Genomic DNA, 56,795 nt, shown 5'->3' with positions numbered 1-56,795 from the left:
GACGCTGAAGCTGCCGCATCAGCATAAACATCTCCGGCCGATCCTCGAAAGCCATTTGCAAAAGCTCGAGGGATAAAGCGTTCCTCCGCCGCTCCGGTCCTCCTTCGTATATTCGAGGGAGGGGCAGGCGTTCTTAAAGTTATGTGGGATAAGCGACCGCTGACCTATTGGCAGAAAAGGAGAATTCAATGGCAGACCATGGCTATGTGCATAAGCTGAAAGCCGGCAAGCCCGGCAATCCGATCCTCTTTGTCCTGCACGGAACGGGGGGAGACGAAAACCAGTTCTTCGGTTTCGGCGCTGAGCTTTTGCCGGAGGCGAGCATTGTCTCGCCGCGCGGCGACGTGTCGGAACATGGGGCCGCGCGGTTCTTCAGGCGCACGGGCGAGGGGGTCTACGACATAGCGGACCTCGCACGCGCCACCGGGAAGATGGCAAACTTCGTGAAGTCGCTCGCTGCCGAGCATGAAGCCTCTGAGATCATCGGCCTCGGCTATTCGAACGGCGCCAATATCCTCGCCAACGTGCTGATCGAGGAGGGCGTCTTCGACAAGGCGGTGCTCATGCATCCGCTGATCCCGTTCCGCCCGAAGGACAATCCCGCTCTCTCGGGTCGCAAGATCCTGATCACCGCCGGCGAACGCGATCCGATCTGCCCGGCGCCGCTGACCCAGGCGCTCGCCGACTATTTCAAGAAGCAGCAGGCGACGGTCGAAGTCGAATGGCATTCCGGCGGCCACGACATCCGCCAGAACGAGATCGCGGCGATCGGCCGATTCTTGAAGGCGTGAAACTCTCACTCGAGCCGTCGGCGGAAGAGCCAGGCGGCGGACGAAAGCGTGACGACGGCGATTAGGCACAGCGGTAGTGTCTGGTGCACCACTTCGGCAACCGGGATATCCTTGAGGAACACGCCCTTCACGATCACCAGGAAATAGCGCAGCGGATTGATCAGCGTCACCGGCTGCAGCCAGCTTGGCATGTTCTCGATCGGCGTGGCGAAGCCGGAAAGGAGCATCGCCGGCACCATGAACAGGAAGGCTCCGAGAATCGCCTGCTGCTGGGTCATCGACAGCGCCGAGATGAACAGGCCGAGCCCAACGACCGCGGCGAGATAGAAGATGGCGCTCCCGTAGAGCAGGAAGAGCGAACCGCGCAGCGGCACACCGAAGATGAAGACGGCGGCAAGAATATAAATCGTGATGTGGAAGAGCCCGATCATCATCGGAGGGATGAGCTTGCCGATGAGGATTTCGTGCGTGCGCAATGGCGAGACGATGAGCTGATCGAAGGTTCCGAGTTCTCGCTCGCGCGCGACCGACAGCGCGGTGACGATCAGCCCGATCAGCAGTGCAATGCTCGCCACCAGATTGGGTACCATGAACCACTGAAAGATGAGATTGGGGTTGAACCAGTTGCGCGCCTCGACCCTGATTGCCTGGGATGCGGCACGTTCGCCGGCCGGCGTTTCGGCTGCGAGCGTACCAACGATGCGGCTGAGATACCCGGACACGATCTGCGAGGCGTTGGAGCGCCGGCCGTCGAGGATCATCTGCACCTCGGCGGGTTTCCCGGCCTCGATGTCGCGCGAGAAGGTCGGACCGATTTCCACTGCCGCCAGCACATGCTGATTGTCGATCGCGAACTGGATCTCGGCGGGACTGTTGGCGAGCCGGATCGAGCGGAAGGTCGGCGAACCGCCGATCTGCTGGACGAGCTCCTGGCTCCAGTGGCCATTGTCGCGGTTCAACAACATGAGGTCGACGTTCTTCACCTCGAGCGTCGCCGCGTAGGAGAACACGAGCAACTGGATGATCGGCGGGCCGATCAGGATCGTTCGGCCTTTCGGATCCCGAAGCACGGCAAGCAGTTCCTTGACGATCAACGCCTTCAGTCGACCCCACCACATCCTAACCGATCCTCTTTCTGGTGCTGCGCGCAGCCAGCGCGAAGAAAACGCAGCCGATCAGGAACATCACCGCAATTGCCCGGCCGAACATTGGCCAGATGTCACCGGCGAGGAACACCGTCTGCAGGCTGGGAATGAGATAGCGTGCCGGCACGATATAGGTGAACCACTGGATGATGGTCGGCATCGAATTGATCTCGAACAGGAAGCCGGACAGCAGGAATGCTGGCAGGAAAGCGGAGATCAACGCGAGCTGGGAGGCAAGAAACTGGTTCTTGGTAGCTGCCGAAATCAACAGCCCTTGCCCGAGGGCCGGCATTAGAAACGTTGCGGAGAGCGCATAAAGCGCTACCACCGAACCTCGGAAGGGGACTCCGAACAGAAAAATGGCGAGAAGCACGCAGAGCGTCATCGAGCTGAGGCCGAGGATGAAATAGGGTAGGAGCTTGCCGGCGAGCAGTTCGGCGGCCGAGACCGGGGTCGCCATCATCGCCTCCATCGTGCCGCGCTCCCATTCGCGGGCGACGACGAGAGACGTCAGCAGCGTGCCGACCAGCGTCATGACGATGGCGATCGAGCCCGGAACGAGGAAGTTCCGGCTGGTCAATTCAGGGTTGAACCAGAAACGCTGTTGGGCGGCGATCGCCGGCGGCTGGCCCTGGCCCTCCAGGGTGCGCTGACGCTCCCAGTTGGCGACCGTTCCCTGCGCATAATTCTGCACGAAATTCGCCGTGTTCGGATCGGATCCGTCGACGATCACCTGGACCGCAGGATGGCGTCCCGCCGCATGATCGGCCGCGAAGCGGGCCGGGATGACGACAATGCCGCGCACCCGACCGAGGATAAGGTCGTCCTCGAATTCACGGCGATCGCGACCATTGGCGACGGCGAAATAGCGCGACGCCTGAAAGCTCGCGGCGAGATCGCGCGTCAGCGGCGTCGCCTCCTCGACGACGAGGCCGATCCGCGTCTGTGTCGTGTCGAGCGAGACGCCATAGCCGAACAGGAAGAGCAGGATGAGCGGCAGCACGAAGGCGATCAGGATGCTGCTCGGATCGCGAACCACCTGAGAGCTTTCCTTGCGCACCAGGGCGGCGAAGCGCCTGGCGCGGCCAGAGCGTTCGGATTTTCGCTTTTTCGGGTCGGCGCTCATGCCGCCTCCTTTGCCTCCGAGCCCTGGACGAGGGCGATGAAGGCATCCTCCATGGTCGGATCCGGCAGGTCCATGCCGGCGACGCGCGCTTTCATCTCGTCCGGCGAGCCGAGCGCGATCGACCGGCCGCGATAGATCAGCGAGATGCGGTCGCAATATTCCGCCTCGTCCATGAAATGGGTGGTGACGAGAACCGTCACGCCCTTTTCGACCAGGCCGTTGATATGCGTCCAGAACTCACGTCGGGTGATCGGATCGACACCGGAGGTCGGCTCGTCGAGGAACAGAACCTCCGGTTCGTGCAACACGGCACAGGCGAGCGCCAGACGCTGCTTGAGGCCGAGCGGCAGGTCCTTCGCCGACATGTCGTGGATCGTGCCGAAATCGAAGATCTCCGTCATCAGACCGATCCGTTCGCGCTTCCTGGCGCCGGAAAGTCCGTAGACGCCCGCAAAGAAATTCAGGTTCTGCAGGACGCTCAGATCGCCGTAGAGGGAGAATTTCTGCGCCATGTAGCCGAGCCGGTTGCGCGCTTCGGCGGCGTCGCGCCGAAGATCGAAGCCCGCGACGCGACCTTCGCCGGCGGTAGGCTTCAAAAGGCCGCACAGCATCTTGAAAGTGGTCGATTTTCCGGCGCCGTTCGGACCGAGCAGGCCGAAAATCTCGCCGCGCGGGATATCGAAGGTGATGTTGTCGGCAGCCGTGAAATCGCCGAAGCGCTTCGTCAGCCCGCGCGCCTCGATCACCGGCCGACCGCCATCGGCGGCGAATTGCCGCTGGGTCTCCGCAAGCCGCGACCGTCCGCCCGGCCCTCCGCCAAGCATATCGACGAAGGCATCCTCGAATCGCGGCGGCGTCGCCGTGGCGCTGCCGGACGACCCCTCGAGCAAGGGAGGGGTGAGCCCCTGCTTCATCACCAGCCGTATCGCCTCGCCTTGGATGACGCCATCGACGACGCCGTCCTTATCGAGCAGGCGTGCCAGCCTCTCGCGGCGTCGCCCGGTCGTGCCGGACAGCCGGAAGACGCGATCCTTGACGCGACCGGTCATCTCCGGGGGCGAGCCGGCAAACAGCAGCCTGCCCTGGTTGAGCAGCAGGACATGATCACAGGCTTCGGCTTCATCGAGATAGGCCGTCGACCAGAGAACGCCGATGCCTTCCGCCGTCAGGTTCTCGACCATCTTCCAGAGATCGCGCCGCGAGATCGGATCGACGCCGACGCCGGGTTCGTCAAGCAGCAGCAGCCGCGGTTTGCGCAGCAGGGCGCAGGCAAGGCCGAGCTTCTGCTTCATGCCGCCGGAAAGCTTGCCGGCGAGCCGCGTCGTGAAACGGGCCAGATCAGTGAATTCGAGCAGTTCGGCGAAGGTCCGGCCGCGTTCCGCCAGCGGCAACCCGCGCAGGTCGGCATAGAGATCGAGGTTTTCCTGAACCGACAGGTCCTCATAGAGCCCGAAGCGCTGCGGCATGTAGCCGATCGCCGCCTGGATGCTGGCCGGATCCTTGCGCGTGCCGTAGCCGAGCACTTCGACGGTGCCTTCGTCCGGCAGCATCAGCCCGGTTATCAGCCGGATGAGTGTCGTCTTGCCGGCGCCATCCGGACCGACGAGACCGGTGATCCGTCCGCCTTCGATGACGCCATCGATGGAGTCGAGGGCAGGGGGCGCCGCGCCGAACCGCTTGGACACGGCAGCCAGCCGCACGAAGGGCGCGGCGGCTCCGGTATCGGCCCCAGATGTCATGTGCCGGCCTCCGGGCTTGGCAGGTGCACGGTGACCGGCATGCCCTGGCGCAGGTCGGCGCCCGGCTTGGCGATGACAATCCTGAGCCGGTAGACGAGATCAGTTCTGAGCTCGGGCGTTTCCACCGATTTCGGCGTGAATTCGGCGACCGGCGAGATGAAGCCGATCGTTCCTTCATAGCCGTGTCCAGGGTTTGTGTCCGAGGTCACCTTGACCTTCATTCCCGGGTGGACGCGGCCAAGGTCCGGTTCGGCGACATAGGCGCGGACCCAGACGGGCTCCGTCAGAGAGAGCACATAGACCGTGTCGGCCGGGGAGACGACCGCGCCGACCTCGCGGACGCGAGAGAGAATGATGCCGGCGCTCGGTGCGACCAGCTCGACATCCTTGAGCGCGGTGCGGGCGCTCGCGGCCTTTGCCATCGCGGCATTCGCCTGCGCTTGGGCTGTGGCTATGTCCTCCACGCGGCTTCCCTCTTCGAGCAGAGCCAAAGCTTCGCGTGCGGAGGCGGCACGGGCGGTAGCCGCGGCACGGCTTGCAATCGCCTGATCAAGTTCGGCCTGCGAGATCGTGCCGGCCGGCCGCAGGCGCTGCGCCCGCTGATAGGCGAGCTCGGCATTCTTGAGTTCGGCAAGTTGTTCTTCATACACGGCGCGGGCCTGGGCGATCTCGGTCGGGCGGGCGCCCGCCTTGAGCTTTGCAAGCGTGGCGCGGAGCGCCTCGGCATCTGCCTCGGCCGCGTCCAGGGCCTGCTGGAACGGTTCGGCATCAAGCCTGGCGATCACGTCGCCAGCCTTGACCGCGTCGCCCTCATCGACGCGAAGTTCGGCGATGCGGCCGCTGACGCGGAAGCCGAGCGACACCTGGCGGATGTCGACATTGCCGTAGAGAACCGTGTTCCTGTTGTCTTCAGCCCAGCCGAGCCGCGCAGGCAGATCGAGCCACCAGGCGCCGGCTCCGCCCGCCGCGATGAGCAGGGTGATGAGTGCAATTTTCTTCATCGCTGGCGGTCCTTCTCCGCACCGAGTATGGCCACCAGTTCGGCCGCGTGCCGGTGCAATGTCTCGATTTCCTTCGGTCCGGCGCTTTCCCACTCGAGCTGCGCATAGACGGCGGCATGGGCCATGCGGAACACGAGCACGCTGCCGACGAAGGAGAGCGTTCTGAGCCGGATGTGTTCGGAGGCCGGGTCGTCCTCGAGAATGGCACCGATCAGCCGGCGCGCCATCTCGATCATCGGCCGCATGATGTTGCCGTAGATCCGCTTGAAGGCTTCGGTCGGTTCCATCTGCTCGCGAATGATGAAGCGCGCCCAGCTTTCCGATTGCTTGCTGACGAAGAGAACGATCATCCTCTGGACCATCTGCGTGAGGAAGGCGCGCGCCTCGGCGGAGGTCATCGGCCGACCTTGTTCGTCGAGCTCCGCAATGCGGCCGAGGATGGTGGCACGCAGATCGCGCACATGGTCGCCGATCAGAGCTGCGAGGTGCTCCGCGGCGGCGATGTAGAGCCCTTCCTTGCCGCCGAAATAATAGGGGATTGCCTGGAGGTTGACGCCCGCCGCATCGGCGAGCTTTCGCGTCGTGGCGCCGTCGAAGCCATAGCGACCGAAGATGTCGATCGCCGTGGCGAGAAGCTTCTCTCGCGTCGCGTCGCCGCGCTCGGCCTTGATCTGTGTTGTGGTCTCATCGTTCTTCATCATTTGCTTAAATTACCTCATTCATATGAATAAGTCAATCGATCGAATGAAATTTCAGCAGACACCTGAAACAGCCCGATCTGCCAGGCAACCGAGCACGACTGTGCAAACCGCCGCGCGCGGCGAAACCGACAGAGCTAAATTCTGGTTATCACGCGTTCAGGCGACTTGCTGCACCGTATCGAGCCGCCGCTGGAACAGCGCCGCGATCAGGTCCGACTGGGTGACGATACCCACGACCCGGTTGTCGGCATCCACCACCGGCATATGGTGCAGGCCCATGTCCGCCATCGGTGGCACCAGCTTGGCGACCATCGTTTCCGGAAGCGCCGACTGAACGCGGGTGGTCATGATTTCGGAAACGAACCGAGGCGACTTTGCCGGCAGGCCGATGATGTTGCCGATCCGCTCGCGAAGGCCGATCTGCAGCCGCCCATCCGCCGTCAGCGTTGTGTGCTTCATGAAGTCCATTTGCGTGAGAATGCCGACCATGCCGTCCTTTTCGGTAACCACCGGTAATGCCTGGATCCGGTGTTCGACGAGCATCCGCCAGGCTTTGCGCAACGCGGTGTCCGGCGCAACGGTCAGGACATCGCGCGACATGATCTCGCCGCAGGTGATTTCGCCCGACCGGCGGGTGAAGGCGCGTATCTGCGCCTGATGAATGAAACTGTCGAGTTCTTCGGGGCTGATGTCGACGACCTCGCCGTATTGCGCCAGCACGGCTTGCAGATCTTCCGGCACCACGCCGAGACGTTGGCTCGGCAGGGGATCCTGTGTCTTGTGCACGTTCACCGCCGGCGCCAGGTGCGGATAGCGCCGGCCCGTGAGGTTATTGAAGACCAGCGCGACGGCGAGGATAAGCAGCGAATTGACCGCGACTGGCGACAGGACGAAGGCGTAGCCGGCTTCCCGTATGGCCGGACCGCCGAGCACGGCCGTCAGCGCGACGGCGCCGCTCGGCGGATGCAGGCAGCCGAGCACGAGCATGGCGCCGATGGCAACGGCAATAGCCACGGCCGCGGCCACGACCGGATCCGCAATGAACAGGGCGCAGGTGACGCCGACTGTCGAGGCGACGACGTTGCCGCCGAGGATAGACCAGGGCTGGGCGAGCGGGCTCGACGGCGCCGCAAAGAGCAGCACGGCCGAGGCGCCCATCGGCGCAATGAGCAGCGGCAGGCTGGCGTCAGTGCCGATGGCGAGCGTGCTGATGAAGCCCGTCAGCAATATTCCGATGAGCGCACCGCAGGAGGAACGCAGCCGCTCCCAGCCGTTGACCGGTACCAGCGAAGGCATGAAACGTCGGAGGAGAACTGCGGCCTTGGACATGGATGCTCGTGAGCGACGCGGAGGGTGGGCAGGACAATAGTGCACAGCGCAATAGCATGTGATCGGAGATTGGGCACGCAATCTGCATCCAAGAATGCGCTATGGATTAAAATATATGCATTGTGCCCAATAAACGTCCGGGCCGCAGGTTGAATCCAATTTCAGGCTCCTGCCGCAAAGTCGATCGTGATCTTGGTGCCGCGATCGGGTGCGGTGTCGATCGAAATTCTCGCCTTGTGAAGCTCGGCGATCCGATGAACGATTTTCATGCCAAGACCGAGTTGACCGGAGCGCTTGACGTAGCCGAGGTCCTCATTGTGTTCCGGCAGATCGACCAGCCCTTTGCCGTCATCCTCGACGGAGACCAGAGGGCCTGGCCCGCAGGTCAAGACGATGCGAGTGCCGGGCGGATTGTGCTTTACCGCGTTTTCGATCAGGTTCCTGAGCATGTTCTCGACGAGCGCCGGGATCACCGTCACGGGCGTTGTCGCGTGGTCGACGAATTCGATCGACTTTTCGTGGTCGAAGACGAACGGCGCTGTGGCTTGCGCCACCTCGGCTCCGATCTCGGAGAGGCTAGCCCGCTGGTAGGCGGAGGGGTCTACTGCATCGGCCCGCGCCAGCGACGTCAGTTGCTCGAGAATATGCGTCAGCGCGTCGAGATCCCGCTCGGCATTGCGCGCCCGAGGATCGTCGATGCGACTCAGTTCCATCTTGGCGATCGAAACGGGCGTGCGTATCTCGTGCGCGATCGAGGAAGAGAAGACTTTCTGGGATTGAACGAGATCGGCAACGCGGGCAAGCAGGCGATTGACGGCGCTGACGAGGCGTTCGATCTCCTGCGGCATGCGCGTTATCGGAAGGCGGGCGCCGCTGTCGCGCGGATCGATCGCATCCGCAGCCGTGACCGCCATCGCCACCGGCCTGAGCGCGCTTCGGATCGACCAGATCGTCGCGCCGATGACGAGGCAGAACATGAGGGTCATCGGTACGATCATCGAATCGAACATCTCATGGAGCAGGGCAGCGTACATGAAACCGTTCGGGTCCTTCAGGATCGCCAACTCCACAATCACCGATTCACCATTGCGTTCGAAGGATTGGCCGCCCGCCACACTGAAGGGCTTGCCCGGCTCGATCAGCCGCTTCCAGAAGTTCGGTGCATTGACGCTCAACGGCAGGAAATGCTCGGCGCACTCCGTCGTACAATTGGAAAAGAGCACCGAACCGGACGCGGTGCGCACCCGGACATAGATCGCGCCGGCGCGTCCATTCAGTTCCAGATAGCGTTCCCGGAGCTCGTGATCTGGCTTGTATCTCAGCAGCCCGTCCTGCGTCGTGATCACCCGCGACAGGGTCTCCGTCTCCTGCTGCAGCATCAGGACGCTGAGCTTGTCGTCATCGAACCAGTAATCGGCAAAAACCACGCCGATCTGCAGGACCATTGCAAGCAGGGAAAAGGCGACGATGCGCCGCGCCACAATGCCGATCAGCGACGGGGTGCGTTTCCTCATGCAGCAGTCCGCAAGAGATAGCCGATGCCGCGCACTGTTTCGATCTGTACGCCTGTGTCCAGCGGCTGCAATCGCTTCCTCACCCTGGAAACGGCAAGCTCCAGCGCATTGGAACTGAGCTCCTGCCCATATTCCGAGAGGGCGGTCTCCAGCCGGCGCTTTGGAACGACGCGCCCGACTTCGCGCATCAATATCTCGATCAGCGAGCGTTCTCGCGGAGGGAGGGCGACCATGACCCCATCACAGGTAAGCTCTGCGGTGGCTGGATCGAAGCGCAACGCGCCGGCCTCGAGCACCGGCTGTATTGCATGCGGATTGCGCCTCAGCATGGCCCGGCATCGGGAAAGCAATTCGCGATGGTGGAACGGCTTCACCAGATAGTCGTCCGCCCCGGCATCGAGCCCCTGGACGCGTTCGTCGACGGAACCGCGGGCGGTGATGACGAGGACTGGCAACCCGGCGTGCTGCTGCCTTATCCATTTCAGAAGATCGATACCGTCGCCATCCGGCAGGCCAAGGTCGAGAAGGACGAGATCGTGCTCCCGCTCGGAGATCGCCGCTTCGGCCTCACCCAGGCTCGAGACTGCGTCGAGCCGCCAGCCTGCATCACGCATGGTCTCGCCCACGAGCTCGATGAGGCGGGGGCTGTCTTCGACGAGCAGCAGGCGCATGCGTTTTCCTGATCGTTAGCCCTCTGCGGGCGTCGGCCGCAGACCATAGGAGTTTTTCCGTAAGGTGCCAACGTGCCTTTGCAAGGCTGTCGAGAAACCGTCCGCCTCGCGATGTCACGGACTCGGCGCAGTTCCGGACCGTCTTCAACCATTCTCCCGACAGTACTTCGACAGCTTGCCCGCGGTACTGGCGGAGGCGTCGAGACGCGTCGGCGAACCGGTTGCGTCTCTCAAAGTGGTCGATGACGGCTCGGAATGCCGCAACAAACCAATGAGAGCGATGAGCTCCCTTGCTTGGAGAAAAATGTTTTGGCTGCCTTCAGAAGTCGCCGGCCGGAAATCGGCAGCATCGCATTGAGCGCGATCGCCACGCTTTACCTGCTGATGCTCACCAACAATTCCTTTTGGAGCCGCGCGGTGGCCTATTTCGATCACGCGTGGATCGCCATGCTATCGCTCGGCGTGGCACTCGGTCTCACCACCTTTTCGATCCTGACGTCACTTTCGATGAAATATGTGATGAAGCCGGTGCTGATCCTGCTGATCATCATATCGGCGGCCGCCTCTTATTTCACCGATACGTTCGGCGTCGTCATCGACAAGGGCATGATCGGCAATGCCGCCGTCACCACGGAAGCCGAGGCTGGCCATCTGCTGACAGGCGGCCTTGCGCTTCATGTTGCGCTCTACGCGCTCATTCCCTCCCTTCTGATCGCCTGGGTGAAAGTCAGGCATCGTCGATTTTTCGCAAAGGCCGCCGTCAATTTCCTCTTCATTGCTCCGGCGCTTGTCTTGAGCGGCGTGCTCATCTACGCCAACTTTGCCGGCATCGCCTATGCGCTGCGGGAGCATCGGGACCTGATGGTCCGGTTCAATCCGGCCGGGCCGATCTCGTCGGCGGTGCGCTACGGTCTTTCGACCTATCGCGAACGCAATCTGGTCGTGCAACCACTCGGGACCGACGCCAAAAAGGGCGCGCGCATCGCCACAGCCGGCAAGCCTGTCGTCGTGGTGGTGGTTGCGGGCGAGACTGCGCGGGCGATGAACTTCTCCCTCAATGGTTATGACCGGGAGACAAATCCGGAATTGAAGACGCTTGGCGTGGTCAACTACCGCGACACGACGAGCTGCGGCACGGCGACAGCCGTCTCATTGCCCTGCATGTTTTCCGTCTATCCCCGCAGAGAGTACAGCGACTGGAAGGCTCGCTCGAGTGAAAACCTCGTCAACGTACTGACGCATGCGGGCGTTTCGGTTACCTGGTGGGACAACAACACGGGCAGCAAGGGAATCGCCGACCTCATCAATTTCGCCAGCATGACGCGTAGGAAGAACAGCCCGCTGTGCAACGATGGCGAATGTCTCGACGAAATCTTCCTCGACGACCTGGATAAAAAGCTCGGCGCAACGACCAACGATAGCGTCATCGTGCTGCATCAACTCGGCAGCCACGGGCCATCCTATTACCTGCGCTATCCCGAGGCGTTCCGCCGCTTCACGCCGGACTGCCGGACTCCGGAACTGATGAGCTGCACGACGGAGGAAATCGTCAACGCCTATAACAACACGATCCTCTACACGGACCATATCCTGGCGAGCGTCGCGAGGCTGCTCGAAAAGCACCAGGACCGCATTGCCGGCGCGATGATCTACATGTCGGACCATGGGGAATCGCTCGGCGAAAACGGCATTTATCTGCACGGCGCGCCCTATGCGATCGCACCCAAGGAACAGACGCAGGTCCCCTTCATCGCCTGGTTTTCGAAACCATATCAGACCGCGATGGGGGTTGACGCAGCCTGTCTCTCCACGGACGCAGACACCCCGAAGTCGCACGACAACCTCTTCCATACGGTGCTCGGCATGATGGACGTGCAAACGGGCGTCTATAACCGCTCCCTCGACGCTTTCGCGGCCTGCACGCGCCCGACGGAGCGGAAGAACGAGGCACCGGGCTACCACGCGGCCGAGAGCGGCCTGCGAGCTGGACCGGGGGGAGTTCTGTAGGCAGCGGACAAAGCAGCCGCGACGGATCGAACTGTCGGCAGTCCGGAAAATCTGCTAGACTGCATGCTCGAAACCGGTCCGATTGCGGTCACGGTAACCGTAGGTCCTTCCATGGAAGGAGCAACCGATGCAGTTCGTTGGAATCCAGGTCTTCCCCGAGCGCGGCGGCAAGGCGGGTTTCACCGTCGAATTCGTCGGCGCGACGGGAGAGGTCGTTTCCGTCCTGTGCCCGCAGAACGCGGAGGGCACCCTCAACCGGATAAATGCGGTGGGGCGGGCGAAGGAAATCCTTGCCGCCGCCATGGAGGCGGATGGTGAGCTGCTCGGCATAGGCGGCACGCGGCGCTCTCCGTCGATCCCGGAAGGTGCGCTTCCGAACGCCCGCCAGGCACACGACCAACAGGCGATGGAAGAGCAGCTGGAGGAGGGGCTCGAAGATACGTTCCCCGCCAGCGACCCGGTGTCCATCACAAGTTCAACTATTCCGAGGTCAACGCCGCGCCGTTGACCTGCGCGGTCGCGAAATTCTGGCGTGCTGCTCTCCTCGCCCTCAGATTAACCAACATGTTGCGTTTCCGCAATTTTGCGCCGAAAGCGATTTCGGTCGATGTTGGAATGCGATAGTGCTGTGAAGCGAGCCCTGCGGTCGCCGCCGCAATTCATCGCGCGGCTTAAGACGAGTGACGATCGATCCTCGTCCGCATCCATGGAGAAAGCCGTCTTGGACGCCAACGGGAGCACCGCTTGATGAATGCCCGACGTCTCACATTCGCTGTCGGTGATATTCACGGCTGCCTCGCGCAGCTCGAAAGCCTGTTGGTTGCAATCGAGTCATCCGCGCCCGGGGGTAGGGTCATTTTCCTCGGTGATCTCGTCGATCGCGGCCCGGAGAGCCGAGGCGTCGTCGAACGGATCATGGCCGGACCGCCCAAGACCGGTTGGCAATGGATGACCCTCAAGGGCAACCATGAGGACATGCTGCTTTCGGCCCGCAGGGGTCTCGCCGAGATGAGCTCATGGCTGATGAACGGCGGCGACGAGACCCTGGAATCCTACGGTGGCGCAATACCCCTAAGCCACCTGGTCTGGATGGCCGAGCTTCCGTCGATCATCGTCGAGCCCTATCGCATCTTCGTCCATGCCGGAGTGGATGAGACGATCCCGCTCGAGGAGCAGGGCGACGATATCCTGCTCTGGATGCGCACCGAACCGAACTATTCCGGCTTTTACTGGGGCAGGCATGTCTGCCACGGGCATACGCCAAGCCGCAGCAATCCGCGGACCGTCGGCAACAGGACCAATGTCGATTCGGGTGCCGTCTTCGGCGGCGTGCTTTCCTGCGCCGTCTTCGACGACGACGCACCGGGCGGGCCGATCGACTTTCTCATCGCCGGCGGACGTCGCTGAGTCCCGGACGAGAAAGCGGAAACTATGCGACCATCGAGCAACATCGTGCGAACTCGCCTTTAAGGTGCAATTCACGCCAAATGCCGCAAAACAGGCGCTCCAAAATTGATTGTAGAGCTACCATAAGTGGATTAGATTATTCTTCCTGTTACTGGTGTCGAGGTCCCTGGCGGAGTGGATTCGACCTGCGCGTGAAAGATGTGATGACCAAATGAGTGGTCAAACAGCCACCTGACAACATCGTCAGACAGGTAAAATCGAGACGTCGCTTGCGGTAAGGCTTCACGGATTTTGGTCGAGAGCGTCCACGATGTTCGGGGCGTGGTAGAGCATTTACCGGCTCCGTATGCTCAATAGGCGCCCGTTTGGGGGAGCCTGGAGAGCATCAACGACATCTTCCATTGGATGGAAGAAGGCAAGATCGACGGTCGCATAGGCATGAGACTGCATTAGGTTGCATTGAGCAGGCCGGGAAATTTCAGCAAAGGTCATTGCGATTGGGAAGGCTCAGATGGCTTCGCTTGAGACCGTAACGATGAACCGGGATGACATCGATCGACTGCCGCAACTCGGGGCACGCGCGGCCTAAATCAAGCAGGCAATCCAGGCGAAGCTGATCGAGCATCGCAAAGCCTATATGGCCACACCATGCCGCCGATTGGTGGATGGAAATGGGCGTCAAGGGCACGGAGCAAGTGCGAGGGGGACTCCCACGGAAGGTGACCTGTCTAGCCGGCGAAGGCCTATGCCCGCACCCGTTGAGCGATCTGTCTGATGATCCGGTCGATTGATGTGGGCGGCGGCCGTGGCCATCAAACCCCGGTGGTGAGCCGTTCGGCGGGATGCCGATAGCACTGCAAAAAGGACATGGCGATGACCAAAAGCTTGTTCTCTGATCAGCACCAGGGGATCTCCAGAAGAGATCTCCTGCTCATTGCGGGAACTGCCGCGACCACGCTCGCAAGCTACAATCATATTGCCAGAGCCGCGCCCGCCGGCGGCACCCTTGCAATCGAGGAGGTCAAGCAGGGCGAGGACGTCTTTGCCTACGTCAGTAGGATCAAAGGCGGATTTGATCAGACGGCCTACCAGCAGGTGATCGGCGCTGCGAACGAGTTCAAAGAGGGAGATCAGACAATTGGGGTGGGAGCCGCAGATGAGACAAGTCGAAGAAGCGCGCGTACCCTCCTGGCAAATACGAAGATCAAAGATCTCCACGAGCACCCATTGTTCGTGGACGACCTGCAGCAACTGATATGGCAGACCACGGATCGAGCCCAGTATGAAAAGGTCAAAGACTGGACAATGGGCCAACTGAAGGAATTTCTTCTCACCGAACCAGAGGACAAGATCAAAGGCATCATGAATGGCCTGACCAGCGACACGATAGGCTTCGTCCCGAAGCTGATGAGCAATGAGGAACTGATCTCCCTCAATCAGAAAATCTTCAATGTAATGCCCGGCACCAAGATGGGATCAAAGGGATACATGGGCGCACGAATCCAGCCCAATTCTCCGACAGATCATCCCGATGACATCGTCTGGCAGGTTTTCGATGCCTTCTCCTATGCAACGGGCGATATTGTCATTGGTACCAACCCGGTGGACAGCACCGTAAATAGCGTCGTCGCGGTTGAATGGGCGCTCAAGGACATCGTCGATACTTTCGAGCTTGGGGAAGTGATCCCTTGGTGTGTGCTCGCTCATATCGATGTCCAATCCGAAGTGAGTGATGCATTTCCGGGAACGGTTTCCACGGTGTTCCAGAGCCTTGCCGGGACAGATGACTGCAACAAGATTTTCGACATTACGAACGAGAAAATCCTGAGGTACGCACGCGCGAAGGAGGGGGAGAGATATGGCCTCTACTTCGAAACCGGGCAGGGCTCGGAATTTACCAACGGCGCGGCAAACGGCGTCGACATGATGGTGCTCGAGTCGCGGAAGTACGGCTTCAGCAGGGCGGTGGCCATCGAGCTCGCGAAGGTGCAGCCCCAGGGCGCATGGCTTCATGTCAATGACGTTGCCGGCTTTATTGGACCCGAGGTCTTCAAGAGCCGCGAACAACTGGTCAGGTGCTGTCTCGAAGATATGGTCATGGGCAAGCTCCATGGACTTACCATCGGCCTGGATATCTGCACCACGCTGCACATGACGGTCAGCCTTGAAGACCTGGATTGGTGCCAGGACCAGATCATGCCGGCCAATCCCGCTTATCTGATTGCTCTGCCTACCAAGAACGACCCGATGTTGAGCTATCTCACAACGTCGTTCCAGGATCACGTGCGCCTGCGGGACAAGTTTGGCTTCAAGGTCAATGATGCGATGTGGGATTTCTACAAGCGGATCGGGATCGTTGGCGAAGACGACAGCTACACCCCGAAATTTGGAGATCCTCTCTGGGTATACTACCAGTATCGCCTCGCCAAGGGGGATGGACGATCCAAGGACGCGATCTACGTCGAGGGTGGCCAGAAGATGCGGGAAGTTGAAGAAAGAGGTGTCGATCTTGCCACCGGGCACGGAGAGCGTATCTGGGATCTCAATCCGACGCTCGCGGCCAAGGTAAAGAGCCTGTACGACGACGCCAAGCAGTCGCTCTGGGCCGAACTCACGCCCGAGTTTATCGCCGCCGTACCGGATGTCGTGGCCGTCCGCACCCTGTCCACAGACCGCAATGATTACATAGCTCACCCTCCTACAGGGGAGACGCTGAGCCCTGAAGCAATTCAAGAGATGGAAAGAATAAGAGCCTCCTGGGGAGGCGATATGCCCAAAGGCCAGATCGTCATCTCGGACGGCCTGAACGCCAAGGCCATCATGGACGATGGACATCTTGCGCCCTACCTTGAGGAGATGCGCAGATTGCTCGCCGAAGCCGGCGTCACGATGAGCGACCGGAACATCGTGGTCACCGGCGGAAGGGTGCGAGCCGGCTATCGGATCGGCGAAGTACTTTTCGAAGACGCCGATCCCAACAGTCTAAGGGGCATTCTCCACATCATCGGTGAACGACCCGGAACCATGCACCACGCCTATTCGGTCTACATCACCGTCGCCAAAGGCAAGCGATGGTCGGAGAAGAATATCGATCACGATATCACCAAACTCGTGAGCAATGTCGCAGACACCGCCCTGTCCCCAAGGGAAGCCGCCAGGGAAACCTTGACAATCATCAGGGAAATCGTCGGCAAAGAAGTGAATGGCAGTCGCCGCTATGGGTAGTAGCAAATTGTGCTACAACGCCGCGCGTCTTGTCAGACGCGCAAAGGTCGCTGTAGCATTTTGAATCGCGGCACGTTTTTATCCTTTAATCGGCTACGATTTAACGGAGGCCCGTCCGTTTCGGGCCATCGGCGGCCATCGGCGGCCAGTTGGCCTGAAGCGCGAGAGCTCGCTGTGCGGCACTTACTGCATAATTCCCCGAGGAGTGTTGTACGCCGGTCCATCCGGAGATAGTTGTGGTCCGAAACCCCACCTGAGGAGCCGGCTTGGATACCCTGACGACTGCGATATTCCCGAAAAAATTCGCTGCCTTGCTGTTTGACATGGATGGCACCCTGCTCAATTCCATGGCCGTCGTCGAACGGGTCTGGGGTGCGTGGGCGGTCCGCAACGGGCTCGATCCCCATGAGTTGATGAAATCGGTGCACGGGGTGCGCGCGTCCGACACGATCCGCAAGCTCGGGCTGGCGGTCGATCCGGACATCGAGGCGCGAGAGTTGGCCTTGGCGGAGATCGCTGACGTGGAAGGCATCGTCGAAATACCCGGGGCGGTCGCCTTCCTCAACTCACTGCCGCCGGAGCGCTGGACGATCGTCACGTCGGCGCCGCTCGAACTGGCCATGCGTCGTCTCGCCGCGGCCGGCATTCCGGTTCCTCGCCACATGGTCACCGGCGAGGACGTCACGGCGGGCAAGCCTGATCCGCAGGGCTACCTTCTCGCCGCCAAGAGGCTCGGGGTTCGCGCCGAGGATTGCCTCGTCTTCGAAGATGCACCGGCCGGGATACTCGCGGGCAGTTCGGCCGGCGCCGAGGTGGCCGTGATCACTGGTGCTCACGCTGCGGCAGCCGGAACGCCGCACCTGACCTTGGAGCACTATACGGACGTCAAGGCCGGGATCGGCGGCGACGGCTGGCTTTCCCTTCATCGGCGATATTGCTGATTTGCTCGGCTGCAAACTGATGCGATGCTCCGTCGGATGGGACGCGTTTCGCACGCACGGCATATTTTTCTAGTAGTTTTGTAGAGAATAAATCTTCATTCCTTACGCTCGCTCTCGCCGGTGGGCACAATCTGCGTATGAACCTTTCCTTTTGCAGCAACCGGACGCGCCGGGGAGCGAATGCAATGGTGAAGACGCTGATTGTTCCGGGGTTGTTCGGATCGGGCGAGGGGCACTGGCAGCGCCATTGGCTCGTCGACCATCCCGAGGCGACACTCGTCGAGCAGGGCGACTGGAGCCGACCGGCACTTGCCGCCTGGCGAAGCGCTCTGGAGGCTGAAATCGCGAGGCATCGGGCGGTTGATATCGTCGCCCACAGCCTCGGTTGCCTGTTGATCGCGGGCTTGGGCGGGCGCCCGATTGCAGACCGCGTTCAAGGCGTCCTTCTCGTCGCGCCCTGCGATCTGGAAGAAACCGAGCGGCTGCATCCGGGGGTAATCGATTTTGGTGCCATGCCGCGACGACGTCTCAGCTTTCCGAGCCTCGTGGTCGGCAGTCTCAACGATCCCTACATGCGCTTCGACCGCTTGCGGGCTCTTTGCGAAAGATGGGGCAGCCGCCTTATCGATCTCGGCCATGCCGGCCACATCAACATCGCCAGCGGTTTCGGCCGCTGGCCGGGCGGCTATGATCTGCTCAGGGTGCTGCACGGCATGGCCAAAGGCGCTACCCCGGCGATGCCGGTCCGCCAATCGGAGCGCTCGGCTCCAACGAGCCGGCAAAGACCGTTTCCCTAGCGCCACATGCCGCGCATGCGGGCACGGACATCGACGCGCAATTGATGCGCATCGCGCTGGCCAGCCGCAGCCGGCGTGGCGACGGGCCAGGCCGAGCACTCGAAGAACTGCAGAAGCGTTGCGGGGATGAAGCGGCTGCGCGAGGCGTAGACATGCCGGTCGCCGTGGGCATTCTGGCCGTGCGTGAAAAAGCGCTGCGGCGTGGTCAAATGCAGGCTGTCCCTGGCGCGGGTCATGGCAACGTAAAGCAGGCGCCGCTCCTCCTCGACCTCTGCCGTGCTGCCGACGCCGAGGTCGGAGGGAATGCAGCCGTCGACGCAGTTTAGGACGAAAACCGACTTCCATTCCTGCCCCTTGGCGGAGTGGATTGTCGAGAGAATGAGATAGTCCTCATCGAGCAGCGGCACGCCGGCCTGGTCGCTCGTGGCGTCCGGCGGGTCGAGGGTGAGTTCGGTCAGGAAGCGTTCGCGCGACGGATAGCCGGTGGCGATCTGCTCGAGCTGCAGGAGATCGGCCTTGCGCATCTCGGCATCCTCGTGGATTCGCTCGAGATGTGGCTCGTACCAGCTGCGGGCCGTGCCGATCTCGGACGGCCAGCCGGCCCGACCGGGCCGCAAGGCTTGCAGCATGTCGACAAAGGATATCCAGTCAGTGCCGGACCGGGGAGGGGCGGGGATCTCGCAAAGCGTCGTCAGCGGTTCCGGGTCGGCGGCAATCGCGTCGAGAACCCGTCCGGCCGTCTGCGGACCGACGCCCGGCAGCAATTGCATCAGCCGGAATCCGGCTACCCGGTCGCGCGGATTCTGGGCAAAGCGCAGTGCCGCCAACATGTCTTTCACATGGGCGCTGTCCAGGAACTTGAGGCCCCCGAACTTCACGAAGGGAATGTTGCGGCGGGTCAGCTCCACTTCGAGCGAGCCGCTGTGGTGCGAGGTGCGGAAAAGCACGGCCTGCTGCTTCAACAGCATTCCGCCTTCGCGGTTCTGCAACACCTGTTCGACGACATAATTTGCCTGGACCGCTTCGTCTCGCACGGTGACGAGGCGCGGGCGTTCGGTCGATTCCCGCTCGGTCCAGAGGTTCTTGGTGAAGCGTTCGCGAGCAAGTTCGATGACGCCATTGGCGGCAGCGAGAATCGGCTGTGTCGAGCGGTAGTTCCGATCGAGCGTGATGATCTCTGCAGCAGGTGTGAAGGTCGCCGGAAAATCGAGAATATTGCGTACTGTCGCGGCGCGGAACGAATAGATCGATTGGGCGTCGTCGCCCACGACCGTGAGGCCGCGGCCATCCGGCTTCATCGCCCTCAGGATCGAAGCCTGCAGCCGATTGGTATCCTGGTATTCGTCGACCAGCACGTGATCGAACCGGGAGCCGGACTCCTCGGCGAGCACGGCGTCCCCCATCATCTGTGCCCAGTAGAGCAGCAGGTCGTCGTAATCGAGAACGTTCTGCGCCTGCTTGGCGTCGACATAGGCACCAAAAAGCTCGCGCAGCTGCTTTTCCCATGCGCTACACCAGGGAAAACTGTCGCGCAGGACTCCTTCGAGCGGCTGTTCCGCATTGACCGCACGCGAATAGACGGCAAGACAGGTCGCCTTGGTCGGGAAACGGCTTTCGGTCTTCGAAAATCCAAGCTCGTGCCGGACGATGTTCATGAGATCGGCGCTGTCTTCCCGATCGTGAATGGTGAAATCCGGATCGATGCCGATTTCCGTGGCATGTTCGCGCAGAAGCCGCGCACCGATGCCGTGAAAGGTTCCCGCCCAGGCAAGCGCGTCGGAAAAGCTCCCTGCCTTTCCGCCGAGCACTTGGCTGCAGATGCGCTCGACCCTGCGGCCCATCTCGGCGGCCGCCCGGCGCGAGAAGGTCATCAGGAGGATCCGCCGGGGATCCGCGCCGTTGACGATGAGATGCGCGACCCGGTGGGCAAGCGTGTTCGTCTTGCCCGAGCCGGCGCCGGCAATGATGAGAAGCGGGCCGCCGCCATGGACGCCGGGCGCGACACCGTGTTCGACGGCATGGCGCTGACGTTCGTTCAATTTCTCCAGGTATGCCGCGCTCATCCAGCCTCCGGGTACGCTCGCGCGACTGAACAGGCGCGTCCTTGTAAAGGGGCGGGACTGCCGCGAATCGCGCGAGAACGGATAAGGAACATAGCTGCAGTTCGACACACTGCAAAGCCGCGAAGCAAATAAACCGGCACGCGCATTTCGGTTCGAAATACTTTTGGGCTCGCTAATGAACGTGGGTCCGATGCGCGTCAGCACCCGTCGGCTTTCTCGCACGCCGGCGTCGCGCCATGGATCGGGCGCTTCTACGGGCAATCCTCAACTCGGCCAGTGTCGGCTGCCACCACCCCCTGGCAAGCGCATCGGGTCCGGGCTCCCGGCGGGCCGGCCATGTCGCAACGAGTTCGGCAAGGGTCGGCGCGCGCCATCGTCCCCAGACATGATCAACGGTTCCGCTGGCATGGGGATAGTGTTCCGCCAGCGCCGCCGTCTCGGCGACTTCGCCTGAGAATTCGACAAAGACGACGATTCCATACTCTACCGTCGCAACCGGACGCCCTGCGGGCGGCGGGTCGTCAACGGGCAGCGGATAGCGGTGGCGGCGGCGTTCCGCGGAGCGCGCGTTGGCCGCGCTCTGTACTTCAGAGCCCTTTTTCGCATCTCTGCGGCGCTTCTTCTCCTCGGGCTCATTTCGCAGCGCCGCCGCCTCGATGCTGGACCATCGTCGCCGCAGTTCTTCGTAGGAGCGGAACGGCACCCGCCAGACCCGCAGATCTTCGTCCCAGTGCGCCCAGGGAATTTCGCGCAGCATTTCAATCAGCGATTTCGCATAGGGCGTTCGAATGCGCAGATCATCGCCGACTTCGAGATATCGGCTGACGATGGGCTCGAAATCGTACGCGTCGCGGCCCTTGGTATCGCCATAAATGTCATTGTGCGCTGCTTCCCTTGCCAGCCATCGCTCAATACGACGAGCGGCCGTCTTGCCGGGCACGAACCAGCTCTTGCGTTCGTCGTTCCACCGGGCGCGTGGAAACGCCTGGCGAAACCGCTCCACGGCGCTGCGATCATAGGGGAAGGCCGCAAATTCGCCCTGCCGAGCTTCCTTCGGGCGCTTCCGCTGCTTGTGCGGAACCATAACCGTCTCCCTGCTGTCGACGGTAACGCCGGGCGCAATCGCTTTGTTCGTTTCCATGCCGCTTCCGGACTTCATATGCATTTCGGTGCGGTCCCATGGAACCCGCCTCGTCGTCTGCGAGTTTCTTCCTGCATTACAGCGCCGCGCGTCTTATCAGAGGCGCAAAAAGTCGCTGTAGCACTTCGAATTGCTGAACGTTTTTGTCCTTGGACCGACTGCCATCCAAGGGAGACCTGCAGTGGGAGGAACGATGCCCAAGATCACCGACACGATCACCCAACCCCAGCCAACGGACCGCCGGCTAGAGTGCGAGCGTGCACTGGAAGAGGATTTTCAAGTCTTCACAAGCTTGGCGGAGGGCGCCGGCTGGTCGTGGCAGGAGATCGCGCTTGCTCTCATGGAACTGACCGAAGACTACGTCATGGCGATGCGCTTGAGCACGAAGATTGCCGAAAATGCGTCCGTCGCCCCCGGGAACAAGACCCTGCACTGAGCGGTGAATCGTCACCCCTGACTACGAAAAATGGCCTCCACTGCAACCAAGCATAAAATAGTTCCTCAAGACGGAAGGCCACCACCTTCCGGTTCCGCGGGAAGTGCCGGGGCTCGTACAGGGAATCAATCCCGCGAACGCATGGACAGCGTCTTCAGCATTTCGACGTCGCGCACGCCGGATTGATAGACGGAGATCAATCTTGCGGCGATTTCATTTGCCTTCTCGCCGCTGCTGTCCACGCCCCTTTCCTCCAGGATCTGTTCGAATATGTTGTGCAGCAAATCCACTTCCGTGGGGCCGAAAGTGCTGCACCGGTCGCGAGACGGCAACATGGTTCATCTCCTCTCGACGGCGGCGAGTTCGCGCATCCACCAGCGCCCCGAGCGTGTGCCGGAAACGATCAGTGTATGCCTGATTGAGGCGATGACGAGTCACTGCTGGTAGCGGCGTAGGAGCATTGCGCAAGTGCTGGTTTCCACCCTGGAGCCAAGCTGCGCAAAGGCGTATCTGCCGCAATCACGGCGGACGATCGGGCTAGCGCCGCCTTTCCGTCTTCCAACTAAGGGATGTGCCGCTGCAGCCGTTTTCTCGACAAGATCAGGTGCAGTGATGCTGGAAGCCGTTTGCGATCTCACCGCTGGCTTGGTGCTCGCATTAACGAAGAACGTCTAAAGTCAAGGACATGGCGAAGGATATCAGGCGAATCTTTGAACTTTTCGAGACCTCCCCGGTTCTCGTCGCGGCCTACGACGAGTTCGACCGTCTACGCTACGCCAACGAGGCTTTCCGATCCGCCTATTTCATAGAACCGGACGAGATGCCCCTCTGGCCGGACCTGATGCGGCGGAATTTTCATGCCCGGCGAGGCACGGTCATCTGCGTCGCAGATTTCGAAGAGTGGCTGCGATCGACCCAGTCGCGCCGCGGCAATTCGGGTACAGGGCATTTGAAACCGATCTGTTCGACGGACGTTGGCTTTGGATGACCGAAACCGTTGAGAAAGATGGGTGGATGCTTTGCGTCGCCACCGATGTTACCGGCCTCAAAGCCAAGACGCGCGCCGTACGACAGGATCGCGACCTAGCGATCAAGGCCTCCTACACCGACGAATTGACCGGGGTCGCCAACCGCCGCTTCGTAACGGCTAGAATTGACGATATGTTGCAGCCACCCGGCGGCCAAACCTCCGCAGGCTGCCTCTGCGTGCTGGACATCGACCGTTTCAAGAGCATCAACGACCAGTTCGGCCACCAGACCGGCGATACGATCCTGAGGGACTTCGCCATGCGCATTCACCGCCTGGTGCGGCGCACCGATTGCTTCGGAAGGGTCGGCGGCGAGGAGTTCGTGCTCACCCTGCCAGCCACTCCCGTCGAACAGGCCAAATTGATCCTCGAAAGGATGCTCGCCTCCGTGCGCAAGTCCCGTCCGCTTCAGGAGCGACCCGATTTCGGATACACGTTTTCAGCAGGTATCGCGGGTGCTCAACCAAGCGACACGGCGATCAGCCTTTATGCGCGCGCGGACCGGGCTCTATACATGGCCAAGCTCGCCGGCCGGGACCAAATTCACCTGGACGAGCCCGATCCCGACCGATCTGCAGTCGCAGGATAACCCTGGCTCGGGACTCGTTGATATGGCAAAAGGCGACGGAAACTCACAAGGCCATTGATTGCCGATCCCGGGCGAAGCCGAGAACAGTCTACTCGTTGCAGGATTCCCGAGCATCATGAGAAGAAGCGCTGATGTTATGGAACGAGCCAGGCAATGGACACGCAATCTGAAGCGCGACGTCGTGGCTCTGTGGATTGCTGCTCGTGACCCACGAACACCTTGGTATGCAAAGGCTGCCGCCGGAGTTGTCGCAGCCTACGCCCTGAGCCCGATCGACCTTATCCCGGATTTCATCCCGATTCTGGGGTATTTGGACGAATTGTTCATTCTCCCCATCGGCATTGCACTCACGGTCCGTCTTATTCCAGCGGATCTGATGGCCGAGTCAGGAGGACAGCGGCCAGCCGCGAAAAGCGACCTTACAGCATTATAGCAGCCGTCGTTATCGTCTTCATCTGGATGCTTGCGCTGTCTGCGCTTGCCCACTTGGCTTATCAATATGCCCGCTAAGGGCCTCCGTTGAGTGCGCCAGTCAAGGTGCTGCACGCTGGGCCGCGGTGGGAATTGCTCGGGGCAGATTTCTGCTGGATTCTCTTTCGCGGCCATGGAAGTTAGCGATACAGTCCTATACGAAGATAGAAACTTCTCCGTGTTCCGCGCGTTGCAGAGAAGTTGTCGCCCGCCCGAACGCCGAATTGATCGGGAGGCGCGGCATAGGGCGCGTGCTTCACCCCGGGGCCTTTCTGACGTGGAGAATCCATGACCGCCTCCGTCGATCATGTACCGGCACGGGCCAATAGTCTGCGCCAGTTTCTCGGCCTCATGCTTGGGTCAGTGGGAGTCGTCTATGGCGACATTGGCACCAGCCCGCTCTATGCGTTTCGCGAGGCGCTGCGCCCCTTTGCCGCGGGCGGTGTCGACCGAGGAGAGATCATCGGCCTCATCTCGCTGGTCATCTGGACGCTGACGATCATCGTGACGATCAAATACGTGATCCTGCTGCTTCGCGCCGACAACAATGGCGAAGGCGGCACTTTGGCCCTTCTTGCCCTGTTGATGAAGAAGGGGACCAAATATCCCGTACTGATGTTCTTTACCGGCATTTTTGGTGCCTCTCTGTTCATCGGTGACGCGATGATCACGCCGGCACTGTCGGTGCTCTCGGCCGTCGAAGGGCTGAAGCTCGTGACGCCGGATCTGCACGACTACGTGCTGCCGATCTCCGTCGCGATCATGGTGCTGCTGTTTGCCGTCCAGTCGCGTGGCACCGGTGCCGTTGCGATCTTCTTCGGGCCGATCACCCTCATCTGGTTTCTGGTTCTGGGCGCGGCGGGGGTGGCCCATATCGGCGACGACCTGGCGATCCTGGGAGCCTTCAACCCCGTGCACGCCGTAGTCTTCCTGTGGGATGCAGGCCTCGTCGGGTTCATCGTTCTTGGAGCGGTTTTCCTGACGGTCACGGGGGCGGAAGCCCTCTATGCCGATCTCGGGCACTTCGGGCGCGCGCCGATTCAGGCGGCGTGGATCGCGGTTGTATTTCCGGCCCTGACCTTGAACTATCTCGGGCAAGGCGCCCTGGTGCTGTCGCATCCCGAGGCGATCTCGGATCCATTTTTCCTGATGTTTCCGAGCTGGGCCTTGTTGCCGGTGGTGATCCTTGCCACGCTCGCGACCATCATTGCCAGCCAGTCGGTGATAACCGGGGCGTTCTCGCTCGTACGGCAAGCGATCCATCTCGGGTTCCTGCCACGGTTCGAAATCCGCTACACCTCGGAAACGCATACGGGCCAGATTTACCTGCCTATGGTCAACACGGCGCTCCTGGCTGGCGTGCTTGTTCTCATGTTCGTATTCGGTAGTTCCGAATCTCTCGCCCCCGCCTATGGCGTATCGATCACCGGCGCCATGCTGATCGACACAATCCTTGCCTTCGAGTTCGTTCGCCGCCAGTGGGGCTGGGCGGTCTTGACGGCAGCCGCGATCCTGCTTCCCTTGTTCTTGCTGGAACTGGTATTTCTCGGCGCCAACCTCTTCAAGGTTCACCACGGCGGCTACGTGCCGATCCTCTTTGCCGGCACGCTGATCATGATCATGTGGACCTGGCGGAGAGGCGTGGCGCTGCTGCGCGAGAAGACAGCCCGTCTGGAAGTGCCCCTCGACCAATTCATTGCTGCGGTCGAACGAAAATCCGAGCACGCTCCGGTCGAGGTGCCGGGAACCGCAATCTTCCTGACCGCCACACCGGATACGACCCCGTCCGTCCTGCTGCACAACATCAAGCACAACCACGTGCTGCACGAGCACAACGTCATCCTGACCATCAAGACGGCGAGGGTGCCCTATGTCGGGGAGAAGGATCGCTACACGCTGACGAAGCTCTCCGACCGGTTCAGCAAGCTCGAACTGAGATTTGGCTTCATGGACGACCAGAATGTCTCGCGGGCGCTGGCGCGCTGCCGTAAGGAGGGCTTCAAGTTCGAGATCATGTCGACGTCGTTCTATCTCGGCCGGCGTAAGCTTGTGCCGGATCCCGCTTCAGGCATGCCGAGATGGCAGGACCGGCTGTTCATCGCGATGGCGGACTCGGCGATCGATCCGACCGACTACTTCCATCTGCCCGCCAATCGCGTCGTCGAGCTGGGGGAACAGGTGATCATCTAGGCCGAATGCCTGTCGCCCAAAAGGTGCGCAGCGGTTTTTGGGTTACGACATTCATAGAAACAAGTACCTACTGCATGTTTCCTGCCGATTTAAGGACAAAACATGCAGCAATTCAAAGTGCTGAAGCGTCCTTTGTGCGTCTGAAAAGACGCACGGCGCTGTAAAGCGCGCCGCCCCTCATGATCTCCCGGGTGGCGTAAGCCTCTCTTGCGTCAGAGGTGCATAGACCCTGGCGCCAGGCGTCTTGTCACCAGCGATGCCGGCCGCCAGCACCAGATAGGCGACGATGAGGCCAACCGACAAAAGCAAGACACCAACGGCAAAAGCCGACGAGGGGTCTCGTGAGCGTGCCATTCCTTCCTGCTGAACATGGGAACCTCCCATAATATGGGAAAGTGTGAACCGGACGGTCATGGGGGGGTAAGGGCATAAAGTTTGATTTTAAGCGCGCTGCTTGCCGCTCGGTCATCTTCCCTTCAAAGCTCGCACAACGAGGCCCATAGTCAAGGATTAGCCCATGACCCGAACGGGCGAGAAGGCATGTAAATTACGGGCGTTCGCCGTCGGATCGAGGTGGACGCCCCCTGCGGTCGTCTGGCGCCCCCCCGCCATCCTGTGCTAAAGCGCCTGTTATGTCCGAGGAGCAAGTGGAATGTATCGTCGCGGGTGCCGGCGTTATCGGGCTAGCGGTTGCGCGCGCCTTGGCGCTGGCGGGTCGCGAGGTGATCATACTCGAAGCGGCCGAACGCATCGGAAGTGAAACCTCATCGCGCAACAGCGAAGTCATCCACGCCGGGATCTACTATCCCGCGGGCAGCCTGATGGCGCGCCTGTGTGTCGAGGGCAGGGGACTGCTCTATGCCTATTGCCAGGAGCGCGGCATCCCCCACAGGCAATGCGGAAAGCTGATCGTCGCAACCTCTGAGCCGGAACTGGAACAGTTGCCGACGATCGCCGCCAAGGCGGCAAGGAACGGTGTCGCGGATCTCAGGCAAATCTCTGCCTCGGAGGCGCGCTCCCTCGAACCGGCGCTTGCGGCGACCGGCGCGCTCCTGTCGCCTTCGACCGGCATCGTCGACAGTCATGCCTATATGCTGTCGCTGCTTGGCGATGCCGAGAACGCCGGCGCGGTTCTCGCTTGCAACAGCCCCGTCGAGCGGGGTCGGATGACCGATCGCGGCATCGTCGTCGATGTCGGCGGCGCCGAACCGATGAGCCTTGGCTGTCGTCTGTTGGTCAATGCGGCCGGGCTCGCCGCACCCAAGCTGGCCCGCCTGATCGACGGGATGCCGCCGGCGCTCGTGCCGAGGGAATACTTCGCGAAGGGGGATTATTTTTCGCTTGTCGGAAGAGCGCCGTTCTCGCGCCTGATCTATCCCGTCCCGGTGAAGGGCGGCTTGGGGATCCACCTGACGCTCGACCTCGCCGGCCAGGCCCGCTTCGGCCCGGACATCGAATGGGTCGAGAAGCTGCACTATGACGTCGATCCGGCAAAGGCGGCGCTTTTCTATGCCGGCGTACGCCGCTATTTCCCTGACCTGAAGGATGGTGCATTGCTGCCCGCCTATTCCGGCATTCGGCCGAAAATCGTGCCTCCCGCGGTGGCCAGCCAGGATTTCGTCGTTCAGGGACCTGCCGTGCATGGCATGCCCGGACTGATCAACCTGTTCGGCATTGAATCGCCCGGACTCACCGCCTCCCTGGCGCTGGCAAAGTTGGTGGCGGAAGGCTGAGACGCGTTCCGGATTCAGCGCCGGCCCGGAAGCGATCCGATCATCGCCGAAAATCCTGCCGAAAGGGCTGACAGCTCGTCCCCGAGCATGACGAAGCTTGGCGCCAACGGCAGTGCCGTCTCGCGCAGCCTTGGATTTGCCGCGGGGACGGCCCAGCGTTTGCCGGCACCGGCGGCGACGGCAGCGATGTGGCGAAGATCGTCAAGGTCTGCGTCCGTGGCCGCGAAGGCACCGCGCCCTCGTGCCACCGAAAGGTCGGCGGGGCCGATGAACAATCCGTCGATGCAGGGCAGGGCGGCAATGGCGGCCGCCTCGTCGAAGGCCGTGGCAGTTTCGATCATCGCATAGCAATGGCGCCGGACGTTCTCCGTCTCGAAGAAGCTGTTCGTGGCACCCGCATAGCGCTGCGTGCGGCCGTAGCCGACGCCGCGCGTGCCGAGGGGCGCAAACTTCGCATATGCGCTGACTTCCCGCGCATGCGCCGCATCGCGCAGTTGCGGCAGGACGATCGCGTCCGCGCCGATGTCTAGCGCATGCTGGATGTTGGGTCGCGTCGCATCCGCCAGGCGGACATAGGCGGTCAGTCCGATCGACTGACAGAAGGGGAGAAGTCGGTCCAGTGCCGCCAGATCGAGAATGCCGTGCTCCATGTCGAAGAGGACAAGATCGAAACCGGCGAGACGTGCGAGCTCGCAGGCTTTCTGGCTGTCGCTTTCCAGCCAGAAGCCGATGGCAGGGTTGGCGGGGCGGGGTGCGGTGGTCATCGAAATCCGTCCATGGCTGTGGTGTGATCAGGCGATGCTCTTGCGGACATGGGCCGCCAGCGCCTTGGCAACGCTCTCAAAGCCCTTGTCGCGGAAATAGATGACGACGTCGGCGTCGGAGAGCCGGGGCAGACCGGCGTCGCTTCCGAGCACACGCAGCCCCTCCGTCACTTCTGTCTTGCCCATCACGGTGACGCCGATGCCGGCGATCACCGAGGCACGGATTCCGGCCATCGTGCTGCTGTTGCAGACGGTCGTATAGGGTTGCTCCGCCGCCGAAAGCGCCCGGATCGCGGCCTTGCGGTAGAAACACGGGTCGGGGAGTGTCACCAGAGGCACCGGCTGGCGCATGGGGCTCGGCACCGCGTTCGATGCGACCCAGACCAATTGCTCGGACCAGAGCGGGATCGAATTCGGGACCTCCGCCTCCGCCGCAATGACAATAATGTCCAGCCGGCCCTGGAGCATTTCGATCATCAGGTTGTTGCTGAGCTTGACTTGAACCTGAAGGTTAGCCTCGGGGAATACTTTTGAGAAGGAATGGAGCACTGCCGGGAGACGGTAGTTGCCGAGCTCTTCGAGGATGCCGAGCCGCACGAAGGTCTTGATGCTGGGCAGCGTCACGCGGGCGAGCGCTTCGTCGTGGAGCGCGATGATCTGGCGCGCGTACTCCATCAGCGTCATGCCGACCGGGGTCAGCGGCACCCCGCGCGCGGCGCTGCGCTCGAACACCTGGCCGCCCACACGCTCTTCCAGTCGTTTGATCTGCAGACTGATCGCCGGCTGGCTGCGTCCGAGAATCTCGGCAGCCTGCGAGAACCCCCCGGACTGCTGAACGGTGGCAAACGCGCGCAGCAGATCGATATCCAGATCACCTGACATTTGTATTTCGATTTCCTATAGAGTTCATAAGAACAATAAATTTGCAAAATAGCGTAGCGGTTATTAGGTTGCCAATCAAGAGGCGTGGGAGGACGCAAATGGAAACCGCAATAGCCTTGAGGAGGGTCGGCGCGCATGGGCAACTGGCTTGCCTGCTGCTTCCGCCGCTGCTGACGCTGCTCATTCTCTTCGTCGCGCCGATTTCCCTGATGGCCGTCTATGGCTTCTGGGCGATCGACGAGAACTACCTGATCCAGCCATCGCTGCAGCTGACGCAGTACGAGAAGATTGCAGGCGATCCGCTCTATCTCGGAACGCTCGCCTCGTCTGCCGGCATGGCGCTCTTGACGACGATCGGCTCGCTCGCCTTGGCGCTGCCGCTGGCCTACTACATCGTTCGCTTCGTCTCGCCGCGCTGGCGCGTCCTGCTGGTGCTCGCCCTGATCGTGCCCGGCTGGGTGAGCGTACTTATTCGCACCTATTCCTGGAATCTGGTGATCGGCGAAGCCGGACTGATGAATTGGCTTCTCATGTCGGCAGGCGTGATCGACGAGCCGATCAAGCTCCTGTTCACCAAGACCTCGGTCGTCATCGGCCTCATCTATATCTACCTGCCCTATATGCTGGTGCCGACCTACGCTTCGATCGAACGGCTCGACAATTCCGTGCTCGAGGCGGCGGAAAATCTCGGTGCGGACCCGTTCCGGCGCTTCCTCTACGTGACCCTACCGCTGATCGCGCCCGGTATCGTCGCGGGCTGCGTGATCACCTTCATCCCGGCGGTCGGCGAGTATGTCGTTCCCAATATGCTCGGCGGTCTGAAGGGCATGATGTACGGCAACCTGATCACCACCGCCTTCTCGAATTTCGACTGGCCGTTCGGTGCGGCGCTGTCGATGGTTCTTCTGGCGAGCATCCTCGCCTGCCTGCTGATCGTTGGTCGGTTCCTCGACGTCAACCGCAGCATGCTCGGTCATGAGTGAGGGCGAACGATGACACGCTGGGTTCTCGGAACTTTCACACTCCTCGTCTATGCGATGGTCTATCTGCCGATCGCTCTGGTCGTGATCACCAGTTTCAACCAGGACACGATCACCACGCTGCCGATCGAGCATCTCGATACGCGCTGGTACGCGGAGCTTTTCCAAGACACGAAGACGCTGCAGTCGCTCTGGACGAGCTTGCAGGTCGGGATCGTCTCGACCACCGTCGCGACCACGCTCGGCCTGCTGTCGGCGCTGGCGATCGTGCGGCACAATTTCCGCGGCAAGAGTCTCTTCATGCTGCTGACGGTGATGCCGATGCTGGCGCCGGGCATCATCATGGGCGTATCGCTTCTCCTGTTCGCCCGTTACATCGGCTTCCAGACCGGCTTCGTCGCCGTCCTGCTAGGGCACGTCCTGTTGTCGCTGCCCTATTGCACCTTCATCCTCATCTCCAGCCTGGCGCGTTTCGACCGCTCGCTGGAGGAGGCGGCGCGCGGGCTCGGCGCTGGCGAACTCTCGGTCCTCTGGCGCGTGACGCTGCCGGGGATCATGCCGGGAATCATCGGTGCCGCGCTCTTCGCCTTCACAATCTCGATCGGCGAGTTCGTCGTCAGCTTCTTCCTGACGTCGGCCGGCACGACGACATTGCCCATCCGGATCTACTCGATCGTCAAGGTGGGCATCACCCCCGAGATCAATGCCGTGTCCACGCTCATCCTGGTGGCAACCGTGCTGCTCAGCGCCACGGCACTCAGTCTCACCTGGTCCAAACGCAACTAGCATCATGGGAGGAATGGATGAATAGGCGTCAAATGCTCGCGGCAACCGCCGCAGCCGTATCGATCGGCCTCACCGCCAGCGCAAGCTGGGCGGCGGACAAGAAGATCGGTGGCGAAATCAATGTATTGAGTTGGGGTAACTATATCGACTTCGCGCTACCGGCTTTCGAGGAGAAATACGGCACGAAGGTCAACATCGACTACTACGCCGATGAAAAGGAGGCGATGAACAAGATCCGCGCCTCCGGGCTCGGTACCTATGACGTCGTCTTCCTCGGTGTCGGCTATGAGGAAGTGGCGAGGAAGCAGCAGCTGATCGACGCACTCGATGTTTCGAAGCTCGAAAACTTCAAGGACATGTATGCGCCGTTCCAGAAGCCCAAGTCCGACGGCACCCATGTTCACGTCACCTATTCCTGGGGAGCTAACGGGCTGATCGCCTACGATCCGGCAAAGACCGGCGGCCCGATCAAGTCCTGGAAGGACGTCTATTCCGGAAAGTTCAAGGGACGGATCGGCAAGATCGACAAGGCGAACGAGCAGGCCTACCGGACGGTCTTCCAGGCCGGCTTCGAGTATGGCGAACTGAACGATGAGCAGTGGCAGACGATCGCAAAAACGCTCGAGACCGACATGCCGCATGTCAGGACCGTCTATCAGCACTACGACGAGATGGCCCAGCTTCTCGCAGCGGGCGAAATCTGGATCGCCGACACGGACGACGGCGGCTTCCGGCAGGCGAAGGCCAAGGGGCTCAGTATCGAGCTTGCTTACCCGGAAGAGGGCTTCATCGCCTGGTATGACGGACCGTGTCTCGTCAGCCAGGCGCCGCATCCCGAAGCCGCCTACGCCCTCATCGACCATATGATCTCGCCGGAAGTCCAGGCGCAGCTTGGCAAGGAGCTTGGCTATGCGCCGGCCAACCAGAAGGCGGTCGACCTGATGGATCCGGCGCTCAAGGCGAGCCTCGGCGTCGATCAGGCGGAGGCCAATCTTTCGCGGGTTCAGTTCCAGCGATCGCTGGGGGCTGCCTATGAGGCAAAAGCGACCGAGGTCTGGCAGAAGGCCAAGGCTCAGGTTCAGTAAGAAGCGGCGGGTTGGACGGCTGCGCCGTCCAACCGCCACGGCTCAGGTGGGAAACAGTGACCCTCAAGCTTGAAAATCTCGAAAAATCCTTCGGCAACTTCCACGCCGTCAAAGGCGTAAGTTTCTCGCTGGCGCAGGGAGAGGTACTGAGCCTGCTCGGACCCTCGGGCTGCGGCAAGACGACGACGTTGCGCATGATTGCCGGTTTCGAACAACCGACGGCGGGCACGATCCTGCTTGCCGGCCGCGACATCACGCACACGGCGGCGCGGCATCGCAACATCGGAATGGTCTTCCAGTCCTATGCCTTGTTCCCGCATATGAGTGTGGCCGACAACGTGGCCTTTGGCCTGCGCATGCGCGGAATGGCGCGGGCCAAGCGTGACGAACGGGTGAGAACGGCGCTCGACATCGTGCGGATGGGCCAGTTCGCCGAGCGTTCGCCGAAGCAGCTCTCGGGCGGCCAGCAGCAGCGCGTCGCCTTGGCGCGGGCACTGGCGATCCAACCGGACATCCTGCTCTTGGACGAACCGCTTTCGGCGCTCGATCTGAAGCTGCGCGAGGAGATGCGCGACGAGATCAATCGCATCGTCCGCGAACTGAAGATCACCACGGTCTTCGTCACCCATGACCAGAGCGAAGCGCTCGTCCTCTCCGACTATGTCGCGGTGATGAACGGCGGGATTGTCGAGCAACTCGATACGCCGACGCGACTCTATCGCAATCCGGAGACGCCGTTCGTGGCGGATTTCATCGGCGGCGCCAATGTCGTCAAGGGGGCGGTCGCGGCCGACACGTTCAAGGCCAGCGGCGATATCGTCATACCCTTGCCCTGCAGCGCCGACGCGGCCGCGAAGGCCATCGCCATTCGGCCGGAAGACATCCGCCTTTCGGCGCCCTCAGCACCGGGCCTCTCCGGCGTCGTCGAGCAGAGCCGCTTCCTCGGCGGCACGACCGAGTATGTCGTCAGGGTTTCCCCGGCGGTGGCCCTGACGGTGCGAAACGAAAGCTACCAGCCGTTCAAGAATGGCGATCGCGTCGGTCTCCAGGTCCAGCCTGAGCGGATCGTCTGCCTGCGTACGAATTGAGTGATCCGACATGAAAATCACCGGGCTTGAGACCTTCTGTCTCGCTTATCAGATGCCTTATCCGCTGACCTACCCGCGCGGCGAATACCAGTCGCGCGAGGCGGTGCTGGTGAAGGTGCATACCGATGATCCCAACATTTTCGGTTGGGGCGAGGCTGCGATGTGGGGCGGCCCCTGGGCCACTACGACGACCGTTCTCGAACAACAGATCCAGCCGCTGATCGTGGGTCACGATCCCCGGCGACCGGAATATCTGTGGGAGAAAGTCTACCAGGAGACCTACTATCACGGGCGCAAGGGAGTTCTGCTCTCCTGCCTGTCGGCGGTCGACATCGCGCTCTGGGATATTCTCGGCAAGGCGACGGGCGAGCCCGTCTGGCGCTTGCTGGGAGGGTTTGCGCGGCCGCTGTGCGCCTATGCCTCTTCCGGCTACTACCGGCGCGATTATTCGATCAACGACCTTGCCGAAGACGTCGCCAAGGCCCGGCAGGCCGGCTATCGCGGTTACAAGATGAAGGTCGGCAATATCGCCTCCGCCGTGCATGCCGGCGTTCTCGATGAAACGCCGCATCGCGTTTCAATTGCCCGCGACCTCGCACGGGTGCGTGCGGCTCGCGACGCCCTCGGCGGTGACCTCGATCTGATGTGCGATGCGACGACCTCGCTCGATGCCCGCACCGCAATGACCTACGCCGACGAATTCGAGCGGATCGGCGTTCGCTGGTTCGAGGAGCCGACGCAGCCGGAGAACATTGCCGGCTGCGCCGAACTCGCACGTCGGACGCGCATTCCGATCGCCGGCTTCGAAACCGAGACCAACAAGTTCAATTTTGCCGCGATGATAGATGCCGGCGCCATCCAGATGGTCCAGCCGGACGTCATCCAGGTCGGCGGCATTACCGAGGCGCGCAAGATCGCCGCCTACGCGCAAATGCGTCACCTTGGCTTCTCCAGCAAGAACTACAGCACCGCCGTCAGTCTCGCGGCATGCCTCAACCTTCTCTACGCGCTGCCGAACGCCGACTACTTCGAATGCGACATGGATCCGTCCCCGTGGCGCGACGAGTTCCTGCGCTCGCCGCTGTTCACTTTCGACGGCGGCATGGTCGAACCCTTTGAACGGCCCGGGCTCGGGCTTGACATCGATGAAGCCGCATTGTCGGCATGGCGGGTATCCCGATGACTGTAAACACGTTCGACACGACGCTTTTTCGTGGCAAGGTGGCCCTGGTGACCGGGGCGGCGGGCGGCATCGGCGCTGCGATCGCCGGCGCCTTTGCCGACCTCGGCGCCCATGTCATCGTCCAGGACATCGACGCAGGCCGGCTTTATCGGCGTGCATCCGAGCTTTCACGCGATGGTCAGAAAACAACCGCCATCAGCGGAGACCTTTCGATCCCCGGAACGGCGGACACGGTGTTCGACCGGGCGCTGGCCACCCACGATCGGGTGGATTTCTTGATCAACAATGCCGGGCGCTCCTGGGGTGTCGCCACCGACCAGATCACCGCCGAGCGCACCGATGAACTGCTGGAGCTGAACTTCAACAGCGTGCTCTGGCTGTCGAAACGCTTCATCGCCCACGCTCGCGCGCACGGCGAGGGCGGCTCGATCATCCAGGTGTCCTCGACCGCCGGCATCACCGGCTTTCAGCGCCGGGCGGTCTATTGCGCCACGAAATTCGGTGTCGTCGGGCTGACCAAGGTCCTGGCGCTCGACCACGCCCGCGACAATATCCGGGTCAATGCGATCCTGCCGCATGTCGTCGAGACCGACATGTTCCGCACGGTCGCACCCCCCCAGGACGCCGCCACGTGGCGCGCCGCGATCCCGATGGGCCGCTTCGCGCAAGTGGAAGATGTAGCGAATCTTGCGATATTCCTTTGTTCACCGGCTGCAAGCTATCTAACAGGCGGGCTTTACCCGGTCGATGGCGGTGCCATGGCCGGATCGTTTGGAGGCGAATGATGACCGTAATACGTATGGCAAGCCGGCACACCGAACTCGGCTTCTGGCTGATGACACCGAACGAGAATGCCTGCGAAATCGCATCGATCCTCGGCTACGGCACGGTCATCATCGACATGGAGCACGGCACCTTCGAGCCCTCGACCGCGGCGCGCAGCATCACGATCGCCAAGGCCTTCGGCATGACCGTCTATACGCGCGTCGCCAGCGCCGAACGCGTCCCCATCCAGCACGCACTCGACTTCGGCAGCGACGGCGTGATCCTGCCGCAGATCGAGGGCGTCGAGCATGCGCGGGCGGCCACGGCCTTCGCCAAGTTCCCGCCGCTCGGCGTGCGCGGTTTCGGCGGCGGCAAGACCGTCAACTATATGCCGGCGCCCCGCCACTTCGTCGAAGCGGAGAACCGGCGAACCAAGTGCTGGGTGATGATCGAAACCGCGCAGGCGCTGGAGGAGGTCGAAAAGATCGCCGCACTGGAGGCGGTCGATGGCCTTTTCATCGGCCCGAACGACCTCTCGCTGGCGCGCGGTCGCGGCGAATATCTCGCCGACGGCAGCGATCACGACGATATCAGGCGGATCGCACGCGCCGCCCAGGCCCATGACAAGCCTTGGGCGATGCCTGTGTTGAGCAAGCTCGATCGCGATCTGGCGCGCAGTCTCAACATCGCCTTCATGGCTACCACCGACGACCTCACGGCGCTGCGCGATGGTCTTGCCGTCGGATTGCAGATGGTGGAGGAACCGCGTTGACAACCGTTCTGATCAACGGCGCCTGGGAAGTCGGCGAGAACGCCGGCCTGCCCGTGGTCGATCCGGCGACCGAGCGTGAAATCTGCAACGTTCCAAGCGCCAGCGAGGACCAAGTGCGCCGTGCGGTCGAAGCCGCGGCGGCAGCACAGCCGGCCTGGGCGGTGCTCGAGCCTTGGCGACGCGCGGATGCACTGCGCGCAATGGCCGCCTGCCTTTCGCAGAACAGGCAGGAGCTTGCCGAACTCATCAGTGCGGAAGTCGGCAAGCCGCTGCGCAAGGCGGGCGAGGATGTCGACAACGCGGCGGTCTATCTCGACTACATGGCCCAGTGGGACCGGCGTATCGAGGGCGAGATCGTGCCTGCGGACAATCGCGATGAGACGATCCTCCTGACACGCGTACCAGTCGGCGTCGTTGCGGCGATCACCGCCTGGAACTACCCGCTGGATCTTTTCATCCGCAAGGCGGCACCGGCCCTCGTTACCGGCAACACCATGGTGGTGAAGCCGACCGAGGTGACCCCCCTTGCCACGATCCGGGCGATCGAGCTCATTTCCGAGCAGAAATGCGTGCCCGATGGTGTTCTGAACCTCGTCACCGGTGGCGGCGCGGTCGGCGCCCAGCTCTGCTCGCATCCGCTCGTCAATATGATCACGATGACCGGCCACCGCGACACGGGCAAGAGGATCATGGCCGGAGCCGCGACGACGCTCGCGCGCGTTTCGCTCGAGCTCGGCGGCAGCGCTCCGGCGATCGTCTGGAAGGATGCCGATCTCAACCTTGCCGCCGACGCCATCGCCTTTGCCAGCTTCGAGAATAGCGGCCAGGTCTGCACCTCCTCCGAGCGGATCCTGGTGCACAGGGACGTCCATGACGATTTCGTCGAGCGCCTCGTCGAACGCGCCAACCGCTTGAAGGTCGGCAGTTCGCGCGACGACGTCGATCTCGGCCCTTTGGTCAACCGGGTCCAGTACCAAAAGGTGTCCGAAGCGATCGACCTCGCCCGGGCAGAGGGGGGGACGCTCCGATGTGGCGGCCATAGTCTCCCCTCGCTGCCTGCGAGCGGCTATTGGGTGCGACCAACCGTGATGACCGGCGTCACTCCGGAGATGTCGATCTTCAACGAGGAGACCTTCGGGCCGATCGCTCCGGTCGTCCGCATCGACAGCTTCGAGGAGGCGATCCGCCTCGCCAACGCCACCCGCTACGGCCTTTCCGCCTTCCTGTTCAGCAACGACTATCGCCTGATCATGCGCGCGCAGAACGAGCTGCGTTTCGGCGAAATTTACGTCAACCGGACGATGGGCGAGGCGCTGCAGGGTTTTCACAACGGCCACCAGGAATCCGGCATCGGTGGCGAGGACGGCAAGCACGGACTGCTGAAATACACCCAGATCCGCACCGTCTACCATCGTTACGGCTAGAGCCATCATGGAAGAATTCGACTTCATCATCGTCGGCGCCGGATCGGCGGGCTGTGTGCTGGCCAACCGCCTGAGTGCCGACGGCCGCAGCACCGTCCTGCTCGTCGAAGCAGGCGGAAGCGATCGCTCGCCGATCATCAAGATGCCCGCCGCAACCGATCTCTACGGGATCGGCAACCCGAAATACGACTGGAACTATCTGACCGAACCCGACCCCACCCGCTGCGGCCGGCAGGATGTCTGGCCGCGCGGAAAAGTCATCGGCGGCAGCAGTTCGCTTTGTGGGCTCGTCTACATGCGCGGGCAGGCGAGCGACTATGACAGCTGGGCGGCGCTCGACAATCCGGGATGGTCCTATGCGGATGTGTTGCCTTACTTCAAGCGCAGCGAAACGAGCGAGAACGGAGCGGATGACTATCGCGGTGGCGATGGGCCGCTGCGTACATCCAACCTGCGCAGCCGCCATCCGCTGGCCGAAAAATTTGTCGAAGCCGCGATCGCCACCGGCCTGCCGGCGAACAACGATTTCAACGGCCGATCGCAGGAAGGCGCCGGTTTCGTCCAGGCGAACCAGATCTTCGGTAGGCGTCACAGCGCCGCCGATGCCTATCTCAAACCCATTCGCGGCAGCAGAAATCTTGCCGTTCGCGCCAACGCGCAGGTCACGCGCGTCATCATCGAAGATCGTGTCGCCGTGGCATCGAGTATATTCGACGCGAAAACACGCGGCATATCGTGCGGGCGCGGCGCGAGGTCATCCTGTCGGCCGGCACGATCGCTTCGCCACAGCTGTTGATGCTTTCGGGCGTCGGCGACGCCGCCGACCTTACGAGCTTCGGCATCGAAGCCTGCCATCATCTACCCGGAGTCGGAAAGAACCTCAGAGACCACGTCGGTGTATACCTGACCTACCGGGTCGACCAGGCGACCTACAATACCGAGGCAGGGCTCTTCAAATCCGCGCTGCATGGCGCGAACTGGCTGTTGCGCGGCCGCGGTCCCGGCACGGCACCCGGTGCCCAGGCCATGGTCTTCATGCGCTCCGATCCGAGCCTGCGCGACCCAGATCTGCAGCTGCATTTCACACCGGTCGGATACAAGCTGACGCCGGACGAACTGATCGTCCTCAAGGACCCGGTGGTGACCGCCATCCCCAATGTCAGCCGCCCGGAAAGCTGCGGCCATCTCACGCTCCGCAACGGCAGCTTCCGCGATCCGCCGCGGATTTTTGCTCGACTCCTCGACGCGGAGAGCGACGTTCGGGCGCTGATTGCCGGCTGCAAATATATTCGCCGGATTTTCGCCGCGCCGCCGCTCGCCCGGCATGTGATCGAGGAACTTGCGCCCGGCAAGCCGGAGATGACGGATGCCGACTGGGAGGAATTTCTGCGCCGCGAGAGCGTGACGGTTTTCCACCCGGTCGGAACCTGCAAGATGGGAGCCGATCCGACGGCGGTGGTCGACAGCACCCTGCGTGTCCACGGCATCGAGAATCTCCGCGTCGTGGACGCATCGATCATGCCGCATCTCGTCAGCGGCAACACCAACGCACCGACCATGATGATCGGCGAACGCGGTGCGGATCTGATCCTTTCGGGAGAGGGGAGGAAAGAATGACCCGTATCGACGCCATCGATCTTTTCCTTCTTCAGGTCCCGGACTTCGACGCGGCGCGCGATCCGGTCAAGGACGCGCTGCTGGTCAGAGTGCGCGCCGGCCAGTTACAAGGCTGGGGCGAGTGCGAGGCCGCACCCTTTGTGTCGCTTGCCGCCTTCGTCACACCGGAGTCGCACAGCACCTCGCAGCCGATTGGAGCCTCAGTGCTCGGCGAGAGGCTCGAGGATCCTGCAGACATCGCTAGGATCACGCAGCGCGTCGCTGAAAACAGCATGAACGTGCTGCAAGCGCCTCATGTCTATTCGGGCGTCGAGATGGCGCTATGGGACGCGCTCGGCAAGAAGCTCGAAGAACCAGTCTATCGGCTGCTGGGCTATGAAATGGCCTTCCCCAAGCAACCCTATGTCGTCCATCCCTTCGCTTCGGCCCCCGAGCAGACCTATCTCGATATGCGGCGTATTGCTCGGGCGGGATATCGCGCCGTGAAGACCGGCTGGAACGGGTTTGGCGGCGGGGATTTCGCCGCCGATCGGGACCAGCTTGCCGCCGCACGCGAGGGGTTGGGGCCGGACGGCCGGCTGTTCCTCGATGCGGCGCGCGTCTGGGGGAACGATGTCGCAGCCGCCAGGTCGTATTCGCACCTGCTTGACGCGTTCGATGTGGAGTGGGTGGAGGAGCCGTTCGATGCGACAGCGCTCGGCGCTTTTGCCGATTTCAGCCACTATCACGGGCGCAAGCGCGTGGCGGCCGGCGAAAACGTTCACTCCATCGCGCAGGCGCGCCAGCTCTTGGACATCGCGGATGTCGGCGTGATCCAGATCGATTGCGGCCGGATCGGCGGGATCGCGGCGGCCCGTGACATCGCGCTATACGCCGATCAGCGAGGCGCGTCCTTCGTCAATCACACCTATACGTCGCATCTGGCGCTCAGCGCATCGCTCCAATCCTATGCCGGCCTGGAGCGCCATAGCCTATGCGAATACCCGATGGACCAGTCCTCGCTGTCATGGGCGATTTGCAGCGAGCACCTGCTGCCCGATGGCGAGGGGAAAATCTGCGCTCCGGAAAAGGTCGGCCTCGGTTTGCCTGTCGCGCCAGAGGCGGTGCAGAAATATGCGGTGGATATGGAGATCCGGTTTGGCGGCACGCTGCTCTATCGCACGCCTTCCATTCGTTAGCCCCCGAAGAGGGATAAACGGGGAGGCGTCGCCAGTTCACGCCGCGTCCCACGGTTTGCGCCATTGCGGCGGCCAGCGATTGAAATCCTTGGCCATCCAAACCGTCTCGCTCTCGAGCACAAACAGGACGTAGCGCGGCGGATCGGGCCAACCGAACCAGAAGCGCTCCTTGACGATCCACCGGCGGCCGTCGAGCCATGCCACGGCGACGGTCGTATCGCCGAAACTCCGCATCTGAGTATGGCGCTCTATCCAATCCCTATCGGTGGTCCGAGGGCGGCGCCATGGAACAGGAACCCGCCGGCCTCGTCGGAAACGCCAGAACCAGCGCAGTTCTTCCCAAAGACCTTGACCTAGGCCATCAGCCTCAAGCGCCATCGTCGGCCCACGAAGTTTCATGCAGCAAAGCCGCATTGCTGAATTTGCTATGCATAACGCAAAAATTCCATTGCGATCGATTGCGGTCCGGGATTTCTGTCAACCACCGCGCTAGTTCCCGCTGAGCGCCCGGTCTGCCTCTTTGCAGGGGCGGATCTTGAAGGCCCGTTAGACTCACAAGAAATAAGATTAGGAGTGCGCAGTTGAAGAAGGTCGTTTCCGTCCTTTTCATTACGGTCGTCACCATGCTCTTGGTCGTTGGCTGGAGATGGTACGCTTATGTCACGAACACTGAGAAGCCCTACGACGAGGTCGGCATCGAATTGAACATCCGTATGCCAGGGCCGCTCAATGCCTGGGGCTGCAAGCGCTTGCACGATACCTTCGGCAACGTTCCCGCGCCGCATGGCTGCCAGTCATCGCAGGGCCCGTTGGTGTGGAAAATCAATGAGTAGGAGGTTGCTTGCGGCGTTCCCGCCCCGGGATATCCGCTCGACTATCGACGTTGAGGGACGCCGGCGAAGAAAGGCGAGGGTGGTCAGGATATCTTGACGAGCATCGCAGTCACATACATGAACGCTAGTCCGGCCGCGATGCCGCCGAATGCGGCCGGGTTGAGCATCCGAGTATAATCGCCACGGGCGTCGTGGCCTCTTGCGACGATTGCCGTGACTTCGACGATCACCTGGGCGATGGCACCTGCGCCGATCGCCAGGACGATCGCTGTCCAATGGGGCGCGACGGCCAGGCTGCCGAGCCAGATTCCGAGCACCGCAGGGCCGCCGGCCAGCATCGCCAGGCCCAGGAAATGGACGATCTTCGGGCGGATGTGCAGGATTGGCGCGGCGATGCCGATCCCCTCGGTAATGTTGTGAAGCGTGAAACCGAGCACCAGGAACGTCCCAAGCCCCGCGGCGCCTGCCGCAAAAGCCGCGCCGATTGCCAGGCCCTCACCGAAATTGTGCAGGCCGATGCCGATCGCGATGTAAGTCGCAAGCGCGAGCCCTGTCGGAGAGCCGCCATGGCGGCGGCCGATTGCGACGAGCGCCAGGAAGCTGGCCACTGCCGTCAGGATCACCATGACGCTGCCTTGGAAAATCGCCGCGGACTCTTCAGCAAACTCCGATGCTTCGATCATGGTGTCGACGAACAGGAACGCCAGCAGACCGACGGTCATCGCCAGCAGGAAGGTCATGGTGTTGCGACCGGCGCCGCGCAGCGCCGGGTAGCACAGCAGTCCGATCGCGACGGGCAGGATGCCGACAAAGGCACCGAGGAGAGCTTGAGAGGCGAGCCCGCTGCCGCTTACCTTCGACGTCGGGACGGCGACCGGAATTTCATGGTCGAAGGTCGCGCCCGTATTGGTGACAAACGTCACCTTGTGAGCTTCGCCGAGAACCCACGGAAACGGGATCGCAACCCAGGCGGTGTCGCCGCGCGAAATTGTCCCGGAGGGATCCTGCCGGAACTGCCAATAGGCAGAGTCGACCTGCACCTGCGCTATCGTCATCGGTTCCGAGCTGCCGGCGCGCACCTGCAGCCGTAAACCGTCTTCGTCGAGCACCGTTCGTTCGACCGTCAGGTTTTCGACCGGCGGAGCACCGTTGTCGAAGCCGCGCAAAGGATCGCCCTCAAGGAGCCACAGCACCGCGGCGACCAGCACGATCAGCGGCAGGACGAGCCACAGCAAATGTCGCGGGCCGGGTGCTGTCGTGGAGACCGGCGGGAAGTTGCGCGGGTTCTCGTTCATGACAGCGTCTCCACAACATCGAACATGCCCATCCAGCCGAGCTCGGTGAATTCGGATTGATGGGCGTGGAACATGTAAAGCCCGGCCTCGTGCTCCCTGTAGGTGAACTCGAGGATGCCGCGCTGGGCCTGACACTGCATGATGAGGTCGACCATGCGCAGGGTAGGCGCAAGCGTCGTACCCTGGTCGAAATAGTCGAAGAAATTGCCATGCAGGTGGAACGAGTTGATCGGATCGAACTCGGTTATGTTCACCAGGTAGATGCGGACCGGCCGATCCTTTTCGATCCTGATCGGCTCCTTGGCATAGCAATGAGCAATCGTGTTGCAGGCATAGAACTCGTTCTCGCCGTCGAAATTGGTGTCGAACGCGTTCATGATCATCGCCAGTTCCTGCCAGTCGGCGTTCTCCGGCGAGCCATAAAGGCGGGACTTGGCAACCTCGGCGTTGTCAAGATGACGGGCGGGATCCGGGTCGATGACGAACAGGCCGTACATGCCCTTGTGAAGGTGCCGCGCCAGCGGGAGCGCGTGACAGTGGTAAAGGTGGCAGCCGAAGGGCTTGGCGTCGAACTCGTAAACGAACTCCTCGCCGGGCGCGATCAGGCCCGCACCTGGCACGCCGTCCATGCGCGCCGCGTGGATGCCATGGAAATGCATCGAATGCGGATGCGACCCGTAGTTCCTGAAGACGAACCTCAGCCGCTCGCCCTCGGTGGCGCGGAGCGCGGGTCCCGGCACACGACCATTGTAGGTCCAGGCCGGAAACATCACGCCGGGCGCGATCTCGATCTCCTTGTCCTCGGCGGCGATCTCGAACGTCCGGAGCCTTCGTCCGTCCGGCAGGTCGTCAACGGTGCCCGTATACCAATCCGTCAAAATCTTCGTCGGGTGGAAGCCATTGCGGTCGTTGTCGACGGTTCCGACGGTGATCATCGCCCCATGAGCGGAATGTTGCGAAGGCATGGTCGCGGACATTGGAGCCGTGGCTGGCGCGCCGTGGTTGCCGTGGCCCTCCTGGGCCACCGTTTTGCTCGCGCATATCGTCGTCGCCCCGATGGTCGCCGCGCCGCCCCCCAGCAGCAGGCTTCGTCTGCTCAATGCCGCCTGGGCCCATCTCAGCATGTAGGCTCCCATTTTTACTTAGCAAGTTAGATAAAATAGAGCATGGTAGCCCAAATATAGCAAGTGCTATAATTTGATGGAAGGGCTAAGCGCGCGTTCGGATATAGCACCTGCTCGAATATTCGTGGTCGTATTGAAAAATAGCCTTAGCTATATTATTTCGATGGCAGTCGAACTTCAGCACAGGGAACGCCGGGATTGACCCAGCATGACAATGTCGGACACGATGTCGAAACAGGCCTGATCGACGCCGACGCACAGGTTGAAAGCTTTCGGCAGACCCGGAACAACCGCCGCACCGAGCTCGTCGAGGACTACGTCGAACTTATCGCGGACCTGCTCGTGGACGGCGGCGAGGCCCGTCAGGTCGACATAGCCCAGCGCCTCGGCGTTGCCCAGCCCACCGTCGCCAAGATGCTGAAAAGGCTGATCTCCGAGGGATATATTCAGCAACGCCGTTATCGCGGCATCTTTCTTACCGACGCCGGACGAAGGCTTGCCGACCTCTGCCGCGAGCGGCATCAGATCGTCGAATCCTTCCTGTGCTCGATCGGCGTTTCGCCCGAAACCGCTCGCATCGACGCCGAGGGGATGGAGCATCATGCGAGCCCGGAGACCCTCGAAGCATTCAAGCGCTTCCTGGCCCGCACGGCATCGTCGCGGATCGCCGCCCAAGGGTGATCTGTCTCATAGAATCATGGTTCGGTCCGGCCTTCAGCGTTCCCAAAGCTCGCTTGTTACCGGGTTGGCTGCGTCTTGCCTGTCCCAGGCTTGAGCGGCGACACGCCAAGATCCGTCATCCTTGACGAGCAGCATCATTTCGACATTGCGGTTCGTCTCTGTGGCGTTTTCGACGTTTTCGCAAGCGATCACCGCAACCGCCACATTTCCGAAAACGTGTATCCTGCTTCCAAGAATCGTCTCCTCGAGGCTGTGCAACGTCTTTCCCACCAGCCCATTCATGCGCTCAATGAATTGCCCGGTCGTTTGTGACCGCAAGGGCCGGGCCGACGCATAAAGCGCCGCCTCGGGAAGGAAATCCTTCTCGAATGCTGCCCAGTCCGGCGTTTTCCCTTCCCGCCAGCTGATGCTTTTGAACTGGCGCGCAATAAGAGAGCGGATCACCTGAACGTCTTTGTCTCGATCGCTTTCCATCAAGGCCCTCCGGACCTGGCACAGCCGGCTCTGCTTGCCCTCAGGGGACTGGCGCCGGGGGCGTGATGCCCAGGTAGTAGTCGCCCTGGCCGCCGCCTTGGTACTCATGGGTATACCGCTCGCGGGCGCCGCCAAGCGTGCGCGCCGGCATCTGTTCGTAATAGAAGCGGCCCGTCGGCACCGGATCGACATAGATGACGCCCGGGGCCGGATCGACGTAGATGCTGCCGGTCGGGGCACGATCTACATAGTAGTAGCCGTCGGCGACTGCCGGTGCGGCTGATCCAGCAAGAGCGGATGAGAGGACAAATGCGACGAATGATGTTCCGAGGGATATTTTCATGGCATTGCTCCCGTTTCCGTACAGCATCCATGCACAGCACGGATGCCGTCCGGTAGGCGCCTTCGGGCGCCCGTGTCTCAGACACACCCCGCATATTATTCCCAAAACGCTCGCCATTTAAGGGAACAAGCAGAAACGAAGCTGTAGTTGCAGGAGTATCGCCTCACCTGGCCTGCGGGCGAGGGGAATGCTTTCCTGCTTGATGCATAATTCCTCATACAATGATCGATTTTAGGGTAAAATTAAACAGCGCATTTAAAGGACCGCAGCGTCCTTTGCGCGCCGTGTTCGACGCGTGGCGCTGTAGAGGAAAGGTGAAGCCGATGAAAAGGCTAGTAATCGCTACTCTGTCACTGGTGACGGCGCTGACGAGTGTTCCGCCGGCCGTGGCGTTTCCCACCGTGGTCGCGCCCAAGATCGAAGCACCGGAGGCGCAGCCAGTCCAGTACAGGCGGTATCGCGGCGGGTACTACCGCGGGGGCCATCACCACAATAACGGTGGCGACGATTGGGCCTGGGCACTGGGCGGGCTGGCAACCGGGGCAATTATCGGTGGGCTGCTGGCGCAGCCGCGCTATTATGGGCCCGGCTACTACGATCAGGGCTACTACGATCAGGGCTATTACGGCCACGGCTACTACGGCCCGACCTATTACCGTCCGCGCTACTACGCGCCGCGCTACTACCGCGAGGCCTATTATGGCGGCAATGCCCATACGCGCTGGTGCTATGGACGCTACCGCTCCTACAGGGCTTACGACAACACGTTCCAGCCCTATTACGGTCCGCGACGGGCGTGCGTCTCGCCGTATTATTGATCGCGGGTTTGGCAGCGCACCCGGCCCGGCGTCTTGCTGGGAAGCGGAGGCTATCGGCTTCTTCGGCTCACCGGAGCCGCTTAGGTGTGTTCGGTGTCCTGAAGGCTGTAGACGCAAATCCAAAAGTGCCTCAACGCCTCTGCAAGTCATTGAATTTGCTGGGATCGAATTTCGTCGGCGAACTGCTCATTTCCCAAAGTGAAGCCCGGGTTTTCCCAATTAGCAAGGCCCAAAAAATCGGGCGGAGCCCGATGAGGTGACAAGCTCTTTTACGTCGTCGCGGAGATAAAAATTTTCGCCCACTCGCCATTTCGGAATTTGTACCTTTAGGCCGAGATTTGGTGGATCGTGTTTTATTCGGCCGACCAGTTTTTTGGCAAATCCGGAAAGTTCACGCTCAGGCAAATATCGGTCCCAAAATCGCAGTGGAGGTGAAGGACGCGGCCGAGTACGGCCGCATCCGCTGTCTTGATTACTTTACCTGCGTGACTGTCAGCTTGCCGTTGACGCGCTCGGCGACGAACTCGATGTTCGCGCCTTCCTTGAGCTTCTCCAGCATTGCGTCGTCCTGGACGCGGAACACCATCGTCATCGCCGGCATCTCGAGGCTCTTCAGCTCCTCATGGATCAGCGTGACCTTCTTGGCCTTGGCGTCGACCTTCTTGACGGTGCCCTTGGTGAACTCAGTGGCGAGAGCGCCGTAGGCGGTCCCGACGGCTAGCGCGGAGGCGAGGGTGAGCTTGATGAGCGTTTTCATGTCGTTCTCCTTTCCAGTGATTACTTTCCGGCGACGGTGACGTCGCCATGCATGCCAGCGTCGTAGTGGCCGGGCACCAGGCAGGCGATCTTGAACGTGCCGCCATTGGTGAACTTCCAGATGATTTCGCCCGACTCTCCTGCGGCGAGGCGGATGGCATTCGGATCGTCATGTTCCATCTCGGGGAACTTCTCCATCACCGCCTTGTGCTCCATGACCTTGTCTTCCTGATCGAGTACGAACTCGTGGTCGAGTTCTCCGGCATTCTTGATCGCGAAGACGATGGTTTGGCCCTTGCGGACCTTGAAGGTCGACGGGGTGAAGAGCATTTTGCCGTCCTCCGTCTCCTTCATGGTGACGCGGATCGTCTGGGTGGCGTTGGCTTTCTTGCCGGGTTCGCCGACGGCCATCGCCTCGCCGTGACCGCCTACGTGATTGCCGGAAGCGAGCGCTGAGGTGGCGAGAGCGGCGACGAGAAGTCCGAAGATTGCAGCTTTCATTGTTTGGTCCTTTGGTTGATTGAACATCGGCATGCGGGATCAGCCGTGGTTCCCATGTTTCGGCGTGATCTGGGTCTTGGCGTCCTTGGCTTTGGTTGCGTCGGGGAGCTCGCCCGTCCACTCCCAGGCCTGCGTTCCGGGAGGGTTCTCGTACCAGCCGGGGTCGGCGTAATCGCCCGCCGAGATGCCTTCGCGCACCTTGACGACCGAGAACATTCCGCCCATTTCGATGGGGCCGTGCGGTCCCCAGCCGGTCATCATCGGGATGGTGTTCTCGGGAATTTCCATTTCCATCTCGCCCATGTCGGCCATGCCCTTGGTCCCCATCGGCATGTATTCCGGGCGAATCTTCTTGATCTTCTCGGCGACCGTCTTCTTGTCGACGCCGATGAAGGTCGGGATGTCGTGGCCCATGGCGTTCATCGTGTGGTGCGACTTGTGGCAGTGGATCGCCCAGTCGCCGACGTACTTGGCGTCGAACTCGTAGGCCCGCATCGCCCCGACCGGAATGTCGATGCTGACTTCCGGCCAGCGGGCCTCCGGCCGGACCCAGCCGCCGTCGGTGCAGGTGACTTCGAAGTCATAGCCGTGCATGTGGATCGGGTGGTTGGTCATCGTCAGGTTGCCCACCCTGACGCGCACGTGGTCGTTCTTGGAGACGACGAGCGGGCTGATGTCCGGAAACACCCGGCTGTTCCAGCACCACATGTTGAAGTCGGTCATCTCCATGATCTTCGGCACGTAGGAGCCAGGATCGATGTCATAGGCGTTGAGCAGGAACACGAAGTCCCGGTCGACCGGCATGAACTTCGTGTCCTTGGGATGGATGATGAACATTCCCATCATCCCCATCGCCATCTGCGCCATCTCGTCGGAATGCGGGTGGTACATGAAGGTACCCGACTTCACGAGGTCGAATTCGTAGACGAAGGTCTTGCCGACGGGGATATGCGGCTGCGTCAGGCCGCCGACGCCGTCCATGCCTGACGGGAGGATCATGCCGTGCCAGTGGATGGTCGTGTGCTCCGGCAGCTTGTTGGTGACGAAGATGCGCACCCGGTCGCCTTCGACCGCCTCGATCGTCGGACCCGGCGACTGGCCGTTGTAGCCCCAGAGATAGGCTGTCATGCCCTCCGCCATCTCGCGTTCGACCGGCTCGGCGACGAGATGGAATTCCTTGACGCCGTTGTTCATGCGGTAGGGCAGGGTCCAGCCGTTGAGCGTGACAACGGGGTTGTAGTCGGGACCGGAGGTCGGCTTGAGCGGCGGCTGCGTCTCGGCGGTCTCCATCACCGCGGCCTCGGGCAGCCCCATGTTTGAGGTCTTGGCCCAGGCGGCCGAGGACACGAGCGCCGCGCCTGCTCCCAGTATCTGTCTTCTGTTGAACATGTGCGTTTCCTTTCTCAGTGTCCGCCGCCGCCGCTTTCGGCGGCAGCCGCCACTTCGGTTTGGCCGGTGGCCGCTCCCGCGCCGCCCCCGTAGATCGCAGGCGCGAGGTTCGCCTCGGCGAGCCAGAAGTCGCGCTTGGCGTTGACCGCAAGCAGGATCGAATTGACCTTGTCGCGGCTGTCGGCGAGCAGTTCGAAGGTGTTGGTGATCATCGCGTTGTAGGTGAGGAGGGACTCTTCCTCGATCTTGGTGCGCAGCGGCACGACGCTGTTCCGGTAATGACGGGCGATGTCGTAGTTGGCGCGATAAGCCTGGTATGCCGAGCGTGCTTCCGACCGGACGTTAACGGCCTTCTCGGCAAGCAGGCTTGCCGCCCGCATATAGGCGAGCTCTGCCTTGCGCATCCGGGCCTTGCCGCTGTCGAAGATGGGGATGACGAACTCCAGTTCGGCCTGTCCGGTCGTCTCGATCTCGACCTTGCCGTCCTCCTTTTCCCGCTCGGTCTCGAAGCCCGCGAGGAGTTCGAGGTCGGTGACGTAGCGGGTCGCTTCCGTGAGGTTGTAGGACTTCGCCCTCGCTTCGAGCTCGAGCTTCGCGATCTGGAGGTCGACCCGCCGTTGCAGCGCCTCCGCCTCGATCAGGTCACGCCTCATCAGTCCCCTCGGCAAGGAAGGCAGGCGGTTCGGGACCTGGTAGTCGATGTCCGAACCCCAGAGGCCCATCAGCCGCGTCAGCTCTTCCTTCGCGAGCCTTGCCGTCAGCCGTGCCTTCGCCGTCTGTCCGGCGAGTTCCGCATAGAAGACGTGTTCGCGCGCCTGACCTTCCTTGGTCATCGCACCCGTCTCGCCGAGCTTCTGGGCAAGCTCGGAGGCCGCGTCGGCTGCAGCCTGGGCCTGATTGAGCTGGCCGACCGTTTCCCACGCCGCAACGGCGTTGATCCAGGCGCGGCGCGTGTCGGCCGCGAGCTGGAGCGTCCGCAGCGCCGCGTTCAACTGCGCCTGACGGAACCGCGTGTCGGCGATGGCGATGTCGCGTTCGCGCGTGGCGAGCGCCAGGATGTTCGAGGCGATCATCCCCTCGACGGTCTTGAAGGCTTCCAGTCCCGGCGTCCCTATCCCCGTGAGGCCGAGAGACACGGTTGGATTGACCAGCATGGTCGACTGCCAGGCGTCGGCGGCGGAATCACCGAGATCGGCGTAGGCGGCCTGCAGCCCCTTGTTGTTCAACAGCGCGACCTGGACCGCCGTCTCCACGTCGAGGGTCTTCTTCGCGATCAGCGTCTTCACGCGGTCGGAGACGACGCGTGCCTGCTGCTCGTTCTGAACCCAGACGGTCTGTTTTCCGGTCGCACCAGCGGTCTTCGCTTCGACAGAGGAAAACCCGGCGTTCTTCGCTGCGTACTCGCTCACCGAGACGCAACCGCCGAGGACCAGCGGCAGGGCGAGGGTCGCAGCCAGTTTCATCCTGCTTCCGATCATGACGCATCTCCTTCCGGAGCCTGCGCGTCGTTCTGGTTGCGCCACGGCTTGGGATCGACCGGGGCGCGGTGGGTGTAGCCCGAAACCGGGCTGCTATAGCGAAGGGGGCGAACTTCGGCCTGGGAGGCGGCCAGATCGCCCGGAGCAATGACATCGGGTGGCAATGTAGCTGCGCATCCGCTCGCAAGAAGCGGGAAGGTGGCCACCAAAAATATGGGCTTCATGGCGTATTCCGAATAGGAGATTGCATCGGCGCTGGAGCGGATCACGCTCGCAAACGCACGGATTCAACCCGCGAACGGGCGCGTCCTATTCAGATGTTCGGGGGGCGATGAAGGGGCGGCAGCTCGCCCAAGGGCCGGGCGTCATCAATGAATTCGCGGATAGAGGCCGTCTGCGGGCCGCCAACCGCGACGGTAGCGGTCACGATGGCCACGCCGACACAGAAGCTGCTGCAGCATTCCTGTTTGAGGTTTTTCTTGGCCGCATCGTCCTGCGAGGATGCGTGATCGCCATGCGAATGGTCGCCGCTGGCCTCGGCATGATGATCATCGGCCTGAACCTGATGATCGTGGGAGTGTACCATGTCCGAACCGGACAACGACCCATGCATCGCGGCGGAGGCGGTCGGCAAAGAGTATCCCGCCAGTGACATGACGGTCACCAGGCGGAGCAGAACCAGCATCTTTTGTAATGTGATTCGATACATCTTGCACATGTCCGAGGACTACCAGCAGCCCTGCAGTTGTCAATTGTCAGCTCGTATAACACGCGATTCGCGATCATTATGTGGCAGCATAGCGAGTTAATCCGAAGTCTAGTGAAAGTGTAATGCTTCCAACGATGGTAAGGTCAAGCGAGAAAATGGCCGAGCGCCAAAAGAAGCGGCAGGAGCGCCCTTTGTTCTCGTCCCTGAACCCGGGCGAGGTTGGATGACTGGCCTAACCGCGTATCTAGGATTGTTCCTTGTCGCGTTCGGCGCGGCCACTGTACTGCCTTTCCAGTCTGAACCCTTGCTCGTGGGCCTTCTTGCGTCAGGCAAATTCTCCACGACTTGGCTTCTCGTTGTTGCAAGCATCGGCAACGTCCTGGGAGCAGTCGTTAATTGGGAGCTTGGGCGATTCATCTACCGGTTTCACGACCGGTCTTGTGCGCCCCGTGAAACCGTCCTCGCTGGAAAGGGCTGCCGGATGGTATCGGCGCTTTGGTCGGTGGTCGCTGCTCCTGTCGTGGATGCCAATCCTCGGAGACGCACTGTCCGTACTTGCCGGGGTTTTGCGGAGCCCTGGTTGTCCTTCCTGCTGCTGGTCACAATCGGAAAGACGGCGCGATACATTGTCCTCGCCGCAGCAACGCTCGGGACGCAGGCGGCAATCGGAACCTGATCGCTGCAACGGCCTGGCCGAGACGAGTGTAGCAGGGACCGTTGCTGCACAACCTCTCTATTTCAACTGGAGCTGTCCAATCTCGCTTGGATGGAACCCATCTGCTCGATTTCCTAGCGCTGCCCTTCAGAGACTCTATTACAAAGATCGACCAGCTCCGCGTCCGTGAGATGCGCTTCGCGACACATCAGAATTGCTACGAGCGTTCCCCGTTCGGTCAAAGCGATAATAGATTGCTGCCCCTACATCACGCGCCCGCGATCGTCCAGACCATTCCGGCCAGAGCGCAGGCCAGAAGTGTCGCGATGATCGACGCACCGAGCCGGAAGATCGCCAAACCTGCAGCCAAGGTGAGAACCAGCGACGGCAGGACGAGGGAGCTGAGTACGGGCACGTCGAGGGTGAGCCGCCCCAGGTCGAAAGTCACCACCTCGGAAAACAGCGTGTGCAGGCCGAACCAGACGGCAAGGTTGAGGATCACCCCGACGACGGCGGCGGTAATCGCCGACATCGCGCCAGTCAGCGCCACGTTGTTACGCAGCCGTTCGATGAAGGGCGCTCCGAGGAAAATCCAGAGGAAACAGGGAACAAAGGTCACCCAGGTCGTCAGGATCGCCGCGAGCGTCGCCGCCGTCATCGGATTCAGCGATCCCGGATCGCGGTAGGCCCCCATGAAGCCGACGAACTGGACGACCATGATCAAAGGGCCAGGCGTCGTCTCGGCCATGCCGAGGCCGTCGAGCATCTCGCCGGGCTTCAGCCAGCCGTAGTGCTGGACGGCCTCCTGGGCGACATAGGCGAGCACTGCATAGGCTCCGCCGAAAGTGACCACCGCCATCTGGCTGAAGAACAGCCCGATCTGGGTGAAGACATGGTCGACACCGAGGAACGCTGTGAGCAGCGCCAACGGCACGAGCCAGAGCGCGAAGAACACCGCAGACACCCGCAGCGACCAGGAAAGGTTCGGACGGGCATGGGCCGGGGTCTCCTCTCCGAGCAGCGAATCCTCGTCCTTGAGGATCGGACCGCTTCCCGCCTTGTGGCCGCCGCCAACTCTAAATAGCGGCGAACCGGAACGCCCGCCGATATAGCCGAGGATGCCCGCCGCCAGGATGATCAGCGGGAAGGGGACGCGGAAGAAGAAGATGGCGATGAAGGCCGCCGCGGCGATGCCGATCATCAGTCGGTTCTTGAGTGCCCGGCCGCCGATCCGGAAGACGGCATGAACGACGACGGCGAGCACCGCCGCCTTCAGGCCGAAGAACAGCCCTTCGACGACGGTGACGTTGCCGAAGGCGGCGTAGATGTAGCTCAAGCCGAGGATGGAGAGGAAGCCCGGCAGCACGAACAACGTGCCGGCGACGAGGCCGCCGGCGGTGCGGTGCAGGAGCCAGCCGATATAGACGGCAAGCTGCTGCGCCTCGGGTCCGGGCAGCAGCATGCAGTAGTTCAAGGCATGCAGAAACCGGTGCTCGCCGATCCAGCGCTTCTCGTCGACGAGGATGCGGTGCATCACCGCGATCTGTCCGGCCGGGCCGCCGAAACTCAGGGCCGCGATCCTCGCCCAGACGCGGACGGCCTCGCCGAAGGGAATGCCGTGACCGTACTCTTGCCGCGCCGCATCCGGCGCGGCCCTGTTTGCAATCTCGGTCATTCACGAATCCTTCTTCGGCGACGGCCAGTTGTGCGTTTCGTCGGTAGCATCCCGGCACCAGCGGTAAAAGGCGTCGTAGAGCAGCATCCCGGCCTCCAGTTGCTCGAGGTCGTCGGCATACATGCGCGACAGGCCGAGCGATGCCGCCAAAAGACCGTGCGCTTGCGGAGAGAGATCGAGGCGGGAAGTGTCCGCGCTGCGGACGATCGTGGCAAGCCGCAGCAGCGGATCGGTCGAAAGACCGAATTCCTCCACCATGACGTCGAAGGTGCATAGCTCGCCACGATGGCTCCAGCGGATCGGGGCGTCTATGTCGAAGGGAGTCGCGGCGAACCGATCGCCGACCACCTCGACCTCGGACGGCGACACGAACAGGAAGACAGCTTGTGGGTCGACGAAACGGCGGATAAGCCACGGGCAGGCGATCCGGTCGATCTTCGGCCGTGCCCGCGTCACCCAGACGGTACGCCCGTTCGCATCCCGCTCCGGTATCGCTGAAGCGGGTACGGCCGGAAAGCCGCTCTCTGTCCAGGCTTCGAAGCCGCCTTCGAGCACGTCGGCGGCAATGCCATAGTGGCGCAGCCAGGCGGCAACACCGTAGCTGAGCTTCTTGCCGCGATGGCAGATCACGACTGCGGAATCCGAATCGAGTCTGGCAATCCACTCCTGCACGTTGCGATAATCGCGCCGCGTCGAGCCGGGTATCAGGCGCGGATCGGCGTCGAAATCCTCGTCGATCCGCACGTCGATGAGCGCCGGGCATTTGCGGGTGCCGATAAGGCGGGCAAGTTTCTCGGGGGAAATTTCAAGAAGTGACGACATATGACGCGTCCTCCGTGTGAGCGGTTGAGTGGACGCGATGCTTCGGCTGTCGCCTCGTGGGGTGATCGCAACCCCATGCGCGGTGTTTTCCGCTCTTTGTTCAGAACTGTCAAGCGGCTCGCCCCCAGGGATTGCAGAGACCTAATCTCCCTCAGGATATATCTCGCAATTGCGTTTGAAGAGATCGACGACACGGTTGGAGCGCAACTCCGAAATGGTCATCCGGCTAGTGGCAACCGACGCTCCATTTCGGCATCATGTCTCGGGCCGCCCAAAGAGGGCGATTCAAGCGACCAACAAACGAGAGGCCAGATCGGTGCTGCGGGTTCACCCGGCGACTTTCCTCTTCGCGGCGCGCGCCCTGCGCGACATTGGCGACGGCTTCGTGGCCGTGCTGTTGCCGGTCTATCTGCTCGCCCTCGGATTTACTCCCCTCGAGGTCGGTGTCATTGCGACCGCATCGCTGCTTGGCTCCGCGCTGCTGACGATATGTGTCGGCTTCCTCGGTGCCAGGCACGATCATCGCCAGCTTCTACTGGCTGGCGCGAGCTTGATGATCGCGACGGGTGTGGCCTTTGCCGTTGTCCACGACTACGCGCTGCTTCTGGTCATCGCCTTTGCCGGCACGATTAATCCCTCGGCCGGCAGTGTCAGCGTGTTCGTGCCGTTGGAGCACGCCGTGCTCACACGCGAAGTCTCGGCGCGAGAGCGAACCAGGATGTTCGCGCGCTACAGCCTCGTGGGCGCCTTCGCGGGAGCCATCGGCGGACTCGCTGCAGCGGTACCCGACCTTTTGGCCCCGGTTGGCCTCGACCGGCTTGGCGGCATCAGGGCCATGTTCGTCCTTTACGCGCTTCTGGGGCTGCTCGGCGGCTTGCTCTACGCCTGCATCCCACGCCGCCCGGCGCTGGATGCGGGCGCAACGCCTGCGCTCGGCCCGTCGCGCCACATCGTTTTCAAGCTGGCCGCCCTGTTCAGTCTCGATGCCTTCGCCGGCGGCTTCGTCGTCCAATCACTGCTCGCCCTTTGGCTTTTCGAGCGATTTGGCCTGTCGCTTTCGGAGGCAGGTGTTTTCTTCTTCTGGTCTGGCGTGCTGTCGGCGCTCTCGTTCCCTGTGGCCGCATGGCTATCGCGACGCATCGGACTCATCAACACGATGGTGTTCACACACATCCCGTCCAGCTTCGCCCTGATGCTGGCGGCGCTTGCGCCCACATTACCCCTCGCGCTTTTCTTTCTGCTTGTCCGGGCCGCACTGTCGCAGATGGACGTGCCGACCCGCTCGTCCTACGTGATGGCCGTCGTCACCGAGGCGGAGCGGGCAGCCGCTGCCAGCTTCACGTCGGTGCCGCGCAGTCTTGCCGCCTCGGCCAGTCCTGCCCTGGCGGGCGCTCTCTTCGCCGCCTCGTCCCGAGCATGGCCGTTGCTCATCTGCGGTGCGTTGAAGATTGTCTACGATCTGCTGTTGCTGATGCAGTTCCGGCGTTTGAAACCGCCGGAGGAATGCTGACGCAATCCTTCAACGGACGAAAATCTCTCGCATCGCGATGATCACCAGGATCAGACCGGTGAGGCCCTCGACAAGTTTCGATATTTTGGCCAGCAGGGCGTGCCGGGTCGCCAGCAGTTTCTCGGATCCGTGTGCGGAAGAGAACGGTCGCAAGTGCCACGCTGGAGAGAGTAAGCGCCACTCCCGTCATCATGACGAGCGCGAACATGATCCCGGTCTCGGGCACGCCGCGCGACATGGCGAAGATCATGACGAACAGCGTCAATGGGCAGGGGATCAGCCCGGCCATGAAGCCGACGGCGACACCTTCCCCTTCGCCGTGCACATGCGGCGGGCGGAAGCAGGCACTCCACAGCATCCACGCTCCCATGAGGCAGAGCAGTCCGCGGCTCAGGTCCTCGAGCAACGGAGCCGAACCGGCGCTCCCGAGCATGACCGATACCAGAGGCAGCGAGAACAGGGCGATGACCACGGCCATCGTCACATGCGTGGCGGACAGCGCCAAGGAAACCATCAGCCCGCGCCCGATGCCCGCCGACGCTCCGGTCAGGTAGGTGGCCAGCACGGCCTTGCTGTGGTCGGGCGTCATCGCATGCACCGCGCCAAAGACGATCCCCATCGGCAGGAAGGCGAAGAAAGCCGTCCAGCCGCCGCCGTTCGCAAAGGTTTTGATATGTTCGGCGAAGGCGAGATAGATGTCCCGCTGGGTGTCTACGATTGCTTGCAGCAACGCCTATGCCCAGTTCAAAGTGCGGCCGATGTGGCGATTCAAACCAGATTCAGGAACCGCGCCAACGACTCGCGGGCCGGCGTAAACGGCGAGACCGGTCATTTATGATCCGTGGCTCAAGCCCTCGATGCCATTCGGGATGGTGGCTCTCGATGACATAGGCTGTGCCGATGGCCATTGCTGACGCGCTCAGCACCGACGAGGTGCGGGTGATCTTCGGCGAGTGCCATGTGGACGTGCTCGATCTCGTCTGGATCATCCGCTGGCCAGAACCACATCGCCGTTGGAAAATTTATGTGAGCTTCTACAGTTTCACAAGGCATCGCGCGTCTCGATCTGCGCGAACAAGTTCCATAATTAAGCTTATGCGATTTTGATATGTAGGGGGGTGGGTTCAAGGATGAAGTGCGACTTGCGATAGATACCAATGGGT

The 56,795-nt window shown here is 61.9% G+C and carries 52 protein-coding genes and 5 pseudogenes (1 of these 57 running past the window's edge); 29 read left to right on the top strand and 28 right to left on the bottom strand.

Translation table 11 applies throughout. The features are described from left to right. Both N181_RS20280 and N181_RS20275 read left to right on the top strand, forming a co-directional pair. Window positions 1-76, top strand: the 3' end of a protein-coding gene (locus tag N181_RS20280) for a VOC family protein (RefSeq protein ID WP_037434412.1). Its footprint begins 857 nt before the window's first position; the window shows 76 of its 933 coding nt (coding positions 858-933); its start codon lies beyond the left edge, outside the window; the stop codon is at window positions 74-76. A gap of 112 nt (window positions 77-188) precedes the next feature. Then, on the top strand, window positions 189-791 hold the full coding sequence (locus tag N181_RS20275) for an alpha/beta hydrolase (protein ID WP_037434411.1): 603 nt from the start codon (window positions 189-191) through the stop codon (window positions 789-791). A gap of 5 nt (window positions 792-796) precedes the next feature. Here the strand turns inward: N181_RS20275 and N181_RS20270 are convergent, their stop codons facing one another. From N181_RS20270 to N181_RS20235, 8 genes are all read right to left on the bottom strand, one after another. Further along, window positions 797-1,909, bottom strand: a complete 1,113-nt coding sequence (locus N181_RS20270; protein ID WP_037434410.1) for an ABC transporter permease — start codon at window positions 1,907-1,909, stop codon at window positions 797-799. A gap of 1 nt (window position 1,910) precedes the next feature. Further along, window positions 1,911-3,062: an ABC transporter permease gene (locus N181_RS20265; protein ID WP_037434409.1), complete on the bottom strand. Its 1,152-nt coding sequence runs from the start codon at window positions 3,060-3,062 to the stop codon at window positions 1,911-1,913. Then, the gene (locus N181_RS20260) at window positions 3,059-4,801 is read right to left on the bottom strand and encodes an ATP-binding cassette domain-containing protein (protein ID WP_037437517.1); all 1,743 of its coding nucleotides are present in this window, start codon (window positions 4,799-4,801) and stop codon (window positions 3,059-3,061) included. The genes N181_RS20265 and N181_RS20260 overlap by 4 nt, the downstream gene beginning before the upstream one ends. After that, entirely contained in the window at window positions 4,798-5,802 is a 1,005-nt protein-coding gene (gene hlyD / locus N181_RS20255) for a secretion protein HlyD (RefSeq protein ID WP_037434407.1), read from the bottom strand. The genes N181_RS20260 and hlyD overlap by 4 nt, the downstream gene beginning before the upstream one ends. After that, on the bottom strand, window positions 5,799-6,503 hold the full coding sequence (locus tag N181_RS20250; RefSeq protein ID WP_037434406.1) for a CerR family C-terminal domain-containing protein: 705 nt from the start codon (window positions 6,501-6,503) through the stop codon (window positions 5,799-5,801). The genes hlyD and N181_RS20250 overlap by 4 nt, the downstream gene beginning before the upstream one ends. A gap of 156 nt (window positions 6,504-6,659) precedes the next feature. Then, window positions 6,660-7,832 (bottom strand): HPP family protein, encoded by a 1,173-nt coding sequence (locus N181_RS20245; RefSeq protein ID WP_037391782.1) that lies wholly within the window; start codon window positions 7,830-7,832, stop codon window positions 6,660-6,662. A gap of 161 nt (window positions 7,833-7,993) precedes the next feature. After that, a complete protein-coding gene (locus N181_RS20240) occupies window positions 7,994-9,346 on the bottom strand; it encodes a sensor histidine kinase (protein WP_037434405.1) in 1,353 nt (450 codons plus the stop codon). Then, entirely contained in the window at window positions 9,343-10,017 is a 675-nt protein-coding gene (locus N181_RS20235; RefSeq protein ID WP_014330590.1) for a response regulator transcription factor, read from the bottom strand. The genes N181_RS20240 and N181_RS20235 overlap by 4 nt, the downstream gene beginning before the upstream one ends. 309 nt (window positions 10,018-10,326) lie before the next feature. On the opposite strand from N181_RS20235, the gene N181_RS20230 reads away from it, so the two are divergent. The 6 genes from N181_RS20230 (at window position 10,327) to N181_RS20205 (ending at window position 18,394) form a co-directional block, all read left to right on the top strand. Beyond that, window positions 10,327-12,024, top strand: a complete 1,698-nt coding sequence (locus N181_RS20230) for a phosphoethanolamine transferase (protein ID WP_037434403.1) — start codon at window positions 10,327-10,329, stop codon at window positions 12,022-12,024. Between the two features lie 127 nt (window positions 12,025-12,151). Continuing rightward, window positions 12,152-12,532, top strand: coding sequence for a hypothetical protein (locus N181_RS20225; RefSeq protein ID WP_037434401.1), 381 nt, complete (start codon window positions 12,152-12,154; stop codon window positions 12,530-12,532). A 239-nt stretch (window positions 12,533-12,771) separates the two neighbouring features. After that, complete coding sequence (locus N181_RS20220; RefSeq protein ID WP_037398389.1) at window positions 12,772-13,431, top strand: metallophosphoesterase family protein; 660 nt, start codon at window positions 12,772-12,774, stop codon at window positions 13,429-13,431. Window positions 13,432-14,304: 873 nt separating this feature from the next. Next, on the top strand, window positions 14,305-16,656 hold the full coding sequence (locus N181_RS20215; protein WP_037398467.1) for an ethanolamine ammonia-lyase: 2,352 nt from the start codon (window positions 14,305-14,307) through the stop codon (window positions 16,654-16,656). Between the two features lie 266 nt (window positions 16,657-16,922). Next, window positions 16,923-17,597 (top strand): HAD family hydrolase, encoded by a 675-nt coding sequence (locus tag N181_RS20210; RefSeq protein WP_037398392.1) that lies wholly within the window; start codon window positions 16,923-16,925, stop codon window positions 17,595-17,597. A gap of 185 nt (window positions 17,598-17,782) precedes the next feature. Next, window positions 17,783-18,394, top strand: coding sequence for an RBBP9/YdeN family alpha/beta hydrolase (locus N181_RS20205; RefSeq protein WP_050984101.1), 612 nt, complete (start codon window positions 17,783-17,785; stop codon window positions 18,392-18,394). On the opposite strand, the gene N181_RS20200 is transcribed toward N181_RS20205, so the two are convergent. Further along, on the bottom strand, window positions 18,391-20,457 hold the full coding sequence (locus tag N181_RS20200; RefSeq protein ID WP_037398395.1) for an ATP-dependent helicase: 2,067 nt from the start codon (window positions 20,455-20,457) through the stop codon (window positions 18,391-18,393). The genes N181_RS20205 and N181_RS20200 overlap by 4 nt on opposite strands. A 172-nt stretch (window positions 20,458-20,629) precedes the next feature. Next, the gene (locus N181_RS20195) at window positions 20,630-21,541 is read right to left on the bottom strand and encodes a hypothetical protein (protein ID WP_037434415.1); all 912 of its coding nucleotides are present in this window, start codon (window positions 21,539-21,541) and stop codon (window positions 20,630-20,632) included. 250 nt (window positions 21,542-21,791) lie between these two features. Between N181_RS20195 and N181_RS20190 the strand changes: the two genes are divergently transcribed. Further along, window positions 21,792-22,034 carry a hypothetical protein gene (locus N181_RS20190; protein ID WP_037398398.1) on the top strand — a complete coding sequence of 81 codons (243 nt, stop codon included), beginning with the start codon at window positions 21,792-21,794 and terminating at the stop codon, window positions 22,032-22,034. Window positions 22,035-22,159: 125 nt separating this feature from the next. On the opposite strand, the gene N181_RS20185 is transcribed toward N181_RS20190, so the two are convergent. Beyond that, complete coding sequence (locus N181_RS20185; RefSeq protein WP_037398401.1) at window positions 22,160-22,369, bottom strand: hypothetical protein; 210 nt, start codon at window positions 22,367-22,369, stop codon at window positions 22,160-22,162. A gap of 350 nt (window positions 22,370-22,719) precedes the next feature. On the opposite strand from N181_RS20185, the pseudogene N181_RS20180 reads away from it, so the two are divergent. From N181_RS20180 to N181_RS20170, 3 genes and pseudogenes are all read left to right on the top strand, one after another. Beyond that, window positions 22,720-23,651: pseudogene (locus tag N181_RS20180) on the top strand (GGDEF domain-containing protein). 115 nt (window positions 23,652-23,766) lie between these two features. Beyond that, a pseudogene (locus N181_RS20175) lies at window positions 23,767-24,161 on the top strand (YkvA family protein). A 249-nt stretch (window positions 24,162-24,410) separates the two neighbouring features. Beyond that, complete coding sequence (locus tag N181_RS20170; protein WP_037398408.1) at window positions 24,411-26,312, top strand: potassium transporter Kup; 1,902 nt, start codon at window positions 24,411-24,413, stop codon at window positions 26,310-26,312. Between the two features lie 177 nt (window positions 26,313-26,489). Here the strand turns inward: N181_RS20170 and N181_RS32065 are convergent, their stop codons facing one another. Beyond that, window positions 26,490-26,666, bottom strand: coding sequence for a hypothetical protein (locus N181_RS32065; RefSeq protein ID WP_234885907.1), 177 nt, complete (start codon window positions 26,664-26,666; stop codon window positions 26,490-26,492). Between the two features lie 278 nt (window positions 26,667-26,944). On the opposite strand from N181_RS32065, the gene N181_RS20165 reads away from it, so the two are divergent. Continuing rightward, complete coding sequence (locus tag N181_RS20165; RefSeq protein ID WP_037398410.1) at window positions 26,945-28,045, top strand: NAD(P)/FAD-dependent oxidoreductase; 1,101 nt, start codon at window positions 26,945-26,947, stop codon at window positions 28,043-28,045. A 14-nt stretch (window positions 28,046-28,059) separates the two neighbouring features. Here N181_RS20165 and N181_RS20160 read toward each other — a convergent pair whose 3' ends face one another. Both N181_RS20160 and N181_RS20155 read right to left on the bottom strand, forming a co-directional pair. Beyond that, window positions 28,060-28,809 (bottom strand): aldolase/citrate lyase family protein, encoded by a 750-nt coding sequence (locus N181_RS20160; protein ID WP_050984102.1) that lies wholly within the window; start codon window positions 28,807-28,809, stop codon window positions 28,060-28,062. A 27-nt stretch (window positions 28,810-28,836) separates the two neighbouring features. Beyond that, window positions 28,837-29,691: a LysR substrate-binding domain-containing protein gene (locus N181_RS20155; RefSeq protein WP_037398412.1), complete on the bottom strand. Its 855-nt coding sequence runs from the start codon at window positions 29,689-29,691 to the stop codon at window positions 28,837-28,839. A 98-nt stretch (window positions 29,692-29,789) separates the two neighbouring features. Between N181_RS20155 and N181_RS20150 the strand changes: the two genes are divergently transcribed. From N181_RS20150 to N181_RS20105, 11 genes and pseudogenes are all read left to right on the top strand, one after another. Then, window positions 29,790-30,674, top strand: a complete 885-nt coding sequence (locus N181_RS20150; protein ID WP_037398415.1) for an ABC transporter permease — start codon at window positions 29,790-29,792, stop codon at window positions 30,672-30,674. Between the two features lie 9 nt (window positions 30,675-30,683). Next, a complete protein-coding gene (locus N181_RS20145) occupies window positions 30,684-31,457 on the top strand; it encodes an ABC transporter permease (RefSeq protein ID WP_037398419.1) in 774 nt (257 codons plus the stop codon). Between the two features lie 17 nt (window positions 31,458-31,474). Continuing rightward, the gene (locus N181_RS20140) at window positions 31,475-32,542 is read left to right on the top strand and encodes an ABC transporter substrate-binding protein (RefSeq protein WP_037398422.1); all 1,068 of its coding nucleotides are present in this window, start codon (window positions 31,475-31,477) and stop codon (window positions 32,540-32,542) included. Between the two features lie 56 nt (window positions 32,543-32,598). Next, window positions 32,599-33,630 (top strand): ABC transporter ATP-binding protein, encoded by a 1,032-nt coding sequence (locus tag N181_RS20135; RefSeq protein ID WP_037398424.1) that lies wholly within the window; start codon window positions 32,599-32,601, stop codon window positions 33,628-33,630. Between the two features lie 10 nt (window positions 33,631-33,640). After that, window positions 33,641-34,813, top strand: coding sequence for a mandelate racemase/muconate lactonizing enzyme family protein (locus tag N181_RS20130; RefSeq protein ID WP_037398426.1), 1,173 nt, complete (start codon window positions 33,641-33,643; stop codon window positions 34,811-34,813). Beyond that, complete coding sequence (locus N181_RS20125) at window positions 34,810-35,598, top strand: SDR family NAD(P)-dependent oxidoreductase (RefSeq protein ID WP_060563771.1); 789 nt, start codon at window positions 34,810-34,812, stop codon at window positions 35,596-35,598. The genes N181_RS20130 and N181_RS20125 overlap by 4 nt, the downstream gene beginning before the upstream one ends. Continuing rightward, complete coding sequence (locus tag N181_RS20120) at window positions 35,598-36,350, top strand: HpcH/HpaI aldolase family protein (protein ID WP_050984103.1); 753 nt, start codon at window positions 35,598-35,600, stop codon at window positions 36,348-36,350. The genes N181_RS20125 and N181_RS20120 overlap by 1 nt, the downstream gene beginning before the upstream one ends. Continuing rightward, window positions 36,347-37,774 (top strand): aldehyde dehydrogenase family protein, encoded by a 1,428-nt coding sequence (locus tag N181_RS20115; RefSeq protein ID WP_037398431.1) that lies wholly within the window; start codon window positions 36,347-36,349, stop codon window positions 37,772-37,774. The genes N181_RS20120 and N181_RS20115 overlap by 4 nt, the downstream gene beginning before the upstream one ends. A gap of 7 nt (window positions 37,775-37,781) precedes the next feature. Next, window positions 37,782-38,608, top strand: a pseudogene (locus tag N181_RS34885) (GMC family oxidoreductase); the annotation flags it as partial. Window positions 38,609-38,800: 192 nt separating this feature from the next. Further along, window positions 38,801-39,391 carry a GMC family oxidoreductase gene (locus tag N181_RS35565; protein ID WP_420377205.1) on the top strand — a complete coding sequence of 197 codons (591 nt, stop codon included), beginning with the start codon at window positions 38,801-38,803 and terminating at the stop codon, window positions 39,389-39,391. Beyond that, the gene (locus tag N181_RS20105) at window positions 39,388-40,569 is read left to right on the top strand and encodes an enolase C-terminal domain-like protein (protein ID WP_037398435.1); all 1,182 of its coding nucleotides are present in this window, start codon (window positions 39,388-39,390) and stop codon (window positions 40,567-40,569) included. Before N181_RS35565 ends, N181_RS20105 begins: the two co-directional genes overlap by 4 nt. Window positions 40,570-40,605: 36 nt before the next feature. Here N181_RS20105 and N181_RS34870 read toward each other — a convergent pair whose 3' ends face one another. Continuing rightward, a complete protein-coding gene (locus N181_RS34870; protein WP_037434383.1) occupies window positions 40,606-40,803 on the bottom strand; it encodes a hypothetical protein in 198 nt (65 codons plus the stop codon). Between the two features lie 347 nt (window positions 40,804-41,150). Between N181_RS34870 and N181_RS20095 the strand changes: the two genes are divergently transcribed. Next, window positions 41,151-41,402: a hypothetical protein gene (locus tag N181_RS20095; RefSeq protein WP_037398437.1), complete on the top strand. Its 252-nt coding sequence runs from the start codon at window positions 41,151-41,153 to the stop codon at window positions 41,400-41,402. A gap of 83 nt (window positions 41,403-41,485) precedes the next feature. On the opposite strand, the gene N181_RS20090 is transcribed toward N181_RS20095, so the two are convergent. Both N181_RS20090 and N181_RS20085 read right to left on the bottom strand, forming a co-directional pair. Then, on the bottom strand, window positions 41,486-42,697 hold the full coding sequence (locus tag N181_RS20090; protein WP_037434381.1) for a ZIP family metal transporter: 1,212 nt from the start codon (window positions 42,695-42,697) through the stop codon (window positions 41,486-41,488). Further along, window positions 42,694-43,821: a multicopper oxidase domain-containing protein gene (locus tag N181_RS20085; protein WP_080579201.1), complete on the bottom strand. Its 1,128-nt coding sequence runs from the start codon at window positions 43,819-43,821 to the stop codon at window positions 42,694-42,696. Before N181_RS20085 ends, N181_RS20090 begins: the two co-directional genes overlap by 4 nt. Before the next feature lie 198 nt (window positions 43,822-44,019). On the opposite strand from N181_RS20085, the gene mntR reads away from it, so the two are divergent. Beyond that, window positions 44,020-44,502 carry a manganese-binding transcriptional regulator MntR gene (gene mntR, locus N181_RS20080; RefSeq protein ID WP_037398443.1) on the top strand — a complete coding sequence of 161 codons (483 nt, stop codon included), beginning with the start codon at window positions 44,020-44,022 and terminating at the stop codon, window positions 44,500-44,502. Window positions 44,503-44,535: 33 nt separating this feature from the next. Here mntR and N181_RS20075 read toward each other — a convergent pair whose 3' ends face one another. Together N181_RS20075 and N181_RS20070 are read right to left on the bottom strand one after the other, a co-directional pair. Further along, window positions 44,536-44,976, bottom strand: a complete 441-nt coding sequence (locus N181_RS20075; protein ID WP_037436397.1) for a nuclear transport factor 2 family protein — start codon at window positions 44,974-44,976, stop codon at window positions 44,536-44,538. Window positions 44,977-45,016: 40 nt separating this feature from the next. Next, window positions 45,017-45,319 carry a hypothetical protein gene (locus tag N181_RS20070; RefSeq protein ID WP_037398449.1) on the bottom strand — a complete coding sequence of 101 codons (303 nt, stop codon included), beginning with the start codon at window positions 45,317-45,319 and terminating at the stop codon, window positions 45,017-45,019. Between the two features lie 323 nt (window positions 45,320-45,642). Between N181_RS20070 and N181_RS20065 the strand changes: the two genes are divergently transcribed. Then, window positions 45,643-46,137: a BA14K family protein gene (locus N181_RS20065; RefSeq protein WP_037398450.1), complete on the top strand. Its 495-nt coding sequence runs from the start codon at window positions 45,643-45,645 to the stop codon at window positions 46,135-46,137. A gap of 472 nt (window positions 46,138-46,609) precedes the next feature. Here the strand turns inward: N181_RS20065 and N181_RS20060 are convergent, their stop codons facing one another. The 6 genes from N181_RS20060 to N181_RS20035 form a co-directional block, all read right to left on the bottom strand. Further along, entirely contained in the window at window positions 46,610-46,894 is a 285-nt protein-coding gene (locus tag N181_RS20060) for a copper-binding protein (RefSeq protein ID WP_037398453.1), read from the bottom strand. A gap of 20 nt (window positions 46,895-46,914) precedes the next feature. Then, a complete protein-coding gene (locus tag N181_RS20055) occupies window positions 46,915-47,394 on the bottom strand; it encodes a cupredoxin domain-containing protein (protein WP_037398456.1) in 480 nt (159 codons plus the stop codon). A 39-nt stretch (window positions 47,395-47,433) separates the two neighbouring features. Next, window positions 47,434-48,783 (bottom strand): multicopper oxidase family protein, encoded by a 1,350-nt coding sequence (locus tag N181_RS20050; protein ID WP_037434387.1) that lies wholly within the window; start codon window positions 48,781-48,783, stop codon window positions 47,434-47,436. 14 nt (window positions 48,784-48,797) lie between these two features. Continuing rightward, window positions 48,798-50,261, bottom strand: a complete 1,464-nt coding sequence (locus tag N181_RS20045) for a TolC family protein (RefSeq protein WP_060563769.1) — start codon at window positions 50,259-50,261, stop codon at window positions 48,798-48,800. Further along, window positions 50,258-50,485 (bottom strand): hypothetical protein, encoded by a 228-nt coding sequence (locus tag N181_RS20040; protein ID WP_050984108.1) that lies wholly within the window; start codon window positions 50,483-50,485, stop codon window positions 50,258-50,260. Before N181_RS20040 ends, N181_RS20045 begins: the two co-directional genes overlap by 4 nt. An 89-nt stretch (window positions 50,486-50,574) precedes the next feature. After that, on the bottom strand, window positions 50,575-50,970 hold the full coding sequence (locus N181_RS20035) for a hypothetical protein (protein WP_037434380.1): 396 nt from the start codon (window positions 50,968-50,970) through the stop codon (window positions 50,575-50,577). A gap of 223 nt (window positions 50,971-51,193) precedes the next feature. Between N181_RS20035 and N181_RS34865 the strand changes: the two are divergent. Further along, window positions 51,194-51,646, top strand: a pseudogene (locus N181_RS34865) (YqaA family protein). Window positions 51,647-51,893: 247 nt separating this feature from the next. Here N181_RS34865 and chrA read toward each other — a convergent pair. Together chrA and N181_RS20020 are read right to left on the bottom strand one after the other, a co-directional pair. Continuing rightward, window positions 51,894-53,300, bottom strand: a complete 1,407-nt coding sequence (chrA, locus tag N181_RS20025) for a chromate efflux transporter (RefSeq protein WP_037398498.1) — start codon at window positions 53,298-53,300, stop codon at window positions 51,894-51,896. Then, window positions 53,301-54,122, bottom strand: a complete 822-nt coding sequence (locus tag N181_RS20020) for a chromate resistance protein ChrB domain-containing protein (protein ID WP_037434377.1) — start codon at window positions 54,120-54,122, stop codon at window positions 53,301-53,303. A gap of 316 nt (window positions 54,123-54,438) precedes the next feature. Between N181_RS20020 and N181_RS20015 the strand changes: the two genes are divergently transcribed. Then, the gene (locus N181_RS20015) at window positions 54,439-55,632 is read left to right on the top strand and encodes an MFS transporter (protein WP_037434379.1); all 1,194 of its coding nucleotides are present in this window, start codon (window positions 54,439-54,441) and stop codon (window positions 55,630-55,632) included. A gap of 9 nt (window positions 55,633-55,641) precedes the next feature. On the opposite strand, the pseudogene N181_RS20010 reads toward N181_RS20015, so the two are convergent. Beyond that, window positions 55,642-56,362, bottom strand: a pseudogene (locus N181_RS20010) (HoxN/HupN/NixA family nickel/cobalt transporter). Window positions 56,363-56,795: the final 433 nt, after the last annotated feature.

Source organism: Sinorhizobium fredii USDA 205 (assembly GCF_001461695.1).
GTDB classification, from domain to species: Bacteria; Pseudomonadota; Alphaproteobacteria; order Rhizobiales; family Rhizobiaceae; genus Sinorhizobium; species Sinorhizobium fredii.
This window is presented reverse-complemented; position numbering and strand designations above follow the sequence as displayed.

Excerpts from the sequence above, each read along its gene's own strand:
- N181_RS20035 (WP_037434380.1), bottom strand. The coding sequence starts at position 50,970 with ATGTATCGAATCACATTACAAAAGATGCTGGTTCTGCTCCGCCTGGTG.
- N181_RS20045 (WP_060563769.1), bottom strand. The coding sequence starts at position 50,261 with ATGATCGGAAGCAGGATGAAACTGGCTGCGACCCTCGCCCTGCCGCTG.
- N181_RS20245 (WP_037391782.1), bottom strand. The coding sequence starts at position 7,832 with ATGTCCAAGGCCGCAGTTCTCCTCCGACGTTTCATGCCTTCGCTGGTA.
- N181_RS35565 (WP_420377205.1), top strand. The coding sequence starts at position 38,801 with ATGGTCTTCATGCGCTCCGATCCGAGCCTGCGCGACCCAGATCTGCAG.
- N181_RS20220 (WP_037398389.1), top strand. The coding sequence starts at position 12,772 with ATGAATGCCCGACGTCTCACATTCGCTGTCGGTGATATTCACGGCTGC.
- N181_RS20195 (WP_037434415.1), bottom strand. The coding sequence starts at position 21,541 with ATGGTTCCGCACAAGCAGCGGAAGCGCCCGAAGGAAGCTCGGCAGGGC.
- N181_RS20170 (WP_037398408.1), top strand. The coding sequence starts at position 24,411 with ATGACCGCCTCCGTCGATCATGTACCGGCACGGGCCAATAGTCTGCGC.
- N181_RS20070 (WP_037398449.1), bottom strand. The coding sequence starts at position 45,319 with ATGAAAATATCCCTCGGAACATCATTCGTCGCATTTGTCCTCTCATCC.
- chrA (WP_037398498.1), bottom strand. The coding sequence starts at position 53,300 with ATGACCGAGATTGCAAACAGGGCCGCGCCGGATGCGGCGCGGCAAGAG.
- N181_RS20190 (WP_037398398.1), top strand. The coding sequence starts at position 21,792 with ATGCCCAAGATCACCGACACGATCACCCAACCCCAGCCAACGGACCGC.
- N181_RS20185 (WP_037398401.1), bottom strand. The coding sequence starts at position 22,369 with ATGTTGCCGTCTCGCGACCGGTGCAGCACTTTCGGCCCCACGGAAGTG.
- N181_RS20265 (WP_037434409.1), bottom strand. The coding sequence starts at position 3,062 with ATGAGCGCCGACCCGAAAAAGCGAAAATCCGAACGCTCTGGCCGCGCC.
- N181_RS20205 (WP_050984101.1), top strand. The coding sequence starts at position 17,783 with ATGGTGAAGACGCTGATTGTTCCGGGGTTGTTCGGATCGGGCGAGGGG.
- N181_RS20140 (WP_037398422.1), top strand. The coding sequence starts at position 31,475 with ATGAATAGGCGTCAAATGCTCGCGGCAACCGCCGCAGCCGTATCGATC.
- N181_RS20155 (WP_037398412.1), bottom strand. The coding sequence starts at position 29,691 with ATGTCAGGTGATCTGGATATCGATCTGCTGCGCGCGTTTGCCACCGTT.
- N181_RS20105 (WP_037398435.1), top strand. The coding sequence starts at position 39,388 with ATGACCCGTATCGACGCCATCGATCTTTTCCTTCTTCAGGTCCCGGAC.
- N181_RS20050 (WP_037434387.1), bottom strand. The coding sequence starts at position 48,783 with ATGTTCAACAGAAGACAGATACTGGGAGCAGGCGCGGCGCTCGTGTCC.
- N181_RS20160 (WP_050984102.1), bottom strand. The coding sequence starts at position 28,809 with ATGACCACCGCACCCCGCCCCGCCAACCCTGCCATCGGCTTCTGGCTG.
- N181_RS20040 (WP_050984108.1), bottom strand. The coding sequence starts at position 50,485 with ATGAAGCCCATATTTTTGGTGGCCACCTTCCCGCTTCTTGCGAGCGGA.
- N181_RS20065 (WP_037398450.1), top strand. The coding sequence starts at position 45,643 with ATGAAAAGGCTAGTAATCGCTACTCTGTCACTGGTGACGGCGCTGACG.
- N181_RS20250 (WP_037434406.1), bottom strand. The coding sequence starts at position 6,503 with ATGATGAAGAACGATGAGACCACAACACAGATCAAGGCCGAGCGCGGC.
- N181_RS20165 (WP_037398410.1), top strand. The coding sequence starts at position 26,945 with ATGTCCGAGGAGCAAGTGGAATGTATCGTCGCGGGTGCCGGCGTTATC.
- N181_RS32065 (WP_234885907.1), bottom strand. The coding sequence starts at position 26,666 with ATGGCACGCTCACGAGACCCCTCGTCGGCTTTTGCCGTTGGTGTCTTG.
- N181_RS20130 (WP_037398426.1), top strand. The coding sequence starts at position 33,641 with ATGAAAATCACCGGGCTTGAGACCTTCTGTCTCGCTTATCAGATGCCT.
- N181_RS20260 (WP_037437517.1), bottom strand. The coding sequence starts at position 4,801 with ATGACATCTGGGGCCGATACCGGAGCCGCCGCGCCCTTCGTGCGGCTG.
- N181_RS20200 (WP_037398395.1), bottom strand. The coding sequence starts at position 20,457 with ATGAGCGCGGCATACCTGGAGAAATTGAACGAACGTCAGCGCCATGCC.
- N181_RS34870 (WP_037434383.1), bottom strand. The coding sequence starts at position 40,803 with ATGCGGAGTTTCGGCGATACGACCGTCGCCGTGGCATGGCTCGACGGC.
- N181_RS20055 (WP_037398456.1), bottom strand. The coding sequence starts at position 47,394 with ATGAAAGCTGCAATCTTCGGACTTCTCGTCGCCGCTCTCGCCACCTCA.
- hlyD (WP_037434407.1), bottom strand. The coding sequence starts at position 5,802 with ATGAAGAAAATTGCACTCATCACCCTGCTCATCGCGGCGGGCGGAGCC.
- N181_RS20235 (WP_014330590.1), bottom strand. The coding sequence starts at position 10,017 with ATGCGCCTGCTGCTCGTCGAAGACAGCCCCCGCCTCATCGAGCTCGTG.
- N181_RS20150 (WP_037398415.1), top strand. The coding sequence starts at position 29,790 with ATGGAAACCGCAATAGCCTTGAGGAGGGTCGGCGCGCATGGGCAACTG.
- N181_RS20060 (WP_037398453.1), bottom strand. The coding sequence starts at position 46,894 with ATGAAAACGCTCATCAAGCTCACCCTCGCCTCCGCGCTAGCCGTCGGG.
- N181_RS20215 (WP_037398467.1), top strand. The coding sequence starts at position 14,305 with ATGACCAAAAGCTTGTTCTCTGATCAGCACCAGGGGATCTCCAGAAGA.
- N181_RS20020 (WP_037434377.1), bottom strand. The coding sequence starts at position 54,122 with ATGTCGTCACTTCTTGAAATTTCCCCCGAGAAACTTGCCCGCCTTATC.
- N181_RS20145 (WP_037398419.1), top strand. The coding sequence starts at position 30,684 with ATGACACGCTGGGTTCTCGGAACTTTCACACTCCTCGTCTATGCGATG.
- N181_RS20270 (WP_037434410.1), bottom strand. The coding sequence starts at position 1,909 with ATGTGGTGGGGTCGACTGAAGGCGTTGATCGTCAAGGAACTGCTTGCC.
- N181_RS20090 (WP_037434381.1), bottom strand. The coding sequence starts at position 42,697 with ATGAACGAGAACCCGCGCAACTTCCCGCCGGTCTCCACGACAGCACCC.
- N181_RS20120 (WP_050984103.1), top strand. The coding sequence starts at position 35,598 with ATGACCGTAATACGTATGGCAAGCCGGCACACCGAACTCGGCTTCTGG.
- N181_RS20275 (WP_037434411.1), top strand. The coding sequence starts at position 189 with ATGGCAGACCATGGCTATGTGCATAAGCTGAAAGCCGGCAAGCCCGGC.
- N181_RS20085 (WP_080579201.1), bottom strand. The coding sequence starts at position 43,821 with ATGCTGAGATGGGCCCAGGCGGCATTGAGCAGACGAAGCCTGCTGCTG.
- N181_RS20225 (WP_037434401.1), top strand. The coding sequence starts at position 12,152 with ATGCAGTTCGTTGGAATCCAGGTCTTCCCCGAGCGCGGCGGCAAGGCG.
- N181_RS20075 (WP_037436397.1), bottom strand. The coding sequence starts at position 44,976 with ATGGAAAGCGATCGAGACAAAGACGTTCAGGTGATCCGCTCTCTTATT.
- N181_RS20240 (WP_037434405.1), bottom strand. The coding sequence starts at position 9,346 with ATGAGGAAACGCACCCCGTCGCTGATCGGCATTGTGGCGCGGCGCATC.
- N181_RS20125 (WP_060563771.1), top strand. The coding sequence starts at position 34,810 with ATGACTGTAAACACGTTCGACACGACGCTTTTTCGTGGCAAGGTGGCC.